We start from the raw sequence: 56,561 nt of genomic DNA, 5'->3' as shown, positions 1-56,561 counted from the left end.
AGGTTTTCTACAGTAAAATAATGTATATTATATTTTGTTGAATAGATTCTCTTTAAAGACAGAAAAGTAGGTGAATAAAGTGGGAAAATATCAATTAGATACAAAAGGTCAGATGGCTGTGTCAAAGTTTCATGAAAAACAGACGCCTGCCAAATTTGATAAAAAGCAGCAACTTGAAAAAATGCGTGCGGAGTATTTGAAAAATAAGCAAAAACAAACAGATAAATAATTTGGATGAAAGCATAGGAAGACTAAAATCTTCCTATGTTTTTCTTTTTCGAAGTACTTTTTTCAATTATGGCATAGTTAATTATTCCTATAAATTTTAGATTCGGTGACAAGAAACTCGTCATCAAATAGCCATTTCCTCTCTAAAATTTCAATGGAAGATCTATAGACTAGTTGTGTTGGGTACTCCAGTAAACTGCAACAGGAATTTTTCTTTTATTGGGCTGATTCTTTTTTATTTGTCGCTGCTTTTCCCGCTTTGTACATAAAGGTAAGAAACAGTAGGGTCATAACGCGTTCAATCCATGTTAAAGAAAAGTTCACAAACAAAAAGGCAATGATTTCGACGATAAATGAAACGAACGTAAATGAGATCGCGCCAACGAAAAATAATTTGTACCATTGGCGGTACGTTAAATGAATGTCTTTTTTTCGTGCAGCATACTTATACACAAGTGAAAACAAGACTGGCATCATCACTGGAATGATTAGTACAATAAGTGGGATGACAATCAGTAGAAACAGCTCAGCATTGTCTCCGAATCCATTTTCTAATACCGTCCATAACGATGTCGTATCCGATGCTATATCGAAATTCATCAAGAGTTCAAATAGCCCCGCACTTAACACGAAACTGGCGAGTAAATAGTAACCGATGATACTTCGTTTTTTCGAATGAAGCACTTCATTGTACTTACTCGGCTGAAAGCTTGATAGCATGATTTTAAACATAATTTTCCTCCAATTTTCCAAATCATTTTCCATTATACAGGTGAACAAGCTTTCACATGACTAGAAATTTTTAACATATCCTTAAGGAAAAAAGCTTTGAAATAATTCTTATGGTGGATGGATGTTGTGTGACTAAAAAATAATTATTTTTAAGTTGCTACTTATGAATCAAATAAGAATTTTAAGTTTTTAGATGATCTATATATTAAGAATAATTTTCAATTACGAGGGTTATGAATAGTTAGCTTACTTTAGTTTATGTTACAATAATATACAGTACATAATCGTAGGGGGAATATAGCACTAATGAGTAAAAAGAAAAAATCTAATAGTAATCAAACGTTTGCTATTTCTGTATTTGTTGGAATAGTTGTTTTAGTTGGAGCATTATTTTTAGTTTCTAAAATGCAAGATAAAAAGACTGAAGAAGTATATCCAACAATTGCTGGAGTAAATCAAGTGAAAGTTGATGGATTTGACACAAAGGATCAACCAACATTTAGCAATAAAGATGCAAAAGTCGAAGTAGTTGAATTTGGTGATTATAAATGTCCAATTTGTGCTCAATGGAATAAAGTAGTTTTTCCACAACTTAAAACCGATTATATCGATAATGGCTTAATCAATTTTTCATTTATTAACTATCCGTTTATTTCGAAGGATTCTAATTTAGCTGCACTTGCTTCAGAAGTAGTTTATAAAACTCATAAAGATTCATTTTGGAAGTTTCAAGAGCAAATCTATTTAAAACAAGAAGATGAAACTACTACTTGGGCTACACCTGATAAATTAGCAAGTATTGCAAAATCTGTTATTCCGAATTTAGACGAAAAACAATTTAAAAAAGATTTATACAAAAAAGATGCAATGAAACAAGTTGCTAACGATGTTGCAATTGCTAACCATTATGGTGTTAACGGAACACCTACAATATTTGTAAATGGTAAAGCAGTGGACAACCCTAGCTTAGAATCAATCAAAGCAGCTATTGACGCTGAAATAAATAAATAATTAAAAAAGGTATGCGAAACGTATTCGCATACCTTTTTTGTATAGCAAATTACATTTTTTTCTTTACTCGTGCATCCGCTTGAGCTGAACGTTCTTGTGCCTCTACATCATCATGATCTGCTAGTTCCGCTGAATACTCGACATCAAGTCCATCAGGCTTTACATTCTTATTAAAATTTGAATTGTAAGTACTTTTCTTGTTCTTCAAATTAAACCCCTCCATTATAACTAATTAATTTAACTTACATATCGTGGTGACTATGTTTTTTCTGTCTTGTATGATTTTGGTTCTTCACTTTATGAGAACCACTTAATGGTTTTGGTTGTCCACTTTCATGGTCAATCGGGCTATTTCTTTTTGACGATTTGTTTGTCATTCTTGTCACCTTCCTTTACAAATAGCTTTAGTTGTAATCAAAAAAATATGCCAAAATGAAATATTTACTAATTTATAATTGAAAGCGTTTTAATCATTTTTTTCTAATAATTTTCGATAACCATTTTCCATATATATAAATAAATTAATGAAAGGGAGGTATTTCTTATGATCTAATTCATCTTATATAAATTATAAAAAATGAATGTTGAGAAAATTATTTTTCATAATAAAAAACGACAAACAACAAATAAATCTAAGAAATTAATAGAGTAAAAGTTAATTTTTTTAGTTTGTCTGACTCTTTTGATGTATGAAACAAGTAATTTGACCAATACTAGTAATAGTCAAAATGAAAGAGGAGACTGATACTGATTATGCAAATACTAACAGTTTGTCTTATATATTCGGGTGTGATCGTACTCTATCTCTTGTTCAAGAAAGTTCAATATAATAAGAGACAAAAAAATGTGATTAATTTTTTCCTATACTATAATCGAAGAAAAAGTAATGTTAATAGAGATACGAAAAGAACAGGAGATATTATTTATTTAATGCCTCAATCGACGCTGAACAAAGGTGTTTTAAGAAAGCGGAAAGACGATTTTGAGTAATGATCAAAAAATATAAAAAATAGCAAGCAATTCCTATAAATTGCTTGCTATTTTTTTATTGTCTTTTTTTTGTCTTTTTATTGTTTAACTTATAATCAGCTGAAAGTGGCTCTTGCGCTGTTTCTTCATTAAACCCAGCTGCTTTCCCTTGCTCGATTGAAGCTGACATTCCGCTACCAGAATTATTTTTACGTCTAGACATGATTATACCTCCTTATATAAGGGCATTTTCGCCAACACTTTTAATGAATTGGTTTGAAAACTGCCTTTTATAATCGATATTCTTTCCTATATTTTTTTAAGTACACTAAAAAATCATTGGTAAATAATGTGATAGTCATTTTTAAATTGTTTAATGTCTGCATCTTACAATAGGTGTTTTTTATGTTTGTAGTTGATGGAATTGACTGGAATTTAACTAGGTTTCAAAAAATTAACAGGAATTAAGACTTTTCTGGGAAAAAAACGGAAACTTGTGGACTATTTATTCAAACGAAATTTCAATTTTGTGAATATATTGGCTTATGTGAACAATTAAATGGTTAGTTAGAAGTATTCAAAGTATGAAAGCAAGCGATGTTATTTACCGGGATAAGTCTTCCTAAGTAGATTGGCTTTTTAAATTTATTTAAAAGGAGAAATCATTAAATGACAAATCCAACTTATCACGAAAGAAATTTATCAAATATAAATAAGCTAGCTCCTAATACAAAGCAAGCAGCTTTAAAATGGTACAATTATTGTATAAAAAACAATATCGATGTTTTAATTTACGAAACGACACGAACAAAAGAACGTCAAGAAGAACTAGTTGATAATGGTAAGTCCCAAACTAGAAAGTCATATCATCTTGTAGGTCAAGCATTAGATTTTGTTCCAATTGTAAATGGTAAAGAAGGGTGGAACTCTTACGATACTGAACCATTTAAATCGGCAATTAAATATGCAAAATCCATTGGCTTCACATGGGGTGGGGACTGGAGTAGTTTTGTAGATGAGCCACATTTACAATTTGAATACAAAGGATATGGTACTGATAAAGTATTGGAAGCTAAACCACCTGCATATCCAGGAACGATATTAAAATCAGGTTCAAAAGGAAATAGTGTTAAATTAGTTCAAAAAGAATTAGGAATAACCGCAGACGGTATTTTCGGTCCAATTACGGATCGTGCAGTAAGAAATTTTCAAAAGAAAAATGGCCTGACCGTAGATGGAAAAGTAGGCCCAAAAACTTGGGCAAAATTATTTGACTAAGAAAAAATAAAATCTCATGACTATTTTTAGTTTAAACTAAAATTAATTTACCATTCGAAATTTCAAAATGTAAAAATAAAACTACATTCAAACCCTGTATCAGTATATACAGGGTTTGTTTTAATATTTGACAAATCAAATCCTTGGCAGTAAAGGGGTTTTTAACGGATAGAGCTTAATATAATATATGATTGTAAAATTTTACATCCTCCAATATGATGATAAATGGACAAAAAACTTATTATTGGTGCTTGAAGCATTTCAGGGGGATATGGATGAAACGATTTATCGAAATAGATATCGCAAGGGGGGTAACTATATTTTTGGTAGTAATGGGACATACGGCTATTCCAATCTGGTTAAATGACATTTTAAGAGACTTTAGAATGCCGTTGTTTTTTTTTGTATCAGGTTATCTTTTTAGTAGCCAGAGGTATTTAAATGATATGCGGCTATTATGGATCAACAAATTTTATGCTCTACTAGTACCGTACTTTACGGCAGGGATTCTATCTTATTTTTACTGGTTAATTTTAAACGCAGTAAACCCTTTAAAATATGAATTTATTTGGTATAAACCTCTTGTTGGCATTTTTTATGGCAATGGGGTTAATGGCTGGTTAGGATACAATACACCTATATGGTTTTTAGTTTGTTTATTTTGCGCTCAATTACTTTATTGTTATACTCAAAAAATCATTGGCAGTTTTAGCCTTTACATACAAATCGGTATTTACTTAATTTTAGGATATGTTGGCTATGCGATAAGTCGTTTTGTATTTTTACCGTGGGGATTAGATATCGCTTTGGTCGCACTTTTATTCATGCATTTTGGAAATAAATTTAAGTATTATCAATTATTAAATAAACTAAAACCATTTGGTATTATATCAATTTTATCTCTCCTTATATTCGGAATTGCTACGTATTTCAACAATGCAGATATGAACTACAGGATTTATGATAACCTTTTTGTATTCTATATAGCTGGCATTTCCGGAAGCATAGCAACACTATCGATTGCAAAATTATTGTCTAAAATGAAGTTTCCAACAAAGTTTTTTACCTTTTTAGGTAGAGAATCATTAATCATTTTAATTTTCCATGGTGGATTTGCAATTGCTACATTGAAATTTTTCGATTTTCTTTTCGTTAAAGGAACTATACATTGGGCATTATATTTTGCATTTGGCTTAATAATCTCTATCTCATTATCTGTTTTCATTAAAAAGATCCCAATTTTAAATAGGTTACTAAACGGAAAGGGAAAGCCAGACATTACAGAAAATACAATCAGTCAACTAAAGGCATCATAATCATTTAAATAAAAAAGCCCTGTGTCCTTTTTGGATACAGGGTTGTTATTCGTAAGTCAGTTATATATCTTATAATTGCTGAAGCACTCAATATTGGTTGAGTGCGTTTACTAATTTTGATTCTTTTATAACTTGTCTACTAATAAGGGTAAGGTTTCTTTCTCATTCCCACATTATTAATTTGAACGTCGACATCCACTAACACTTTTGACTTTTTAAATGTATCATTCCAATTTCCTTCATATTTTTTATAAATTTTAGGATTAGACATATGTAATTTTTCTCCAAATCCAAATGCATCTCCACCGAGTTTTTTTACTTCAGATATTCCTATTTCGATTGTTCGTTTTATAACATTTTCAGCTAATTTTTCATATTTATCGAGCGTTATTGCCTTATCAAAATTGTCATTACAAAGTACTTCGTCAATATGACCAATCGAGTTAACTTTTATATTTATTATTGGAATATTACCCTTCATTTTAATTTCAGTCTTTGATTTTAACCGAGTAATCTCCATCGAATCATATTCTTTTTTATTGCATGGTATTTGTATATTCGTTTCCTTGATCAGATTATCAATAATTTGTATTGATTTTGCCTGTGGCCCATCTAACCAACCAACTAATTTCCCTTCTCTAAAAATACCAGTGCCATTTATCTTATCATAACTTGATTTGACTTTTTCCATATTTTCAAGTGTCTGTGATGTTTTACTTTCATTTTCTAAACTTGCACCATTTATTACTGGTTCTCTTCCACTACTAGAAATTGCAGAAATTGCCTCACGCATTAAGGTTTCTTGGTTTTCACCTAATAGAGATGATGTATTTTTAATTTTTCCTACAATTGATTTAGCCGATAGTTTATCAAGTGATGCTATGTTATTCATCACTTTATTTACGTTTTTATCTCTTGCAATAATAACTGGAATATTTACACGAATTTTAGAATCTCTTTCAAAAACATCGAAAATAAAATTTAATGATTTTTCTTTTGCTAATGTTTCTCCTATTATGACAAGTGCTACATGAGAATAAATATTTGTTCGAGATCCTTTCTTTGACACATTTCGTGCTGCTTCTGATATGGTTCTACCTTTTTCTTCTAATGCAATAACTGGAATACCTTGAGAACCTGTTTGTGTTGCAATTGCACTAGGATTAATAATTTGAATGATCACTTGATATTTTTTTTCTTTTGGTAAGTAATCGATCCCCATTGCATTCACAATCGATATTTGATTTAATTCTTTATAGTTAGAGCAACTACTTAAAAGTATACTTACGCTAAGAAATGAAACGATAAATTTCTTTTTTAACATTTTATTCTCCAATATATTGATTTTAAGCGTTTTATTTGATTCATAATATAATTTTTCTATTTTTTTGTAATTTAATGTACCATTTTCCAAAATAGATATTATCTACATATAAATGCCTCAATAAAATCCTAAGGCTATTCTCACAAGTATTAACAAGTTGATCGCCTTTAGCATCAATTGCAATGTCTATAATTGGTTCTAAGATGTTAACAAATTAACAACTAATTAGGCACACTGAAAAAAGTATATGAGGTTGCTGTCGTTAAAACTGCTTAAGATTAATTAATAGTAAAAGAAAAATTAAAATACAAGTAAGCCTATTGATGTAGAAAATTCATTTTTGGTAATCATGAAAATTTGAGGAATTAGAAGTACATGGAGCGTTATTGAGAATAGAGTAAGAATCGCAAATATGCCTATTTTATAGAAAATAACGCTCCGTATCTTAATAAGGTACATTGCGTTTTTTTCTTTGTACATTAATGTTTCTGATCCGATACAGTTTTTGTTATATAAATCATAATTTAGATTCTAAATGGTAAAAATAAACATGATATAAAAAAGAAAATAGAGGAAGTTAGGATTAAATGATGGTGCAATAATGAATCGTAAATTAAATGTAAGTGGTTTTCAATTATTATGTATGGTTTTTATGTTTATTAACGGTACATCCCCACCAGTTGAAATATATTCTTTAGCCAAGCAAGATGCATGGATGAGTTTATTATTAGGACTTACTGCGGGGTGTCTATTATTTTCTGTATATATAAAGTTATATTCTTTTTTTCCTGATGTACCATTTACAAAATATATACAATATATTTTAGGGAAATATATTGGAAAACTGTTAGCTCTAATCTATATATTATATTTTATTTATATAGGTGCACGAGTTTTGCGTAATTTTGAGGAATTAATGGTTATTACTCTTTACAATGCTTCATCACGTATTTCAATTGGAATATTAATGATGATTATAGTCATATATGCATGTCATAAAGGAATTGAAACATTTGCACGTTCGAATGAATTTATTTTTTTATTTATAATGTTTCTTATGTTTATAATTATCGGATTAGAAATTATTTCTGATTTAATCAAAATTAATAATTTAAGACCTGTATTAGAAAGTGGATGGAAACCAGTGTTAAAGGCAACTCCGATATTAATTGCAAATCCTTTTGGTGAGATATTTACATTTACTATGATTTTGCCATTTTTAAATAAACAAAAGAAAGTAGTACAAGTAGGAATAACATCATTACTATTTTCTGGGCTTATATTGACTTTATTTTCAATGTTAAATACTTCCATATTGGGTGTTTCTGAAATAGAAAGGATCATCTATCCACTTCTTTCAGCAGTTAGTTATATTAATATTGCTGATTTTGTTCAAAGAGTTGATACCTTTATTATAGTGATTTCAGTATGTAATTATTTCGTGAAGATTACGATCTATTTCCATTGTGCGGTGTCAGGAGCAGCAGATTTATTCGGCATTAAGGAAAGCAAGCAATTAGTTTATCCTACATCCGTTATAATGTTGGTTTGTTCAATGTGGATGACTACGAATTTTGTTGCATTACGTAATGAAGCAAGGGATGTTGTCCCCTTCTTACTACAAATACCTCTACAAATTATTATCCCAATTTGTTTATTAATAATAGTGCTAATAAAAAGGAAACTAAAATACCCAGCCTTATAAAAGAAAATCCCAGTATTTTGAATTGCACGCCAAATGTTAGACACAGTTTAAGACTAAATGCTGCAATAGTTTAAAGAAAAATAGCTAAGACCACATTTTTGTGGTCTTTTTCTTTTGCTAAAAAATCAATATTTGAATTTAACAAGGTCTTATTTTTAGAAGGGAAAAACTTATGAGTAATTATAGTGAAACTAGTAGTAATCAATTTGGAAATACCTTTTGTACTTCGATTTGTACTGCATTAAAACAATTAAAAGCAATGACTGAAAACCTTTATTTCAAATTGATGAATCGATTTCTAATCTAGATCCAAAAGAAATTAAAATTTACATGTACTGTGAACTTTTAGTTGATGCAAGAAATAAACAGGAAGAAGAGAGAAACGCACAAGTTAAGTTTCTCTATAAAATAGGTGATATTGGAAAAAAATTAAAAACAAAATGTAATATTAAAATAATATCAATAGTTCTTGTTATATGCCTTATAATTTGGAAAATTATGTAAGTTGAACTGCATTATGATAAATAAGAAAATCAGTAAAATACAATGCTTGGAAAAAAATTATTAATTAAATACCTAAGAACTCAAAGTTATTATAAATTTTAAGGGAAAAATTGGAAATTTATGTTAAAATATTTAGGAATTAAAGAAGGTTCTGTCCCTTTAATTGGTTGTTATAATGAATGCATATTGAATAATAAATGGGAGGTAATATGAACAATCGGTGGAATAAGTTGATATACAAAATTTGGTCTCGTTTATATGATAATTTTTTTAACACTGGGCGATTCCTCCACGCAAGGAAAGAGGTTTTCAGTAATACAAATTTCTTGAAAAATCAAAAGATACTATTTGTTGGAGTAGGAACTGGTGCAGATTTGGAACTGATTAATCACAAACATTTAGATATAACATCTATAGACTATTCAGATGATATGCTTAACAAAGCAAAAGAAAAATTTAAAGACTCATCAATAAAATTTTTAAAAATGGACGCTCAAGACATGAGTTTGAGTGATTCCTATTTCGATGTTGTTATAGGCAGTCTTGTATTATCAGTTGTTCCAGATGCAGATAAGTGTCTTAAAGAGATGTTGAGAGTATTGAAACCAAGTGGAGAAATTATCATCTTTGATAAATTTGCACCAAAAAACAAAGGACTTTCGCCATTTAAAAAAGCAATTAGACCTTTAATAAAATTATTAGGTACTGACATCGGAGTTAACTTTGAAAAATTGTATGAGAAGAATAAAGATCATTTAATTGTTAAAGTAGATATTCCAATAATGTTTGATGGGATGTACAGAAAGATTATTATAAAAAAAGTGAATACTGATGATATATTATTATAGGACGCTATCAGGAAATATAAATAAGAAAAGCTCAGACCATAAAGTCTGAGCTTTTTGTGTAATACGTGGTGAGTTTACCTTTGCATTAATCATTTTAATCTAAAATCTTAATCTTAATTTAGAATAAATAGATTGTCTATTAAAATTATTCATCTACAAGTTGAGGTAGAAATTTTATTATTTAAATGAAAAAACTTTATTATATCTAAAATAAAAATAGCCCACCGAAGTGAGCGACATTAATTATTTAATGGTAATTTGATATGTGTTCTTTTGCAAAACCACCTTTTAATTCTTCTAGAACAAGCCTCATTTTTTTGCAATTTTAATAATTTCATTGGTATTAAAGTATATAGTTCAAAGAGGAAGAATAATTGTGTAACCTCTTATTTTATATTTTATTTAAATGTAGAGTGATATTAGTTTTAAAAGCATACTCTAATGCATCCTTAGTAAATCCTGAAGAAGTAATATAATATCCTCGTTTCACACGATCAGCACTCATGGCTCCTTCTAGTTTTTGGATAGCAGGTCTACCCACATTACCTTTCCAGTGCTTATTTTACAACTGAATAGTAAGTGCTTCTTGATCATAGCATTAAAATCTCTTAATTTTATACAAGTTTTTATACAAAAAAAGAAGGTAAATAAAATAAGTAATACTCATAGCCTTGCTATTATGTAAACTTCACATGAATACAACGTGCATAATTTTTATTCTTTTTTGGAAATGTAAAATTGTACCGTTTATAAGAAGAAATTGGAAAAATGAGAAGTTATAAGCCATCAGAAAGTATTTATCCTGAATTGTGAATAAGGAAGTGACCTGCGATGATTACTAGCCCCAAAGACCGTATTACAACAATTCAAGCAGTTATTATCATTAGCAATTATATACTTGGAACGGGAATTCTGACCTTGCCACGGGTAGCTACAGAGAAAGTGAATACACCAGATACATGGTTAACTGTAATTTTAGGCGGGCTGATTGCGATGGTGGCAGGAGTTATTATGGTCAAATTAGGACAACGGTTTCCAGGAAAAACCTTTTATCAATACAGCCAAGAAATTGTAGGGAAATGGATGGGGAAGTTACTAAGTCTAATCCTTGTATGTTATTTTGTAATGATGGGTGGATTTCATATCCGTGCATTAGTTGAGGTAACAAGTTTATTTTTGTTGGAAGGTACCCCATATTGGGCCATCGCGATGCCATTTATGTGGATAGGTCTCTATTTAATTATGGGCGGCATAAATCCGATGGCACGTCTGTTTGAAATTATTCTCCCCATTACGGTCGTCGTTTTTTTGGTGATTGCTTTTATGAGTTTTAAAATATTTGAAGTGGATAATTTGCGCCCGGTACTGGGGTTGGGGATCATGCCCGTACTAAAAGGAATAAAAACAACGGCTCTCTCATATATAGGTTTTGAAAGCCTGTTGATTATAATGGCGTTTATGAAAGAGCCAAACCAAGCAGTAAAAGCTGTTTTAGTTGGAATTTCCATCCCACTGATCTTTTACGTGATAACTATCGTAATGGTCATCGGTGCACTATCCGTCGATGGTGTGGTAACCAAAACTTGGCCAACGATTGATCTCATGCGAGGTTTTGATATGCCTGGTTTGCTATTTGAACGGTTTGAGTCTTTGTTGCTTGTAATGTGGATTATGCAAATGTTTACTTGCTTTAACGTGAGTCATTATGCTGCTTCTTTGGGGCTTGCCCAACTCTTTAAAAAAAACATTCATCCATTTATGTTTGGCTTACTTTCGGTTATTTATATCATTTCCATGACCCTGAAAAATACGAATGACCTATTTAAACTTGGGGATACAATGGGCAATGTTGCGTTTTTTTTATTTGGTATACAACCGCCGCTACTTCTGCTTGTCTTAAAATTGAAAAAGAGGAAGAGTAAAGCAATATCATAACAAAGTATGGTTTCTTTTAGTCTAACTGTGTAATGTAAATGGTGGTTCTGTTCAAAACAGTTACAGAAATACTGGTGAGTTTAGATATACTGAATCTGATTGTATTTATTACAGTGGTATCGGGTACAACATCACTGAGAGATGGGAAGAGGTGGAAGAAGAGTTTTCGGATTAAATGCAGTAATATTGATATAATAATTATATAAAAATAAAGACTCCTAGTAAGATTTAGGAGTCTTTATAAATGTTCACAGTTTTTTGTGCCTCACACACTCAATGCATACATTATGCTCACTAACTAAAAATAACTCAAACGAATTAAATTTTAATTTAAAGGGTCATAAGTAATACTTATGATATAAGTTGGGGAAACTATTAGTATTATTAAGTTTTCTTTCCTAAATGCTCACATTATGCTCACATTTCATTTATTATTTTTTTCGAAAAAGATTCTTCAAATCGAGAGGCAGATTGTTGTTGAATGGTTGGTGTGAGGTGACTGTACACATTCAACGTTGTTTGGACGTTTTTATGACCCAATCGTTCTTGTACGATTTTTGGGTTTTCTCCATTTTCTAACATGATTGTTGCGTGGGTGTGGCGTAACCCGTGCAATTTTACATGTGGTAAATGTAGTCTCTTTGAAAAACGTTGTAAAAAGTGAGCTGCACTTGCTGGGTTGTACAATTTCAGTGGTTCGGTTCCGTCGAATATATTTGATTCATCAGTTACCTTTAATCCATATTGCAAATATTCTTTTTTCTGATGTGTTTTATATTCTGTTAATTGTTCTAATACATAATCAGAAATTGCAATATTTCGAATGGATGAAGGGGTTTTGGGTGAAGTTATTACTAACCCTTTTCCGTTCTGTGAGATTGTTGTTTTTGTAACTGATATTTGCTTTTTCCAAGAATCGATATCCTTCCATTGGAGCGCAGAGATTTCACCGCGTCTCATCCCAGTGAAAATTGCAAGAAGAAAAAATAATCGTTCTTTGTAATATTCTCTTTTTTCTAGAAAATCTAGAAAGGAATTACATTGCTCAATTGACCATGTAACTGGGATTTTCTTTTCTGTCTTAGGTAATTTCACTTTCTTTAGAGGAGTATTTTTAACAATCTCCCAATCCAAAGCGAAATTGAAAATAATTTGAAAGTACACATGAATATATTGGACAGTAGACGCACTTAAACCATTTTCATAAAGCTCCTGATAATGCTTTTGAACCATTAAGGTATTAACCTTATTGATGTTCATATCACCAAATTTAGGTAAAATATGATTCTTTACAGTGTAATCAGAATTTTGAATGGAAAGAGGTTTTAATTCTTGTTTACGAATTTCTTGTGCTCTTTCCCAAACTTCTTTAACAGTAATATTCTTCGATTCAAAATAAACGCCTTTTTCTACTTCATTGATTAACTCTGCACATGCAGCTTGTGCTTCTTTTTTAGTTTTAAACCCACTACGAGTTTTTTGTCTTCGTTTTCCAGTAATTGGATCTTTACCTAAATCAACTGCAAAACTCCATTTGTCGCCACGTTTCCTAAAACTGCCTTTCATAATATCACCTCATAAAACATTATAGTTATTAAATCAAAATTATCCGATACTCAAATTATGGTAACGATTGGCTAATTGATTAAAACGCTTCTCGCATAAGTGGTATGGAACTTTAAATACCCTTTGTAAGGCACTAGGATTGTCCCAGTGACGAGTTTTGACCATGTGGTAGGGCATACTCGCATATAATGTAAAACGTTGTGCATCCCATTCCTGATAGTCTAAAAAGGATTTAGGCAAATTCATTTGATTTCCTACGTGTCTTAGTGCGTGGCATAACTCATGAAAGTATGCTTCTCTTTGTTCATATTCACTTAAACGAGAGTCTATATTAATACAAGTTAATTGGAAAATATTGGTCATAAATGATTCGAGTTCTGTAAAAGTGAGTAGTATATTTAATTTTAATGATATTTTTTTGATATCAATATCATCTGGAGTGAGAATACCAGTTTTTTTATATAAAGTTGATACATAATCTTCTAAATAAGTTGTTGTCATGTTGCACCTCATAGAATATACGTTCGTGTTTAATGTTGTTTCGTGATAATTACAGGAATATTTGTTCTGTTTGTAAATAAAATTAAATGCCCATTTTCTGGGCATTGAAAAGATTGTAGTTTATTCTTAATTTACTTTGAATATACTAATTGATAATATGTAAATAGGAGGTGTTTAATTTGTTAAATAAAAAAATTAAAAATTTATTTAGAAAAGAATTTAACGAAATTGTAAAAGACACCCAAGAATCAAGAAATGAATATAAACGAATTTCAAGTGAAATAGCTGAAGCAAAGTTACTAATGGCTGAACATTCTAAAAATAGAAGACTTATTCGAAATAAATAGCAACTGGTGACATTATGACTGCTTGATCTGGTAAAAGTCCAATAAAATTAAAACAATAAGTAAATAAATTCTGAAAAGAACTAAAACTGTCTTTAGGAGCTTGTTCATTGAAATCTAGTTGATCGAATTCAGTATTTAATTTTGCCTCATCTATAACACGAGTTATTTTTCCAATTGTTGTAATATTAGTGTGTATTTCTTCAGTTCCATATTTAAATTGTAATTCTTTTGCCGATTCTCTAAGATGGGTCTGTTTCAATGGGATAACTGCATTCTGTACAATTAAAAATGATTCTACTGGAGATATCTTTTTTAAATATTTAAGAATACTATTCACATAATTTAGTGGTTTGCAAAATTCATCTTCAATCTTTTTAAATTTTTCCTCGATTTTATCTATTAGGTGTTTCTTTGTTCCTTTATTGAAATCTCTATTAGCTTTTACTTCCTCAATTTCTGCATCTTTTAAATCGCGCGTTTCTTTTAATGATATTTCAAAATATTCATCGCCGATCAAGCTGGTTAAATAACCTAAGTCAATAATTCGAAAACTGCCTTTTAAATTAACATAGTCACCAACAGAAGCTTCGTTTATTGGTTTAATTTTATTTTCAATATTTAGATATTTTTCAAATGTATTTAAAGCATTGTCATGTAAGTGTTTTGAAATAATCTCTTTACCTGCTTCCAATTCATTTAATGAATACATTTCCGAACTATTTTTATTGGGTGCAATGCGCCATACCAACTTACCTGAAGGAGTTTTAAGTAGACCTGGTATTTTAAATTCTCCAGAGTTCGCTTCTAGTTCAACAAATCCTCTCGTGTTGTTTCCTGCTGTTTTTTGATTTGTCTCAGATCGTTGTTCTTGGTATTCATTATTAGTAGTTAAAGGTAAACCATCATTAGTTTGAGCTATAAAAGAATGTAAAAAATCCTTATCTAAATATATTAATTCTTTCATTTGAATCCTCCTAAAAATTAATTAATAACTTATTGTATTTATAAAAAGACACTTAGATCCACTATCTAGGTGTCTTTTTATTTTTTCTCTTCTTTACGTTGCTCGGCGATCTTAGCAACCATCTCAAAATGCTGTTTTACTAATTCAATTTCAGCAGCAGATAGGTTTTTCCATTTTTCTATATCAAAAAAACTGATGTTTTCAATACCATTTTCACTAACTAATTTTTGTATTTCTGTAAGAGAATTTTTCTCTGTCGGTTTAAGAGAAGTTGTTCTCCCTAACAAATAATCAGTAGTTGTGTTAAATACGTTAGCGAATTCAAGTAATTCTTCATCTCTTACAGGCCGAGTATTTAATTCAATTCGATTAATAACACTTTGAGAAATATTCATTTTCTCAGACAACTCTCTTTGTGTCCAGTTATTATGTTCTCTTAAATTTTTTATTCGTGATCCAACTTTAATTGCCACGCTTGTTCACCTCGTTAAAATAAATTTTAACACATTTCTAAAATAGAAATGAAAAAAATTCTAAAACAGAATTAAATGTATTGACGATTCTAAAACAGAATTGTATATTTAGATTATAAAATTTCTAAAACAGAATCAGAAAGGAGGTTCGAAATGACACCAATTAACTTAAAAATTATAAAAAATAAACGAATTGAAAAGGGGATAAGCCTTGAAGAAATGGCTAATTTATTGGGTTTAGCTAATGGTTCAGTTTATTACAAACGTGAAAAGGGGCATTATAAATTTCGTCCCGATGAGTTACCAATATTAGCTCATACATTAGATTGTGATATTGTAAATTTTTTTGAAAATTAGATTCTAAATCAGAATCAAATTGATGTGAAGTATCGTTAGTTTAACCAATTGAAAGGAGATTAAGTCCGTGAATTCAACAATTCAAGAATTACCAATCATTTTAACTGCAGATCACATTGCAAACATATTAAGTTGTACTAAAAGTCATGTATACGATGTGATGGAAAGAAAAGATTTTCCGTTGATCCGGTTAGGAAGATTAAAACGTGTTAATAGAGATCAGTTTTTTGATTGGTTAAATAAACAAAGATAGGGGAGCTGAAATTAATGTTATCTCTTTACGCAATGGGACTTTTAATCGGTGGAGGACTTACAGGATTGTTAATTGCTGTAGCGTGTAGTCCTCAGCGAATCAAAGAAAAATTTAATTCACTTTTATGGAATCCAGAGGAGGAAGAAATTTAATGTGTACATTACAAGTTATTAATCATAATGGAGTAAACGTTATTAGTTCAGTAGAAGTTGCTGAAATGGTTGGAAAAGAACATAGCGATTTAATGAAATCAATTCGTAAGTATGTAGAAACTCTTCACTCGGCAAATCTTCCTAGTGAAAATTTCTTTTTAGCAAGTGAGTACCTAAATTCAAGAAAACAGCTACAACCATGTTTCCTACTTACTAAAAAAGGTTGCGATATGGTAGCAAACAAAATGACTGGTGAAAAAGGAATTTTATTCACCGTAGCTTATGTAGATAAGTTTTATGAAATGGAAAAAGTAGTTACTCAACAATTACCATCAATGACACCATTACAAATGATCCATACCATGACTAATGAAATGATGAAACAAGATGAACGTTTAGCATCCTTAGAAGATAAATTAAATCACCAGTTAACTTTAGATTTTGGTCAACAAAGAATGGTTCAAAACGCTAAGAACAAGCGAGTTTATCAATTATGGAATAACGGAAAAATCAACTCAGATATTTTAGATACAGTTCAAAAAGTTCATGCTGCTATTGGTAGAGATTTAAAAAATATTTTTGCAGTAAACAGTTTTAGAGATATACGTAAACATGAGTATGAGGAAGCAATTAACTACATAAACGCTTGGAGACCTAGCTTAGTTTAAATTTATAACTTATTTGCGAAATTTGTTTACTGAAAAATGGAATATTTCTGAAGGAGGTGAATGATTTGAATAATAAAGGAGATTTAATTGTAAGTGAATGTATTGGTTGTAATGAAGAAATTTTTGAAGGTCAACCAACATTATCTCAACCAGAAGGAATGATGCATGATGACATCGATTGTATAGTTCAATACGTACGAGAAATTAGCTATATAGGTGTAGCTAAAATAAAAAATTAGCCAACCCAAAGGATCAGCCAATAATGTTGCCTAGACAACTTCATTATTGCATTGATCCATTGGATTAGCAATAGGAGGGGATAAGAATGGAAGAAGTTTACGAATTTGATAAACAAGGAAGGATGACCTATCATCCGGACTTTCATTTTAATTATGGTACACCTGTTACAGAAGATGAAAAGGAATATCTTTGTAAGTTTTATGAAACAGATGATATAAGAACATTGGCTTTTGCGGTTGGAAGAACAGAAGGTTCCATAAGAGTTCTTGTTAAGCAAATGGTTAGGAACGGAAAATACACGTTTTATAAAAATAGAGGACTTTATTATTAAACGGGGTGAGTTTATTGGCTTTATTTAGATCAGTACAAACTATTTTTTGGGATGATCCAAAGGTGTTGGAAGAATTAACGCCTGAAGACAAATACTTTTATCTGTATTTAATTACTAATCCGAACGCTTCACAAATCGGTATTTATCAAATCACTAAAAAGCAGATGGGGTTTCATACTGGCTATTCAATTGAAACGATTAATCAGTTAATGGATCGTTTTGAAAACAACCACAAAATAATTAAATACAATCCAGAAACTAGAGAATTAGCAATTAAAAATTGGGCTAAATATAATTTCCCGCGATTAGGAAAACCGATCGAAGATTGCGTTAAGAAAGAAATTTCACTTGTTAAAGATAAAACTTTGATTGAATTTGTTGCAGAAAATATTGAGAAGAATGAAAAGCTTTTCAAGTTATATACGTCACGTATCCCGTCACATAATACGTCACGAGAGGAAAAAGAAAAAGAAAAAGAACAAGAAAAAGAATATAAAAAAGAACAAGAACAACAACAAGAAAAAGACGAAGTGACTGTCACGAAAGAAAATGAGCCAGTTGTTGATGATGTTAATAAAGATGATGCAATTATATTTTATGAAAACAATTTCGGAGTACTGAACCCGTATATTACGGAAGATATTCTCTATTGGTGTAAAGATTGTGACGAAAGTTTAGTAATTGAATCAATGAAAAGAGCATTAGCTCAAAATAAACAATGGGCATATGCAGTAAAGATATTAGTATCCTGGAAAAGGAGAAATATAAAATCGATGGATGATGTTTACGCAGATGATATTGCTTTCAAAAAACGAAAGGAGCAATTAAAAGATGAGTCTAAAAGAAGCGATCAACCAGATATTGAATACATCGGCTTGTGATGAAAATCATGAAGGAATTACATGTGACCATTGCGGAACATTCATTCCAAAGCATAGAGTTAAAATTTCAATTTTAAATATTGATAGATGGGTTCAACCAGTATGTAAATGCATGAAAGAAATTGAGCATAATCGAATTAGAGAAATGGAGAACTTTCAAAAGCGTGCGGATATTGAAAGACTATTTTCAATAAGTAATCTTGGCGATAAATTTACACAATCAACATTGGAGAACTTTCAACATAGAGAAGGTACGGAGCACGCTTTTAAAGCTACAAGGAAATATATTGAAGAATACCCTAATTGGAAACAAGATGGGTTATTAATTTGGGGAGCATACGGAAATGGGAAATCTCATTTAGCTGCAGCTGTAACAAATGTATTAAATAATAAAGGATATATTGTTGTTTTTCAAAGTGTACCAGAACTATTAGAGCGTATAAAAAGCACGTTTAACAATGACAACAAAGAAACAAAACAGCAAATTATGAAGGCTCTTTTAGAATGTGATCTTTTAGTACTAGATGATATTGGAGCCGAAAAACTAACTGATTGGGTCCAAGAAGTGATGTTTAACATTATTGACGGTCGTTACCGTAAAAAACTACCAATCTTTTATACTTCTAATCTCAAACCAGTTGAACTTTCTATTCAGATCGGACCACGTTCATATGACCGTTTAGTTGAAACCAGTTTAACAATAGAAAATAAAGCGACTTCTTTCCGACGAGAAATCGCTAAAGAGAGATTGCAAAACTACTTAGAAGAAAACAAATAAAAAAATGGACATGCTTAATATAGCTTATTGCGGGTCCTTAGAAAATCAGAACTAAAAGGAGAATGTAATTATGAAAAAAACGAATGCTCAAATTAGTAAGCTGCATTCCATAAAACCTTATTAGAGTTAAAAATAAAAGAGCAACAAGAAGAAATAACAAGTTTACAAAACAAAATGGGATATGAAGTAGTTCGTTCTAAAAGAATCATGAATGAAAATACACAATTACGTGAAGAAATCGAAAGGCTTAAAAGAGAGTATGAAGATAAATTAGCTAGTTTCATTGCAAAACTCATTCAAGAGACCGTTAAGTAATTTATTAATACCTAACCGAAAAATAAATCATGAAGGAGAGAATTAAGTGAAATTAGTTACATGTACAAGAACATTGGTAAACAAACTTTCTTTTACAGAAGGACAAGCAATTCGAGCCTTAGTCGTTGAATTAAATGGTCGAACAAAATTAACAATTATAAGCGGTGAAATCGGTGGTGGTTCTCGCTATACAAAGTCAACTATTAATAATGCTTTAGCAAAACTTGAGATTACTGGAATTTTGAGAAGTAGAGGTTTGGGTGAAGGGTACATTAATTGAAGTTTTGAATCCTTCAGCTCTTGAATCAGTAGTTAGTTTAATTGGTTAGGGGGAATAAGCGTGCAGCTGGACTTTGATCTACCAAAAGTTAATGAAAAAGAAACGAAAATAAAATTAGAATCAGAGTTTGAAAAGTATAGATATCTGCTTTTAAAGTCCGGTGAAACAGACTTTCCTAGCATTACACAAACATATACCTTTCAACCTCCAAGTAAAACAAATATCATTCATTCGAGCGTTGAGCATGCAGCAATAAAAAGTGTAGATAAGGAAAATTTTAGAAAAGCCTTCCTGGGAAGAATGCAGTTATCAGTTAACCGATTAAGTTTCCTTCAAAGAGCAATACTCATAAGACGCTATATGACAGACGATAGTATTTTTGATTATGAGGTTTTTAATGAATTAGGAATGTCTGAACGAAATTATCATCGTATTAAGGCAAAGGCTCTTCTTAGATTAGCTACCATTCTCAATTTAGAAGTATTTGAGGAGGTAGGAAGTAAATGAATTTTGTTCAACCGATAAGGGACATAGAAAAAATTGAATTAATAAAAGAATTCTTAAAAGCTGAAAATGACCGTAATTATATGATTTTTCTAATGGGGATATATACAGGTTTACGTATTTCAGACATTCTTAATTTAAGAGTGTCTGATGTAACTGGTATTCACATCATTATAAGAGAACAAAAAACTCGAAAAAAGAAGTGGGTTCGTATTAATCCAGAGTTAAGAAGGGAACTTAACACATTTGTATTAGGAAAAAAAAGTAAGGAATATTTGTTTAAGAGTCGTCAAGGGAAAAATAGACCTATCACTAGATCTATGGCATATCGGATATTAAGAAAAGCTGCTATAAAATTCAAGTTAAAAGATATCGGAACACATACATTAAGAAAAACATTTGGATACCACTTCTATAAACAAACAAAAGATATTGCTCTATTACAGAAACTTTTTAACCATTCTAAGCCAGAAATTACTTTGCGCTATATAGGAGTGGACCAAGATATTCTAGATAAAGCCATGATCAATTTTAAATATTAAGGAGCATAAATTTGGTAGCTTAATAGAAAGGAGATGTTAAAATTGAGCAAATCTGATTGTGACATGTATATAGAATGGTTAACCATTTGGTCTGAATACAGTAAAGAATACTGGATTAGACAAAGTGATGAGATTGTAAGAATAAATTATCAAAGACATTTGGAGGAATTAGTACTATCATGACAAATTGCCACCTTACAAGGTGGTTTTTTTATGTGCAAATTTAAATTATACATATTTTTGTAAGTGTGGAACTACAAATGAATGTTAATGAAAATACATGATAGAAATGGCTTTACTTCACCTGTGTCAGTTCAACAGTTTATTAGATATGATGAACTCATTGGTTATAAAAAGTATTGTTAATTAAAAACCACCTTTGGCACTAAATTTGCGAAAGGTGGTTGACAGAATTATATAGTTTGAATTATTCCAAATCCATTGGGTCCAAAACTAAAGAAGTTGGTTTTTTAATAATTATTTTGCTGTTTATTTGTTCAATGCATTCATCAATTTCTTCTTTTGATTTAAGGTAGCGATACCGGAGGGCGTAATCAATAACGCTTGGATTATCTTCCCATGGCTTTAAAGAAGACTTTATTCCTTCTAATTTTTTGTAAACATATTTTGTTCTATATGTTGTAAGCTTTTCCAATACATCTCGATGTTTTTTATATACATACTCCACTAATTCAAACTTCTTTCTATCTTTATCTATTAAATATTTTTGTAAAGTACTAGAGTTCTGTTCAACAAGGAAATTTAATTTGTAAAAATCAGTTTCATAGTTGATTGTTGTTAGGAATTTATTTAATAAGTCATTTTCTTCTTTCCAGCTCTTGAATTCACTTAATAAAGAAAACAAATTTTTGATAAGTTTATCATATTTATCAAAGAATTCATGATTTCTAAGGTTTCTAATATCTTCAGCGAGTTCCTCTTTGTTTTCCCTCATGAATTCCCAAATAATATTAGTTAAATCTTCACCGTATTTCTCTTCTGCAAATTTTCTTTTTTCAATTGCTCGTATTTTTAATTCCTCTTCTAATCTTTTCTGTTCTTTTCGTTTCAGTGTATGCAAGATACTGCTCAACTTACTTTTCATACGGTCTTCCAATTCATTACAAACAAAAACTCCGTACAAAAATTCTTTATTTACTTTAATGTTGACTTTATTAATATGGCAGGAATGTTTTATTGGATTATGGTAAATATATTCAGTTTTTACCTCCAATCTATTTACTATTCTTCTTTCGTAAGATGAGGTAAATTCAAAATCAATGGTTATCTCGGAATGTTCTAAATCTAAAAAATAACATAGACCTGTTTCTTTAAAAATTTCTGTTTCTAAGTCTTTTCTTAGACGAGCATTCTCAATTCCTTTTGCGGTTGAAAACTTCATATATTTAGCTTTATCTAAAATCCAAAAATCCTGAATACCTGCTGATTGATATAGTTCGTGTCTTTGCTTCCATTCTTTACTGGAAAGTGGACTATGCTGAAATTCAATTGCCCAGCGAATACCTTTTAATTCTGCTTCAGTATGCTCCACATAAATATCTGCTATTTGTCTAGTTTCTGCTATATAAACCTCGTATTCAATCTCAGCTGTAGGAAAGTTCTTTATTAGCCAATTAAACAATATCTCTTTACCTTTTATGTGGGAATAGGTTTCTGATTCGTAATTAGTTACTACACAATCAGATTTATAATGAGCAAAATGAGCTCTGACTTTTTCTCCTTTTTTAAAAACTACATTATTTTCACAGTTTGGACAGAAAAGACCACGTTCTCTCGATAGTTTACGTATAGATTCTTCTACACAAGTTGATGCAATAAAAGTATCTTTGTTTGCATTTATACATCTTAGCAATTATATTCCCCCTTTTACATAATTTTAACATGTTTTTCCAATTTTTCGGATTATCTTATAAGTAGTAGTTTATTATTTATTAGATTGAAATTAAGAATGTTCTAGAAATGTTGTCTATAGAATTATATTTTAGTATTAATTCTTAACAATTTTAATTAATAGAGTCTTTGAAAAAGTTTGTGGTAAAATTAAATTAATAATACTAATATTTCATTTTTTTTTCTAAGAGTGAAACACTCTAACTATATAATTTGCTTTTGTATAAATAGCTTTCCTACTCTCTAAATATTAATAATTAATGTTTTTAAAGTCTGAAAAATATATTTTTTATAAATTTGTTTTATGTCAGGAGTTAAATGAATGAACAAAGAAAATATTGAGTTTTTAGGAAGTTTTATCGGAAATGATTGGATTGAGGAACAAATTGCAAATGTAGAAAGAAAATCTTTTTTGAAGGAAAGAGGAAATCATTATGATTTATATCATCCTTTTGTTCATTATAAGTACGAGTTAGATTATCTGATACGACGAGCGGAGATTGAAAAGAATGATGATATTGTTTTGGGAGAATACTATCACATTTTGAACAACGCAGGATCTTTATTGAGATTTAATTATAACAAACTAGCAAACTTAAAAGAAATTCAAATGCGCCTTAGAGATTCCAAACAATTTCACGACATTATATGGGAGCTTGAAGTAGGAACCATGCTAGAATTAAATGATGCAAAGGTTGAATTTAAGAAACCAAAGCAGGGAAATTCAAATGATCTAAAATTTAAAATAGATGATAGGCTTATTGAAGTAGAAATTAAAAATAAAACAATTGAAAATGAAATTTTTAAAAGAAACCAGATTTTTACACAATTACTAATTGATAAATTGAGTAAATTAAAGGTGCTTGAGGGTAAAGCTATTTTAATAGAGTTTGAAGTGAGTAGATATGAAGACATTAGTCTAATTTGTAAAGAAGTAGAATCGAAATTTAATGTTTTTGATTATATTTCAGTAGATGGAAAATATAAAATAAGATCAAAAGATAGATATTTGAAGATCCCAATTCAAAAAATACTTGAAAATAATACAGTTAATAGTGTTTTGGAAAGTAGAGAAGTATCAAAAAAAGATTTATTTAATGATGATATTGGCGGGAAATTAAAAACTAGGTATATAATAAAATTTCCAGAGCAAAATTATGAATTAAAAAACATAAAATCAGTTCTGAAAAAAGCAAATAAGCAATTACCAAATGGTGGAGTAGTATTTTTAAAAGTTCCACATTCAACTTTTGAAACTTCTATTAGTGACATAGAAAGGGCGTTGAAAGGGAATTTTTCGAATATTTCAGCAGTAAAGCTCTTTGGTACCAGTTTATCTACATTAAATAATCAAGGAGTACGAGAAGATAGAAAAGAAAGATTAATTATTTCGGACAAATCAATGTTTAAGTTGTCAAAAAATGAATTTGATTTTCTTTCAAAAGACATGTATTTCTCAAAATATAAGAATTCTGTAAAATAATTAAAACTATTTGAAAAATTATCGTTGACGATTAAATGATTGGGTGAAAAATAAAATAATTTGTGGCAGAAATTTGGCAGATAAATGGCAGAAACACGGCAGAACATTTGCTTTATAATGTGTTAAATTTGTATTAAAGAGAATTTATAAATCCTCTTTTGCTATTTACTGGTTCTTTGACAACTGAATAATCTGTACTTGCGAAAGAGAAGTCCTTGAGTAAGGGCTTCTTTTTTTATTCTTTGTAAACTGAATCTATTAGGGATGGTTTCCCCTTTCTCTCCTTATTTCTAATAGATCTGGTTTATAAGGAATAAATCTCCTTTTGTTGAAAATAAAGATGGTTCTCATTTTGCTTATTTGATAATATGAAGTTGTCAATAAGGAGGGAGAAAATGATCTGGTTAAATATTTGCACTTTAATTATTTCTTTTTGTTCATTATTTATACTTTTTTATAATGCATATAGAGATACAATTAACAAGAGAAAAGATCGGACAATCACTATATTGTTATCAGAAAAGAGAAGAATGCAAAGTGATTTAATGGATCACATAACAAAGGTTTTGCATTTAGTTAGAAAAACAAAAGAAGAACTTAATATTAATGAAAAAAAGAATGTTAAATTAGAACTACTAAATCATAAAGTATTTATTTGGATTAATTTGGATAATGAAAATAATTTTTCCGAAGAATTAAGGGATAATTTAAACGACGTTATTTTTAAATGTGCCTCGTTTTTAGAAAAAGAAGGAAGTAAAGATGAATTTCGATTATTTATTACATCAACTCAAAATAATGAAATGGCTATTTGGCAGTTAATAGATAAATATATCGAAGAAGAAAAGAATTTAATTGAAGAATTGATATAGCTAATAAGCATCCCTAGAAGGATGCTTATTAATTTTGTCCAAAGAGTTGTGCTTATGAAGATTGCGGATCACTTATCTATAGAACAAAAAAATAAGTTTTTTAGATTAGATCACCTAAGAAAAGGATGATACCTCATAAACTGGAAAGAAATAATGGGAATGAATAGAGATATATACCCAAGAAGAAATGGAGCTTTGAAAAGGAAACAACTTCCTTTTTGTCGAAATGTATCGACATAGGAGGTAAGGAAAGATGGGTTTTAGATATGATATGAGAGGGATGACTCCTCAACTACAAGCTATCGTTAGAGACAGAGATGTCAAGAAAAGCTTTTGAAAGAAAACCAAAAACTACAACCACCAAAACCTACAACCACCAAAACCTGATTATTCCAATAATATATATCTTGCATATAAAGGAATATTTAATGGTGATTATTAATTGGTTGTTTTTTACAAAGGAGATATCAATGTACTTGAATTAAGAGTGTCTGGTACAGCAATTGCAAATGCTCCTTGTGGCTTATCAACTACAAATATTCATAGTTGGCTTTGGGAAACAGGTAATTCATTTATTAAAGAAATAAATGACAATGGAATTACCTTAATGATTAAATCCTACGATATTAGTGATAAGAAGTTAGTGACAACTTGGGAAAAATTAAGGAAGGCGGTTTAAATAATGAAAGATCCAGGTGGTGGTGGTGGCCATTAATTAGAGAAAAGCATTCACTTAGGTGAGTGCTTTTTTATATGGAGTTGAATAACAATGGCTAACAAACCATTAAGACCATGCAATAAACATGGCTGCCATAACTTAACACGTAATTCATATTGCGATAAGCACCAGTACATTAAAGATCTACATAACAACGAACGTGCTAAACGATACGATCAACACAAACGTGACCAAAGAAGCAAATCATTCTATGTCTCTAGCTTATGGAAGAAGGTAAGAGACTCAGTAATGAGAAGAGACCTTGGACTATGCCAGCAATGTATACGTGAAGATAAGATAACCTTGGCTGATGTGGTCCATCATATTGTAGAAATAAAAGTGGATTGGTCTAAGAGATTAGATAAGAATAACCTTGAGGCTTTGTGTCATTCATGCCATAACAAGGTAGATCACAAGAATGGTTGACGGTATGTGCCATATTCTAATCGCTTTAGTATGGCTTGTACCAAAAGATAGCTTGCCCGAGATAAATGGTATTCGGACAAGGGGTAGGGGTATCAAAAAAGCTAGGACTCGCGGCTATAATACCCTGTATCCACACAGACACACAAAAAATTCCCCACGGGTTTTTTCAGAAGGAGGTGAGCATGCGTGGCAGGGCAAAGACAACCAATCGACTTACTTTTGATTAAAGGAAATAAGAATTTAACAAAAAAAGAGATTGAGGAACGGAAAGCAACAGAGGTTAAAGCCCCGTCTGATAAGGTCAAACCACCTGCTTACCTTCCGAGCAATTTAAAAAGAGAATTTAAAAAAATAGCTGACGAGTTAATGCAAATCGGGATTATGACAAATCTTGATGTTGATGCATTAGCTCGTTTTTTAATTGCTAAAAACATGTACGTTAAAATCTCAAATCAGTTAATTAATTTAGATCCATTAAGTCAAAAATTTGAAACACTTATAGCTCATCAAGATAAATTCTTCAAGCAATCTAGACAATCAGCAATGGACCTTGGATTAACCATTTCTTCTAGATGTAAGCTTGTTATTCCTAAAAATAATGAAGCTAAAGAAAAGACTGCTTCACAAAAGAGATTTGGTGATCGCCTATGACTCCAATCGAAAGAGTTTGGGATTATGCCAATAAAATTGTTTCGGGTGAATTAGTTACTTGTAAAAAGCACATTTGGGCAGCGCAACGTTTTATTAAGGACATAAATCGTATACAAGATGATGATTGTCCTTTTACTTTTGATGTAGATATTCTTGAGGATTTTAATGAGTGGGCTAAAGAATTTAAACACTCTGAAGGTATATTAGCAGGACAACCGATTATCTTAACGGATTTTCAATTGTTTATCGTTGCTAATATATTTTGCTTTATCAATAAGAAAAATGGATCTAGACGATTTCGTAAAGTTTATATCCAGTTAGCACGTAAAAATGCTAAATCACAGCTATTAGCTTTAATTGCAACCTATGAAACATTCTTAAGCGATGAGAAACACAGGGTATATATAACTGGTTGGTCTAAGGAACAATCAGATGAAGTATATAATGCCGTTTTAGACCAGATAAGGAACGCCGATATTCTTAAAAGCACCTACAAAGACTCATATGGAAAAGTAACCAGAACTAAAACTAACTCGATTATCCAGCCACTTTCAAAAGAAACTAGAAAATTGGGAGATGGAAAAAACCCATCTGTAGGAATTGTCGATGAATATCATGCTCACGAAACATCTGAAATTTATGATGTCATTCTATCAGGAATGGTTGCTCGTAAAAGTCCTCTAATGGTAGTAATCACAACAGCAGGCTTTGACTTATCTAGACCGTGTTTCAAGGAATATCAGTATGTAACTAAAGTGTTAGATCCTGATAATACTGTAGTAGAAAATGATGATTATTTCGCTCTAATTTGTGAACTTGATGAAGGTGACGACATTAAGGATGAACGAAATTGGATAAAGGCAAATCCGATCGTAGGTACTTATGAAGAAGGATTAGATTCACTGCGTTCTGATATAAAGGTAGCACTAGAGCAACCGGAAAAAATGCGCGGATTCATGACAAAGAACATGAACATTTGGTTAGATAAGAAAGAAAATGGATACATGGAATTGAGCAAGTGGAACCTATGTGAAGCTAAATTTGGTTTGGAAGACTTTAGAAATACCAAAGTATTTATTGGGGTCGATTTATCTGCAAAAGAAGACTTAACTAGTGTTACCTTTATGGGACGACTAGACGGAAAGTTTGCTGCAGTTCACCACTCTTTTATTCCGGAAGATAAATATAAACAGAGAATGGCAATTCAAGATATTCGTTTTGATTTATTCGTAGAAAATGGATATTTAACAATTATTCCTGGTGCAGTTATTGATCAAGAGGATGTTGAGAAGTTCATAGTGGATAGGGTGAAAGAATACAGTCTTGATGTTATTGAATTATGTTATGACGAGTGGAATGCTTCGCAGTTTGCGATAAATATGGAGAAAAAAGGTTTTACATGTGTCATTATCCCTCAATATTTAAAAGTTCTAGCTGAACCTACTGCAGATTGGAGAATACAGGTTTATAAAGGTAATGCAGTACATCAAGGTGATGGATTATTGACTTGGGCTGTGTCTAATGCAGTTACAATTATGGATTCGAACGGTAACTTTAAATTAGATAAAAAGCGAAGTGCAGATAAAATTGACCCAATCGCTTCTCTAATCAATGCATATGCTCGAGCGATGAGAGGTTTACCATTACCAAGCGTTTATGAAGGAAGAGGATTTGTTTCGTTATAAGGTAGGTGAGAACATGGATAGAAATGATTACATTGGAATATTTGGCTTTTTAAGTTTTTCAGTAGGTACTTATTTAGTGAGTCCTGCAGTGATGTTTTTATTGTGCGGATTGCTTTGCATGGGAGTAGCTGTAATGGGTGCTAGGAAGGGGGTGAATAAAAAATAATGGGCTTCCTTACAAGTTTATTTGAAAAAAGAGATTTACCCTTATCTCAAGCAACAAGTGGTAGTTGGCTTTATGATCTATGGACTGGAGGAAAAACTGCTTCAGGTCAATCAGTTAATGAATTTAGAGCGATGCAACAGGCCACTGTTTATGCATGTCAAAGAATTATTGCTGAAACCATTGCTTCGTTAGAGTGCAGAGTCTATAAGAAAAGTGCTAACGGTAGTAAAGAAATAGCAGTAAAACATCCACTTTGGCCTGTTGTACATCATAAGCCTAATACAGAAATACCAGCTTTTAATTTTTGGGAAACTATGGTTCACCATTTGCTATCTTACGGGAATGCTTATGCTGAAATTATAAGAGATGGCAATGGAAAAATTGTTGAGTTATGGCCTCTATTGCCAGACCAAACAACTTTAGAACGAAATCCTAAGAGTTTAAAACTCTGTTATTGGACTATTATTCCTACAACTAATGAGCAAGTGGTTTTACCATTTGAGAAAGTGCTGCATATTGCAGGGTTAGGATATGATGGTCGTCAAGGATACAGTCCGATTCAATTAATGAGAGAAACATTAGGATTAACTCTTTCTCTAGAAGAATATGGTGCAAGGTATTTTGGGAACGGTGCAAAACCTGGTGGAGTTATTGAACATCCTGGTAACTTATCTGAAACAGCACAAGATAATCTTAGAAGTTCATGGAATGAAATGCATCAAGGATTAACTAATAGTCATAGAATTGCAATTCTTGAAGAAGGGATGAAATATCATCAACTTGGACTTGCTCCAGAAGATAGTCAATTTCTTGAGAGTAGATCATTTCAAAAGCGTGAAATAGCTCAAATTTATCGCGTTCCACCTCACATGATTGGTGATTTAGAAAAAGCTTCTTTTGCAAGCATGGAGCAACAGTCTTTAGAGTTTGTTCAAAACTGTATTAGACCATGGCTCGAAAGAATTGAACAAGCAATTCGTTTTAAATGCCTATCAGACTTTGAAATGGACAAAATCATTATCGAATTTAATGTAAACTCTATTCTTCGAGGTGACTCAAAAACGAGGAATGAAGTTCTGCAAATTAAACGTCAAAACGGTGTAATTACTGCTAATGAGTGGAGAGAAGCTGAAGGGGATAACCCAAGTGATGATGAAGCTGCAGATAAATTATTGGTGAATAGTGCCATGGTTGCTGTAAATGCAGTAATAAATCCAATCGACCAAGCACCGAAAGGAGGTGGAGGAGATGGAAAACAAAGAAAAACGAAGTCTGACACTAGCGCCGGAGATTCGGGCGAACAATAGTGATGTTGAACCTAGTAAGATTTTCGGCTATGCAGTGAAATGGGGAGAACGTTCCAATACAATTGGATATTACTACAAATTTGAGGAGCGCTTCGAAAAAGGCGCTTTTTTTGATGCCATAAATGGTGATGTGATCGCAGCCTGGAATCATGATTGGAACGAAATATTAGGTCGTTCTACTTCCGGGACACTCTTATTAGAGGAGGATGACATTGGCTTAAGGTATGAAATTACAATGCCTTCATGGGCTGACAAGTACGTTGAAACCGTCCAACGTGGAGATGTTACTGGCTCATCATTCACTTTTGTTCCAGAAGTAGAAGAATGGGATGAAACAAATGAAATCGCTTTAAGGACCATTAAAAAAGCAAAACTTTATGAAGTAAGTCCTGTTATTTTCCCGGCATATCCTCAATCGGAAGCTGGAGTTAGGTCAATGGAAGATGTTTTCGAGGCATTCCAACGTTCAAGAAATCCAAGCTACGATGATTTTTCAAAAAAGATAGATTTAATGCGTAAGAAGCTTAATTTATCAGAAAAACAATAAAAATAGATAAGGGAGAGTCAATATGAAGAAAATTATTGAATTAAGACAAAAACGAGCAAAAGTTGTCGCTGAATCAAGACAATTAATTGATGATGCAGAAAAAAGAGGCGGTTTTACTGCTGAAGATGATATAGCTTATGATCGTATGAATACAGAAATTGATACTTTAACGAAAGATATCGAACGCCATGAACGTCAATATCAACTTGAGCAAGAGAATAACGAGTACCGCGATTCTTCAGGTGCAGGTTTAGTAGGTGGCGAACAACGTACTGATTCACAAGAAAATGTACCATTTACTCATCGTGAAGAATACCGTTCAGCATTTAACAAATTCTTAATATCTGGTATGGCTGAATTAAATAACGAAGAACGCTCAATTCTTGGAAAAGGTAGAGCACAACTTGAAGGTCGTGCACTTTCAGCAGTAACTGGTTCAGCTGGTGGATTCACAGTGCCACAAGGTTTTTATAATTCATTAATTGAATCTTTAAAAGCATTCGGTGGTATGCGTAAAGTAAAATCTACAATTCTTCGTACAACCACAGGTAATACATTACCGATTCCAAAAGTAGATGATACTGCAAACGTAGGGGCGATCGTTGGTGAAAATACAGCTGCAGGTAATGCGACTGATGCAGTATTCAGTCAATTAAATCTAGGAGCTTACAAATATACATCAAAAGTATTCTTAATTCCTATTGAACTATTACAAGATTCAGCATTTGATATCGAGGCGTATATTCGTAAAATTATTGCGACTCGTATCGGTCGAATCACAAATACACATTTCACAGTAGGTACTGGTTCTGGTCAACCTACAGGTGTATTAACAAATGCAACATTAGGTAAAACAGGTACTACTGGACAAACTACATCAATTATTTACGATGATTTAATCGATTTAATTCACTCTGTAGATCCAGCTTACCGCGAGTCAGGATTATGCGAATTTATGCTTAATGACAACTCATTAAAAGCAATTCGAAAATTAAAAGATTCTCAAGGCAATCCATTATGGCAGCCAGGATTAGTTCAAGGTCAGCCAGATAAAATCCTTAACTACAATTACACAATTAATCAAGATATGCCTACAATGGCAGCTAATGCTAAGTCCCTTCTTTTCGGTGACTTATCTACTTTCATCATTCGTGATGTTATGGATCTTTCTATCTTCCGTATGGGTGAGAAGTTTATCGATTCAGGACAAGTTGGATTCGTAGCATTCAGCCGACATGACTCAGTTTTAACTGATACTGCAGCAGTTAAATATTACGCTAACTCAGCAACTTAATAAATTTTTAGATAGAGCGTCCTAGTGGCGCTCTTTATTATAATTGGAGGTGTAGGCTATTGCCAAAAGTAAAAATGAAAGTCAGTATGGCTGGTAGTGAATTTTCATATGTACCTGGAGATATCATCGATGTAAGGGATGATGTAGCAGAAGCGTGGGTAACTAATGATATTGCAGATATATTTGTCCCACCAGAAGAAAAGGTTATCGTTCATAAAGAAGAACCAATAGAAGAGGACAAAACTGAATCTGTTGAGGGAGAAACACAAGAAACTCCAACAGAAGAAGAAAAAGCCGAATCTGTTGAAGAAGAAACTAGCAAAGAAGAAGTTAAGCCTAAAGCATCACCTAAAGAGAAGGTGACAAAAGATGCTAACACTAAATGAAGCAAAATCGTTCTTAAGAATTGATTTTAATGATGATGATTCAGATATTAATAGTTTAGTAATAGCTGCTGATTTATTTGTAGTTGGATCATCTAACAAAAATGTTGATAAAGAAAGTGAACTTTATAAACTAGCTTGTAAATTACTAGTGAATCACTGGTATTTAAATCGCGAAGTTGTCGGAAAGGCCGATAAACTAGCATTTTCATTAAAAGAAATTCTATTTCAACTGAAATATAATACGGTGGCACCATGAGGATAGGCCGTATGAATAATAAAATCACAATTCAATCTCCACCGTCGGGAAGAGATTCTACAGGTCAAACTGTTAATGTATGGAATGATGTCCGCACAGTTTGGGCATCTAAAGAATTTCTGATAGGTAAAGAGTTTTATGCTGCTAATCAGACTCAAAATAGTGTCGAAGTGAAATTTCGTACCTATTTCTATTCAGGAATGAATAAAACCATGAGGATAGTTCATGGAAATGACACTTATGAAGTAATAAGTGTAAGTGATCCGGAAGATTTGAAGAAAGAATTACTTTGGTACTGTAAGAAGGTGAAGAAGTAATGGTTGAAATCGAAGGATATAGGCAATTAGAACAAACGCTGGGACAACTGGAGAAAATACCTCAAAAAATAGTCACTAAATCAGCTCGTAAGGGTGCGAATGTTGTATTTAAACAAGCTAAAAAGAACACACCTGTAGAAATTGGAAATCTTAAAAAAGGAATCATTTTAAGGCCTGAAAAAACGAGGACTAAAGGTAAAAAAGTATTTCAAGTAGTAATGGATAGGAGATTTAACCGTTTCTTTGTAAAGATAAGTAAAAGTGGTAAACGAGCATATTATCCAGCATCTCAAGAATACGGATTTTTTAGTCGCGGTCCTAATGGGTCAAGAGGAAGGTATATTCCAGGTTATAACTATTTACGTGGTTCCAACGATTCAAAGCAAGGCGAAGCTAAACAAATAATTATTAGAACAATGCTTACTGAGGTGGATAAAATTTTATGACATTTGAAGAAGCATTATATTTTGAATTAAGCAATATCCCGGAACTAAACGGAAACATCTATCCAATTCACGCTATTGAAGGTGAAGAAGGACCATTTATGACTTATTACAGGGATGATGTGAATTATCCAATCAATTTAAATGGACCTTCAACTGATGTAGAAGGAATTTATGTTTTAGACATTTTGCATCCTTCATACAAAGAGGTTCAGACGTTATTTAAGCTAGTAAAAGACAAGATTATTAGTTTTTTAGGTAGAAATATTGGGGTGAATGGACCTTTAATCCAAATGCTTTCAATTAATAATGTTAAAGATCTATATGAACAAGAATTAGATTACAATCGATTGAATTTTAATATTCACGTTAAATACAAGGAGGTATAAAAAAATGGCTACTGCTGCAATGGGTACAAAATTACAAATTGGCGCAAATAATATTACAGAGCTTAATTCAATTGGTGGTTTAGAATTATCTGCAGATACTTTAGAAACTACGAACTTAGATAGTAATGGTTGGAAAACGTTTATTCAAGGTCTAAAAGATGGTGGAGAGGTGAATATTTCTGGGACTTTTAATCCAGCTGATACTACTGGTCAAATCGCTGTTTATAATGCATTTAATTCTGGAGCGCTAACACCATTTACAATCCTATTCCCTTCTTCATTAGGAGCAAGTTGGACATTCAATGGTATCGTTACAAACGTTAAAACAGATGCTCAAAAAGAAGATTTCATTCCATTTGAAGCTACTATTAAAGTAAGTGGACAGCCTTCACTTGGTCTAACGCCATCTGGAGGGCTTACAGGTTTATCTTTAACTGGTACAGGTGGAACATTAACTCCTACATTTAATAACGGTACTTACACTTACTCATTTAGTGGTGTAACTGCCACTTCAGTACAAATTACTGCTACGGCAGCAAACCACACATTATCACTTTTTATTGATGGTGTATTCTCACAAGTATTAACAAGTGGATCACCTTCTGCATCAATTCCAATGTCTGTAATTGGTTCTAAGATGCTAACCATTTTAGCAACTGAATCTGGTAAGACTCAAAAAGTATATGAAGTTGCTGTTGTTAAAACTGCTTAAGACTATTAAATTCCTTGTCTTTTATTTTCTTATTCAACTAAATAGCAGATTAGTTTAATAAGATGAACGGAAGTTATAAGAGATAACAGTGAAATAAGCAAATATTTTATTTCTACTATGCGTCCTTTTTTTTTGTTACATATGGTAAAATATGGTAATGGTTATCATGGGAAGTGGGGGGCATTTTGAGAAAATATTTAGGTATTGTTTCCATTCTTGTACTACTCATTGCGTGCTTGATTTTTAAAATATTTATCTATGGAAGAGTAGGGGCTAGGTATGTGCCATTATTCCTAAGTGCTTATATCTTATCAGCAATTTGTTGTTGGTTCAGTTACCGAGGTATCTGGAAGGTCATTGCTGCGATCATTCTCCTCTTTATCCTAGTATCTTGCATCTTTATTGCAATAGGTCTTAACAACTCAAACTTTGGAACATAAACACTATCGGAAAGAAGAAAAATCAGTAAAAAATTCACAATTTTTCCTTCTTCAACTACCATGGGAGTACGATATAAACTTCCATTCACTGTTGTGAATCTGAGGATTTATGGATGGCTAACGCATGCGTTAGTAATATAATTAATTTAGTAGTTGCATCTATTAATTTTGTTTAATAATGAATGTTTACTTATTAAATAATGAATCTACCACTAAGTAACGGAGGAAAACATGTTGAAGTTATTAAGAATAATACCTGGTGTGATCGCCTTCACTTTGGCTATCTATGGCTTAATATCTAGTAAGACGGTATTAATGCCATAATGTTCTTTTTCTTAGGTTCAATGTTTTTGGTAACAGGTATATCGGAATTTCGATTAAAAAGAAAAAGAACTGCTTATATTAATTTTTTTGTATCTTTGTTTGTGTTCGTTGCATCAATACAAGGATTCTTATACAACTAACGCATGCGTTAGTTACTTAACAGGATCGACGATTTGTCGGTCTTTTTTTTGTGAAAAAATATAAGAAGTATGAAGTCCAGAACTTGTAAGTTCTGGACAATATGTATTCACAGAAGTCATTACTTTAGATGTGTTGACTGTAGTATAATGGATTTGGCCTGTTGAAACGGAATTATCTGTACCAAATAAATAGCTAAAGGAGGGGAAACGTTGGCTATACTGGAAAAAGAAGTTTGGGTTGTTTTAGGTAATAACATTAAGCATTATGAAGATCTAGGCTATGACATACCTAGATCGAAAGATAAAAAAGGAAGGATGAAAACACCAAAAGGAACAGAAATATGGGTGAAAATAGAGCATTTACCAAAAGGTTCATCGTCGGCAAAAGTAACCAAAATTTGTGATGATTGTGGGAAACACATTCCCGATCAACCTTTTAGTGTAATAATGACATCCCGAAAAAAGAACGATGGAAAAGATAGATGTTTTAAATGTGGCACTGTTTATGCGGGAATGATTAGGAAAAAAAATATGCCTTATGAAAATTCATTAGAGTATTACGCGCAAAATAGAGGGAAGGAATATCTATTGTCTGAATTTAGCCCAAATAATACAAAAACACCAAAAGAAATTTCATACGGAACTGATGAAAAATGTCTTTGGATTTGTCCTAACTATCAACACGAATATGCAATGAGAGTTGCTGATAGAACAACTGATAAAAATACTAATTGTCCTTATTGTTCAGGACATAGGACGTTAAAAGACTTCAATGATTTATGGACAACGCACTCGCAAATAGCTAAATTGTTGAAAAACAATTCACGAGGCTATGAAGTTACTGCTCATAGTGATAAAAAAGAGATTTTTCTATGTAACAATTGTGATTTTGAAAAAACAATGCAAATCAAAGCAGTAACTCGACGTGGGTTTTCCTGTCCAAGATGTTCAGATGGGTTAAGTTACCCAGAGAAGTTCGTTTTTGAGTTTATAACCCAATTAAATGTGGATTTTGAATTTCAAAAAACATTCAACTGGTCAAAAAACGTTCTTCATACTAATTCAAAATTAAATGGAACAAAAATATATGATTTTTATTTCCCTTCTTGGATTATGATTGTTGAAACGCACGGCGAGCAACACTCTAATGTAAGGGGTTTTTCTGAAATTGGCGGCAAAACAGGTGAAGAAGAACGAGAAAATGATGCGTTAAAAAAGAATCTCGCTAAAGAAAATAACATTAAAATTTTTGTGTCGTTAGATTGTGAAAAATCAGAACTCGAATACATCAAAAACAGTATCCTATCCAGCCGTTTAGCTACTATCTTTAATTTAGACCAAATTGATTGGTTGAAATGTCATGAAGTTGCTTGCAATAGTTTCATCAAAAAGGCTTGTGATTATTGGGTTGATAATAATAATATAACTGAAATCAGTAAAATCATGAAATTAAGTAGATATACGATTATAAAATATTTAAAACAAGGTAAATTATTAAACTGGTGCAATTATGAAGCTTTGATAAAGCAAGATTGGAATCCAAAAGAAATCATACGACTCACTTTGGATGGTATATTTATTGATTGTTGGAGTAGCATGAATCAAATTTCTAACTCTTTAAATATACCCATAGGTCATATACCAGCGGTTTGCAAAGGCAAACGACAAAGTGCCAGTGGCTATAAATGGATGTATAAAGAAGATTACGAAAAGACACTTCTAGGCAGTTAATCATATTATAGATGGGATTATGGGTGTCGACACGTGGAACAACCTATAATAGAAAGTTTAAATTTACTCAACTAATGCATGTGTTAGTTGTATAAGGAAAAGGCAAGACCACATTTTTGTGGTCTTTTTATTTGTTCTAAAATCAACAATTAATTTTTATAGATTTATATTTTTAAGGAGGAAATTCTCATGAGTAAAAATAGCGAAACAGTAATTATTAAACTTGATAAACCACGCAATCTTAGATTTGGACACAAAGCATTAAAACAATTAAAAGCAATGACTGGAAAAACTTTAGTTCAAATTGATGAATCGATTACTAATCTAGATCCAGAAGAAATTGAAATTTACATGTATTGTGGCCTTTTAGTGGATGCAAAAAGTAACAATGAAGATTTAACTTTGGAAAAAGTTGAAGACATACTAGAACACGCTGAGAACTATAAAGTGATTATCGAAAAAATTGCAGAAGCTGTTTCTAGAGCTTTTGGTGCTGATGGTGATGAATTAAAAAACATAATGGCGATGGACAAATAGTGGAAGATAAGGATTATGACTTTGACGAAACATTGTCTATCGCTGTTGAAATAGGAATTAGAATACAAGATTACGAGGAAATGACTCCGTATGAACTTGGACTTCATGTAAAGGCATTTAATAAACGTTTAGAAACTGAACATAAAGATAAGCTTACTTTAGCTTGGCTGGGTGCGGTTTGGCAAAGAGCTGAAAAGATGCCAAGTCTTGAAGAAGTAATAGGCAAACAACTTATCAAAGAGAAAAAAATGTCTGCTGAACATATGTTGAACATGGTCAAAGTCATGAACGCAGCATTTGAAGGTACTACATACTAAAGGAAGGAGGTAAACATATGGCTAGTGGTTTAAGAAACTTATTGGTCCGTATTGGTGCGGATATGTCACAAATGAAGTCAGAAATGAACAAAGCTAAAAGCACATTAAGTGGATTTCAAAGTGGAATCAAAGGAGTTGTAGGGAAAATAGCAGGAACATTAGCTACTATTGGAATTGGCGCTTTAGTTAAAGATGCAACATCTGATGCAATGAAATTTGAAGCATTGATGGGAACACTTAGTGAAACATTAGGTTCAAGTATAAATGATTTTGCTAAGTGGCAAGATTCGGTTGGTAGATCACTTGGGTATTCTAAATTACAAAGTGCCGAACTTGCAAATACTCTTTCATTAAACTTTAAAGGGATTGCAACAAGTCAAGCGGACTTATTAGCAAAAACAACAGAAATGATGAAAGTTGCAGCAGTTATAAATTCTAAACGTGGGATGGCTATGACTGAAGTTTCTGATCGTATCCGTTCTGCTATGAATCAAGAAGCAGATGGTGCTGATGAACTAGGAGTAAATGTTCGTGCTAGTGCTATTATGCAAAGTGATGCTTATAAACAAATGGCAAATGGAACACCTTGGGCGCAACTTAGTACGAATATGCAAAAAACCATCCTTTACCACCATATTTTACAACAAGTAAGTCAAAATCTAGGTATCGAAGTCGCAGATAATACAGCTATGAGGATGAATATATTTAAAGCTGCATTATTAGATGTGAGACTCGCTTTAGGTCAAGCTTTCTTGCCAATGTTAAATGCAGCGTTGCCTTATTTAACTGCTTTTGCAAATAGCGTAACAAGAGCTTTAGGTGCAGTAGCTTCATTTATGAATGCTTTATTTGGTAACAAAAAGAAGGTTAAAGATGCAACGAAAACATTCCAAATGCAGACTGCTACAACGAATAAACAAACAACCTCTGTTGGTAAATTAGGTGATCAGTTCACTAAAACTGGTAAAAAGGTTAAAAAAGCAGTCGATACAATGAAAAGCACTTTAGCAGGATTCGATGCGCTAAATATCCTTTCTTTTGGAATTTTAAACACTCCAGATCCTGGCACTGGGGGAAGTTCTGGTGGTGGCGGTGGTGTAATTGATCCTGGAAGTGGAAACGAAGGAGATCCACCAGATAATGAAAGTAAATGGGAAGAATGGGCGAACAATGTAAAGAAATGGCTTGCTTCATTAAAACCAGAATGGGATAACTTGAAAGCTGGTGCAGATAAGTTCTGGCAAGGTTTAGTTGATATATGGAATACACCGTTTATTCAAGGTCTTGTAAATGACGCGTTAGATTTAGCTATGACCACATTTAGAGTAGCGATCGATCTAGTAGCTGATTCACTGGATATTCTAGGGGATATCTTTAGTATTATAGCTGATGTTTTAAACGGTGATTGGAGCAAAGCGTGGAAAAATACAAAGGAACTTGTTTCGGATGTTTACGATCTGTTCGCTGACTTCTTAGTCAATATTGCCGGTGATAAATGGGGTAAAAAACTTCAAGAGGAATTCGATATATTCAAACAAACATGGTCGGGTATTACTAAAAGTTGTGAAGAATTTATCTTAGGTTTATTCAAAATGGAAACATGGGAAAAGGCATGGAAACAAATTTCTACATGGGACGGTGGGAAATGGTTTAAAGATAATATTTTCCCTAAAATTTCAACCGCGTTCGAAAATATAGGTGGATCTACTACTGCGCTAGGTGAAAAGATCTGGAATAACATTCAGTTTGCTTTTACAACTGGTAAAGTTGGCGATATTACAAAATGGTTCAGCGATAACGTTTTAGGTAAAGTAACAAGCGCTTTTAGTGGTACTGGTATCGGTTCTAAAATATGGGACAATATCAAAGGTTATTTCTTAGCGATTGACGAAACTAAATGGTTTCAAGGTGTTAGAGATAATGTATCAAAAGCGTTCGGGGGCGACGGGATTGGCTGGAAGATTTGGGACAATATTAGAAGTTACTTCAGTAAATTAGACGAATCAAAATGGTTCAGAGATAATGTATTAAAATATGTTACTGGCGGGTTTTCTGGATCTGGTATCGGTTCGAATATTTGGTCTAATATTAAATCTGGTATTACTAAAGTAGGATCAAAAAATATTACTAGTTGGTTTAGTTCGAATGTCGCTAGTCCGATTAGAAAGGCATTTAGCAGCATAACAAGCGGTTTAGGTGGTTCAATTACAAGTGGTTTTAAAACTGTTTACAATAAAGCTGTTGGATTTATCAACAGTATGATTGATGCAGTAAATAAGATGGTTAAGAAATTAAATAAAATCCCTGGAGTTTCTGGTATTCCTACAATCGGTAAAATTCCTAAGTTAGCAAAAGGCGGTATTACTACAGGTTCAACTATTGCTAATATTGGTGAAGCTGGTCGTGAAGCGGTTTTACCATTAGAGAATAACACAGGTTGGATGGATACCTTGGCAAACAAATTGGCTAGTTCTATGGCTGGAGGTCGCGGTGGTGACATAGTAGTTCAAGTCGGTGGCAGAGATTTAGGAAGAATTGCTCTTGGTCATATAAATGACCTCAGACGACAATCTGGCAGACCAATTCTGAAAATATAGGAGGTTGATATTATGGCATTCCTAGAAATCGGAGCAAGCGCAGGATCAACTGTAGCTGTTAAAACACCTAGCGAATTTCAAGTTACAATATTAGATTTAGATTCAGAAAAATCTACTCGTAATGCCAATGGTAACTTAGTAAGAACACGAATTGCAATTAAACGAAAAATCTCTGTCACATTCCCCCCTACTACAATAGCAGAAATGCAGACGATACTGACAGCACTCCATAATGGAGGGGCAACAAGTTTCTTTTGCAAATATCTTGATCCAATGTTAGGGATAACAACAAAAGAGTTTTATGTTGGGGATCGTGTCGCTCCTTTATATAACAATGTGTTAGGTAGATGGGATAAAATATCTATGGAATTTATAGAACTGTAGGAGGTTAAGAATGATAACTGCATCTAACCTCTTTAACGGTAATATGATGGCTAATTCGAGAATAGTAGATTCTTATATCGTAATGAATGGTACTACGACATATGACTCTAGTAAAATCGTAACTTGGGAATTCCATGACACTGTATCTTTATCGGATGTATTTGAAATAGGTACAGCTATATCGAATGTTTTTAACGTAGTATTACAAAATATAACTCCTACTTTTGCTGTAGATAAAACAACAATTGAACCTTTTGTCGGGGTTAATGTTGGTGGGGCAACTTACGAATATGTTTCTCTAGGGAAATTTATTGTTGACGATATACAATACGAAAGTGTTGTGAAAAGGTACACGCTATCTTGCTCTGATTATATGACAAACTTAGATATAGACTATACTTGGACAGCAGGAGCAACAGACACTATTGCCAATGTTATGTCTAGGATTTCAACTCTTTCAGGGGTTCCGTTATCTGGAACATACCCAACTACTACGATAAATAAACAAACAGGATTTACTTGTAGAGAAATGTTAGGGTTCATGGCTGGTTTAATGGCTGGATGGGGTGTAATTAATAGGTCTGGTCAAATAGCTGTAAAAGTACCGAAAAATACAGATCCAAATATCAATCCTATTTGGGTTACTGCTTCAGCGATTACTTTCGATACTAATATATCAAACTACGTTCTGGGTCAATACTACACATGGACTGTAAACTCGGCAAGTAGAACTCTTTGGGATTCTTCTGGAGTAAAAGTCGGGGATTATTTGTATCAGACAGGTACAATAACCCAAATAAACGGTTATACTATAACTTTTCGATGTGACAATAATTTTTCAGACAATTCTTCGCCATCTACTATGCAACTCAATGTCCAAAGATTTGTTACATCCGATCTAACTGTTATGGATGACAACTATTTTGACTATGTGTCTGGAAGTACTGACCTTTATATCCTTGAGCAAATTACAGGTATTGACTACAACGGTAATACTTATACAAGCGGTACAAAAGTCAAGAACATGGAGCTAAGAATCAAAAACCCATTTATTACTCAATCCTATGTAAATAGTATTGCTGCTACCATTAATGGTAGAGTATTCTATGCTTTTGTAATGGATTGGCAAGGAAATCCAGCGCTTGAAGCAGGGGATAATATTCGTTTTGAGGTTATTTCAAAAATGCCTTGGGCTGCTGTAGTGACAGATACTGTTTGGCAGTATCCAGATTTCTCTGCTGTATCACAAACTTTAACAGAAAGTCGATTAGTCAACTCAACTCCAGATGACGATACAGGGGATGTAGTAAATGGTGCTGATATTGTAAACTCAAATATCTATGGTGGATTACTGATAAAATCAAATAGTGGTGGAACGACTGCGGGCAGTTTCAATAGCGGTTTGTACGGTATTCATATGAATAATCAAGATATTAGAGGGTGTAATACAATCGTCTTTAATGATGAGCTAGATGCTTCACTGGAAGGCATATTATTCCCAAAAACAGGAGCACTTGCTGATAGTGTTACAAGTTCTGATTATTTTATTTTAAAAGTAGACGGTAGTGGGAGTTTAAAACTTAATGCCGATAATATATTCCAACTTAACCCAACATTTACAAATTTGACACTACAAAACGGGGCAACCGTTAATAACTCAAGAACACCAAAATACACGAAATTAAACGGAATTGTATACTTGGAAGGTGAGATTTCAGCAGGACTAGCTAATGGAACAGTCGTTGCAACATTGCCAGTAGGATACCGACCAGCTTCTTATTCTTTAAATATTGCTGGCGCTCATGCTACAAGTGCAGCGACTAATCCTTGTGTATGGTCGGTAGGTACTTCGGGGCAAATAATTTTAATTTCGTCTAACGGAACAAATGCAGTATCTTTAAACAATATCCAATTTGTTGCTGAACAATAGGGGGAAAAAGGATGAAACAATTATATAAATATGATGGTAATGGAAAATACATCGAGCCAGTAATAATTGGATCAGATGAACCAATTCCAACCGATTGTACAGAAGTAGAACTTCCTCAACCGAACTACAAGCCAGTTTTTAAAAATGGTGCTTGGGTCGAAACAATCCCAGAGGAAGAGTTAGAAGAGATTAAAAATAAACCTCTCCCAAAAACAGACATCGAACAATTAAAAGAAGAGAATGCTTCATTAAAACAGCAACTAATCCAAAGCAATGAAGACACTCAAGTATTTATGGATTTCATTCTAGAAAAGTTAGGACAATAGGGGGATAACAACATGACAGTATATTCATTTCGTATAGGACCTTACGCAAGAGATATTTATTTATATGGAAAACAAAAATTAGTAAACATTCCAGCCGAATATTATACTCCTGTTGAAAATTATGCAGCTAAGAATTTTACAAGAGGACAAATTTTAAACGCTTTAGAGCGTGGATATATTACTCAAGAGCAATATGATGAAACTGTAGCTTTAATAACTGATGAAGTAGTTTTACCTATGTCTGCACCTACAAACGATGTAATGTAAGGTGTATTTTTTATGGCCTGTTTTCTGACAGGCCTATATTATTTGAGAGAAGGTAGATCATGGAGATTGATTTTATTTCGGTATTACCAAAGTTAATTCAAACAGGTTTAGTGTTTTATTTTCTTGTTAAATTCTTAGATTTCGTTACAGGTTTACTTAAGACCTGGAAAGGTGTTTCCCAATATAAATCAAGAGTTATGCGTGATGGAATCATTAGATGGATTGGTGAACTTGTAGGAATTGTATTTGTACTAGCTCTTGATATTGTATTAGGCCTTAACTTCTATTTAACAGGCTTCACACTTGCACTTTTTATCTATAAAGAAGGTGGAAGCATTGTAGAGAATTTAAGAGCAATTGGTGTGGTGCTTCCTGCACAAGTAGAAGACAAATTGAAATCTTTCGATAAAGGAGAGGTTCAAAATGACTTGGAGAAATGATTTTATTCCAAAAAACAAATATACAAGACCAGGTACCCTTTTAAAGGAAGTAAGAAAAATTGTAATTCATTGGACTGCAAACTTTGGTGCAAGTGCTAAAAGACACGTAACTTATTTTGGAGTTACATTACCAGCCCAAAGCAAGTTGGCGGAGCAACAAGGTAAAAAAGGTACTTATGCTTCTGCTCATATTTTTGGAGATAAAAATGAATCAGTCTGTATTATTCCTTTAAATGAAGTGGCTTACCATGCAAATGATGTACAAAAACGCAATGATGATGGATCAGCTTATCGAGGAGTTAAAGAAATCGCTCCTAATGCTAACTTATACACTTTAAGTTATGAAATGTGTGTAGAGGAAGATGGAACAATTCATCAAGACACTATTAATCGTGCAATTGCTGATATTGCAGAGCTATGTAAAACTTATAAACTAACAGAAAACGATATTGTAAGACACTATGATGTAACGAAAAAAGATTGCCCTTCACCATTTGTTAAAGATCCTGTTAAGTTTGAGGACTTCAAAAAACAAGTAGGTTTAATCCTTAGCCCGCCTAAGCCTGTTGTCAAACCTGTAGTTAAGCCAAAGTCTCCAGTTTACCCAGGTAAAGTAATTAAAAAAGGAGATAAGAATAAATATGTTGGTCTCATTCAGAAAGAATTAGGTATCGAAGTTGATAATGATTTTGGCTCTATAACTGAAAAAGCATTAAAAGCATTCCAAAAGAAAAACAAACTTGATGATGATGGAAAAGCAGGAGTATTAACTTGGGCAAAAATGTTTAAATAATAAAAATAACCCTGTTACCACTTGGTAGCAGGGTTATTTTTATTATGACTTTTTTAGAAACCTTTCTTTGTCCCTTTCCGCAATTCTCGAATATTTTTCTTTATAATATTCCGATAGACGGATATCAAAAACATGCGCTGTTATAATAAAACGCATGTCTATATCAAATCCCAGGTCTGCTAGTAATTCAAACGTACCTCTTGCGCCAGTACCAGTATATCCACTCTTGCAACCAGTTAAGTGTAGTTGGTTACCCGAATCATCAATAAGAACTAAATAGTCGTTATGTTGTTCGTTAATTTTCTGCATCGTACGTTGAATTGTAGTGAGATCACTAATGTAAGAATTTTTATCACAGATGACTGCGCGTTCAAATTTCCCAAATAACTCTTTTACCTCTGCGAATAATTCAAGGCTTAAAAACGTGTTACCTCCGTTACTTTTTTGTTCAGTAATTGCAAAAAAGCTTTTGTTGGATTCTTTATCAAAGATATCGTGCTTTTCGAAATTAGAATCTTGTTTATTATTAAAGAACATTGGATACCCACTCCTTTAATATAAGATTAATATTGTTTCCTCTAGACAAGAATATGTATAGTCTCATCATTTTTAGAACAAACAAAAAAGGCCCATGCGGAGGGCCTTTTTCAAGTTAATACTATTTTTTATCCTCCGGAACACTAATAGCCGATTCTTTCACAACTCCATTTTCAATCCTCAAAGCAATTGTACCTAACCACCTATCCATATTCGGTTTCATTTCCATAGTACAGCTGAAGAATCTAACGTGAACAGATTCCTTAGTATCCTTAGTTATCACAGGGCATGCTAGCATATTTCCAAGCTTTTTTAATGCTGTCTCTTTTTTCATTCCGACTATTTCTTTCTTGATGAACGATTCGTAGTAGTTTTTTAGTGGGAACAACTAATACACCTCAAGTTAAATATTTAATAACTGTTTCTTCTTAGCTTCGAACTCTTCTGGTGAAATAATACCACTGTCACGTAACTCTGAAAATTTTTTAATTTGGTCTGCTACATCTGGAGCACTTTGAGTTGCAGCTGGGGCAGGATTGTGGAACTCTTCTAACTTTTCCTCGATTAAAGCTTTAATTGCTTCAAATTCTTTTTGTTGCTTCTTATTGAACATTATCGAGTTTTCGTCTTTAGTTGCATCAAAAAGACCGCCTTTATTTTCTTTTCCACCAGAGAACGCAAATTGGATATATCCATTTGTAAGTGATCCTGCAGGCTTAAATTGAATAGATGAAATTTGTTTAATTAAAATCTCTTTATCACCTTTTAAACCTTGAGTCATTTTAGCAAGCATGCCTTTTCTTTTAATGACAATCTTATTTCCATTTATCTCTAATTGTCCGTTTACTCCATTTGCATTCATTTTAATTTCCTCCCTATCTAATTTATAAGTTATTTATATTCTCTTAAAAGTACAATCTTTCCTCTAATAAAAAAGAACCCACCGAAGTGAGTTGCTAATTAATCTTCATAACAAGCTTGTGAAGCCTTCACTATTTCCAATACAATCGGATTACCGTTATCGTATTCCTCTTGGTACCACTTCTGATGTTCTTCTGGGATAAGTTAACGAAGTCTCCATGAATGATAATCGTTGTGTGATCAATTTTTATTGTTTTCATTTAATGTACTCCAATAAAATATTATTTCAATTATTTTTATAAATTCTATTCGTGGTACAGGCAATTTTTCTATATCCATGGCATACACTGATAGTGCTTCAGCCGGTATCAGGTGCTTGTCCAAGAATGGAGGGGAAGTCCAGGTATGAACAACTTCGAGTCTATCGCCAAAAGACTTCTGGAAGTAAATAGAGAATTAAAAAGAGTAGAAGAGGAATATTATTACTTTTCGAATGAGTTATTAGAATGGAAAGCGAAGTTGACTGATATAGAATCAGAGCTAATAGTAAATGGATCAATTGATGGGAAAAATGAACAGATTCGAAATGCACAGCTTGCATTTCATTCTAAGGATATTAGAGTAGAAGTGTTGAAACATGAAAAATTTTTAAACTCTTTACGTCCAAGAATGTATTCATTACGAAATGAACAAGAGAACTTAAGATATGTTATAAGGTTACACGAATTGTATAAGAAGAATTAAGCCCTTGTCGATGACAGGGGCTATTTTTATTCCTCTAAACTCCAGATATCTTCTACTTTCATATCGAGTGCTTTTGCAATTTTTAAAGCAACTTCTAAGGTTGGTACACTCTTCTCATTAACAATAAAACTTAAAGTATTCCTATTGATTCCAACTTGATCAGCAAATAACCCTTTTTTAATTCTTCTTTCTGCAAGAATTACTCTTAAATTATTTTTCATTATTATCACCTAATGATGTATTCTATAAGGTTTTTATAATCCCTTTAAGTTTTTTCTTGGTGGTACAGGCAAGATTTTGTGTGGACGTTAGTATGCTTTATTAAGTGGGAGGCACATCACACCTAAACTAATTTACCTCACACCTACATCACAATAGAGGTGAGACTATGAAAGACTACATGATTTTAGGAATTGATGGGGGAGGGAATGAAGTTAAAATTATTGGCCCAATAGGTTACTTAAAATTCCTTTCGGCTATAGGTGAATATAGGGAACGAAGATTAAAAGATATATTAGGTAGCTGTGATATTGAATTTTGCTATAAAGGAAAGAAAGGATTTGCAGGGAGTTTAGCTTTAGAAAGTTCTTCTGGAGGAAACATAAGAGGGGATAGTAAAGCGAACACAGATACTTTGTTAAGAGTTTTAATCGGTATTCATTTATACACTGATGAAAAGTATTTAAAAATTATTGTTGGCCAACCGATCACTAAACACATTGAGTCAGAAAAGAAAATCATAAGAGAGATGTTAGAAGGAGAGCACACAATAACAGTTAATAGAATTGAAAAGACATTTACCATTTTAAAATGTGAAGTTGCAGCGGAAGGAGCAAGCGCATTTTTTAATATTATGAAACCTGGCCAAATTCGCATGATTGATATTGGAAGTGGAACAGTTAATTTAGCAACTATGAAAGATAAAAAGTTTTCTGATTTAAATTCGTGGACTATTTACGGTGGATTTTCAGAAGGTAATGAAGATATTGAAGCAACAGATCCAAGAGACTTGGCCCGTAAAATTGCAGTGAACGCTCTAACTAAATGGAGAAAAGAGGATGACGTTTATATTGTAGGAGGTGCAGCAGAGAAAGTAATACCTTATTTAGTTGAATATTTTCCAAATGCTCAATTAATAGGGCCGATTGTAAACGTAAGAGGAAGTTTAGTGGAACTTCCGCCAGTTTTCGCTAATGCTGCAGGATTCTATGAAGTTGGGAAGAGAGTTTATGGGAAATGAATTTAAACGTAAAAATGTCTGTTTTAATATTAGTGATCCAGATGAAAGGAAATTATTTGAACATGCAGCGAGTAGGAAGAACTTTTCAAGATACATTAAATCATTAATTCAAAAAGATGCGACTCCAGGCCAGCCGTATCAATTAATCAATCAACAATTAATTGAGAGTGAAGATCAAAAAGATGATGATTTCGCTAATCAGTTAATTTAATATCCTAAAAAATTCCCAATAGCCTTTAAAACTGCCATAGCAGATCCGCCAATTACCATTCCCCATCCTAACTTAGTTAACAAAGCCACAACTATCACTCCTTTATCTTATTATTTACTGAAGGGAGCTAAAAACTCATGGAAATTATTAGTAAGCTTCAAAAAGGAATACATGACGGTATATTTTGGGTAGCAGATAAAACTGGGAACTTCTTAGGCGAACATATTTTACACCAGGCTTCAAATGGCGCTACTGGTTATGCAATGGTTAAAGCTGCTCCATATGTATTATTAGGTATGAAATTTAGTTTTATTATCATGGGTTTAGGTTTTATCTTAATTTGCTTTGGTATGCCTAAAACAGCTATTAAATGCATTGGTGTTGGGTCATTATCTTATATCTTACTTTCACTTATTTAAGGAGGGCTTAAGATGAAAACAGAGGTAATTAAATTCAAAGATTTTATGGATGGATCATATAAATTACCAAAGGAGAATAAAAGCTTTTTACCAACTTTATTAGGTGGAAGTGCTTTAGGCGGTGGATTATCGTTTGTTATTAATAAAGTTGCTTCAGCTGCTTCAGATAACATTATTATTAAAGATGTCATTCCTGCTAGTACCGCGATAGGAGATAGAGTAGCTCATGCATTTGATCCATTATTTCAAGCAATTTCTGGTTTTGCATATCCTGCCTGTTTCTTTACAATTAGTGCTGGCTGCGTATTAATAATGATCGGTCAAAAACATAAAGGATTGAACATGATTAAATGGGCTATTGTTGGTTTTATCGGATTGCAATTTGCACCTGGTTTAATGTCTATCGTGATGGAAGTAGGAAAAGCGATTAAGGGGGCTTAAGTATGAAACACTTCCAACTCATACCGGATAGTAGATTAACAAATGATAAAGTGGGCCATCTTACTCAAGCTTTAAACCAATACAAAACACCTTACCAGCGCTACAAAGATAAAGAACAAAACTTCTTCTCATACGAAATCTACATGGAGAAAAATAAAACATCATTTAATCTCACAACTAATAATGGGATGGCGGAGCTTACTGAAAAAACTCTGTTATCCTCCTTTCCAAATATCACAGTTAAAGCTGTAGACGATCCACTAAATAAAATTAATCCAATTGCTATGAAAACCATGGATTATAAAAGTCATTATTTTTTATCTTTAAAAGTAGATAGGAGGACAGATTGGTTAGTTTACCTATTAGAAACAATTGGTCTTATGAAAAAGAATGAAAAGTGCCTGGTTCAAATATTATGTATACCTCTTCATTTTGATTGGGGAATAGGAGTGAAAGAAGGATATGAGGGATTTAAAAAAGGAGAACTTCCTCATAAGTTCCGATTCAATAAGAAAGAAGTAGCAAACTTAACAGTAAAAGGAGTAGCAGGAGTTATTTTGGGCGCTCATAGTACAATGGTGGAACTAATGGGATTTACTCCAGATAAGCATGATATTTTCGCATCTGAAAGAGCTAGTATGTTAAAGGATGGAGTACTTCGTGCTGAAACACAACAGAAGGCCAAATATGGAGGATATAAGGTTAGGATAAATATTTGTATCGAGTGCGAGGAAAAGCGGAAAGACATTCTAATTAGAGCTATAGAAACAGCCTTTAATGTGTTTGATGGTGATAACAAATTACTTCCTAATAAAAGAAACATTAAATACTTTGAATCAATGAAAAAAAGAAAAATAGGTTTGCTACAGTCAAATTATATGAGTAGTCTAGAGGTTTCTAGATTGATGTATCTTCCAGGATCTACATTACAAGAGAAGTATAGCCTTGAAAGAATCACAATGTCAGAGACAGTTATTCCAGCAGCAGTAACTAATGGAGGTATGTTATTAGGTTCAAATACTTATAAAGGAGCAGAAACTAATATTTATATGCCTGTAGATAATTGGGATGAAGTTTGTTTGCCTTATTGTACAATCGGAGGAATGGGTCAAGGGAAAACAGATGGCTATGGAGCTAATAAGTTAGTTGAAGCTGTTAAAAATGGTTTTGGTGGTGTATTTATAGATCCTGCAAAGAAACAAGTGTCAGAGCAAATTAAAAAAGTTTTAAAGCCAGAGGAATATGAAATTATTAATATCAAAGAGTTAAAGCCTTCATTTGATTGGTGTGAAGCGAAGTACAGCGAGGATAGTAAGACGATTATTCAAGATACAGTATTATCATTTTTTGAGGATTCTTTAGAGGATACAGTCCAAACCGAAAGGTATTTAAGAGCCTTTGTTATTGCTATGAAAACAACTAAGATGAATGAACTATTTAAGATCATGGAAGATAAAAAGTATTTAAAAGATGCAATTAAAAGAATGCCAGAAGGACTTCATAAAATTACATTAGAACAATATGAAAATGAAAAAGACGGAATGAGAATGAAGATAGTGAGACCAATTTACAATCGCTTGGATATGATTATGGGCGATCCGTTTCTAAATGAATGCTTCCAAGGTGAAAATGAATTGGATTTCGTGAAAATATTAAGTCAGAAAAAAGCTTTTGTTATTGATGTGAGCAAAATGGATGGATTAACACCTAAACAAATTAATATAATTGGTAACTTATTAATGACTAAAATTAATTTAGCTATGCAGATGAGAAAAGAGGAAGATCAATTCCCATTTTTCGTAGTGATTGATGAGCCGCATCAATTTAATAGAAGTGCTGCACTATGGAAAAGTATGGCTGTAGAAAGTAGAAAATGGAGAGTTAGTTTTACCTGGTTATTTCATTATTGGGAGCAGATCCATAAAGAAGCAAGATTAGCCATCAAAAACGCATTACCTCATTATCATCTTTATCCAACTTCTAAAGATACCTGGAAAGCGTTTTTAGAAGAAGTTACTCCATTTGATTTAGAGCAATGTATGAAGTTAAAAAGATACCATGCAATTAATATATTAAGAACAGGGGGAGAAAGTACAGTACCATTTGTTTTACACATGACCTTACCACCAATAGAAAGATTAAAAGGCTCTCAATGAGAGTCTTTTTGTAATTCATAGGTTCTGTTAAATTAAAAGTTGATTTTTGAACTAAATAAAGGCTGTCCATATAGGCAGCCTAAATTTTATAGAACTAACGCATTCGTTAATATCCATTTTGCAGATACTATTTTTTATCCAGTTAAACATGATTAAAAATGAATTTTTCTTTTGGTTTTTGGTAGAATAGAAACATTTAGTCTTAAAACTCAAAAGTTAACTGACCTTTTTCAACTTTAAATAGTTGATTTGTTTTAAATTCTTCGAAGAATTTTTTGAAGCGTTCCAGGGTAAGGTTTTGTTTATGTTCTCGGTAATCTATTTCAACATATTGATAACCTAATTTTTCTGCATAAGCTTTCTTCTTACGGTCGGTTTCTTGTTGTTTTACAAAATCTTCTTTCGTTTCATGAAATCTTTTATGAAATTTATAATGTTGTATCCCATGAACTTCAATAATTAAATTTAAAGAAGGAATGTAAATATCGTATTTCCATGTCCTTTTAGGTAATCTGTATTCGATTTCGTACTTTATTTTTTGCTTGTCTAACCAATTGCAAATAGCTCTTTCTCCTTTAGAACGCTTACAATATTTACATCTAGCTCCACCATTAAAATCATTTGGAGTCATTTCAAATTTATGTTTTTTATCGCATATCAACGGTACTTTTGTTTTGTTATTAACGTACTCTCCATTAACTTTATAATTGGCTTCTTTTACTTCATTTAAAAATCGTTCTTTTGCAACTGTCGGGTCTGTACCTCCACATTTACGACAGCCATGTTCATTTTTATAATCATTTGGGATGACCCATTGAGGTTCGTGTTCGCAATGAAAATCAATTAAAACCTTTTCATGACTATTAATATAATCACTTAATAAAGTATGTCCCTTTGATTTAACCAACAAAGAAAATTCTTCTCTTGCTTGTTGCGATTGTTTCAATGCCATTGCTTCGAACCCACAATTGCGACAACCATATCTGTCATAATCGTTCGGTGTAATTGGGTGTGGTGGATGTACACATTTAAAATCAATCCGTATTTTGACTTTTGCCCCTTGATACGGGTCTAATGCTTCATGACCTCTTTCTTCAAGAGTACGATAAAATTTGTCCTTAGCTTGATTAAAATTTCTTTCATTTGCTTCCAATTTAGAACATTTACCGCATTTACCTTTATATCTTTTATAATACTTTGGTGGAACTTCGTAAGATCCATGCTCACATTTGAAGTCAATCTCAATTGGTGTTGTATTATTAATAAATATTCCTTTAATTTCATGCCCTTTTTCCTCTACCAAATCAATAAAAAGAACCAAGCCATCTTTCATCGTCTTAGTTAATTCAACATCTTTATGAACAGTAATTCCTCTATATTCTTTAGTTTTTTTATTTAGTTCCTTACATTCTGGACACCTTCGATTACGATAAAGTAAGAACGTAGAGCTTAATTCAAACTCATGATTATTCGAACAAATAAATTTGTTTTTTTCGATTGTATTTTTATAAACGCTTATGATTTTGTATTTTTCCTTTTCCATCAAATCAATTAAGCTATCTAACGCTTTCAATATGCTCCATGAGTTACTTCCGTTCAAATTCACACTTTCATGTAATTTGATTCCCCTATATTCCATGTTGAAATTCCTCATTTCAGCTATTTGTTAATGATTTTTTAAATGGATATCATTATTCCATTTAATTTACTACAATCTATTTTCTAACTAAGGCAAAAACATCCTTATTCCTAAATTTATCATCCTTTTGAAGGAGCATCTATATTTATTTTGAATTGGCCTAATTTAACAATCTCTTATGCAACTATATCCCCTTTAGTTGTTAAGAAAATCAAAAGTCAACTTATACAAGTCATTTAGCAATTATGCAAATTATGTTCGTGTTTCTACAGATAAAGTTGAACAGGTTTCATCTGTAGAAAACCAGATTGATATATGTAGAAACTGGATTAAAAAATAATAAATATATAAATATAAAGACTCCTAGAAAAATTTAGGAGTCTTTTTTTTGCTCACATTTCTTACAGTCTCACACCTAGAAAAATCACAAAATGCTCACAAAATGCTCACGAACTCCAAAAAACTTAATCGAATTATATTGATTTAAATGTTGTTATAATTGGGTAAAGTATTATTAAATGACCTATTTGATTTAAAAGGTCATAAGTAATACTTATTACAAATGATAAGTTACTTGTTATTTACTTATGATATACATTGTAATAATATATTATTGTAAGGTATTGAAAAGTTTGGATATAAAATATATTCAGACATTTTTTGCTTAATAGGGGGAAGAACACATGGGGAAAAATGACGTTTTCCAATCTCGTTCGACATTTACTGCGAACGATAAAACTTATCATTATTATCGCTTAAAAGCAATTGAGGAAGCTGGAGTAGCTAAAATCGGTAAATTACCTTATTCGATTAAAGTGTTACTAGAATCAGTTCTTCGTCAAGTAGATGGAAGAGTAATTACAAAAGATCATGTTGAAAATTTAGCAAAATGGGGAACAAACGAGCTACAAGATGTAGATGTTCCGTTTAAACCTTCTCGTGTTATTTTACAAGACTTCACAGGTGTTCCAGCTGTAGTTGACTTAGCTTCATTACGTAAAGCTATGGCTGATATGGGTGGAGACCCTGAAGTAATTAATCCAGAAATTCCAGTAGATCTAGTAATTGACCACTCTGTAATGGTTGATAAAGCTGGTTCAGTGGATGCATTAGATTTCAATATGGATTTAGAATTTTCTCGTAACGAAGAGCGTTACCAATTCTTAAGCTGGGCTCAAAAAGCATTTAATAACTATCGTGCAGTTCCACCAGCAACTGGTATCGTACACCAAGTTAACTTAGAATACTTAGCAAATGTAGTACATGCAATTGCAAATGAAGATGGTGAAGTTGTTGCATTCCCTGATACATTAGTGGGTACTGACTCACATACTACTATGATTAATGGTATTGGTGTATTAGGTTGGGGTGTAGGTGGTATTGAAGCTGAAGCAGGTATGCTTGGTCAACCATCATATTTCCCAGTTCCAGAAGTTATCGGTGTTAAATTAATCGGTGCTTTACCAAGTGGAACTACTGCAACTGATGTTGCGTTAAAAGTTACTGAAGTTTTACGTAAAAAAGGTGTAGTAAATAAATTTGTTGAGTTCTTTGGACCAGGTTTACAAAGTATGCCTTTAGCAGACCGTGCTACAATTGCAAACATGGCTCCTGAATACGGTGCAACATGTGGATTCTTCCCAGTTGATGCTGAGGCACTTAACTACTTACGTTTAACAGGTCGTTCTGAAGAGCAAATTCAATTAGTTGAAGCTTACTGCAAAGCAAATGATTTATTCTATACAGCTGACTTAGAAGATCCTACATTTACTGATTTAGTAGAAATCAATCTTTCAGAAATTGAATCAAATCTTTCTGGTCCAAAACGTCCACAAGATTTAATCCCATTATCTGAAATGAAAAAAGCATTCCAAGCAGCAGTTTCTGCTCCAATGGGTAATGCAGGATTCGGTTTAACTGACGAAGCATTAAATAAAGAAGTAAACGTTAAATTTGAAAATGGTACTGAAACAACATTTAAAACAGGTGCAGTAGCAATCGCAGCAATCACAAGTTGTACAAATACTTCAAACCCATACGTTATGTTAGGTGCTGGTTTAGTAGCTAAAAAAGCTGTTGAAAAAGGATTAACAGTACCTGCTTATGTAAAAACTTCATTAGCTCCTGGATCTAAAGTTGTTAGTGGATATTTACAAGAAGCTGGATTAATTCCTTTCTTAAATCAATTAGGCTTTAACATTGTTGGTTATGGATGTACTACATGTATCGGTAACTCAGGTCCATTAGCTCCTGAAATGGAAGCAGCTATTGCTGACAATGATATGTTAGTAACATCTGTACTTTCTGGTAACCGTAACTTCGAAGGACGTATTCATCCTCAAGTTAAAGGTAACTACTTAGCATCACCACCATTAGTAGTTGCTTACGCGTTAGCAGGTAATGTAAATATCGACTTCTCAGTTGAGCCAATCGGTCAAGATAAAGATGGAAACGATGTGTTCTTAAAAGATATCTGGCCAACATCTGCAGAAGTTCAAGAAGTAGTTGCATCTACAGTTACTCCTGAATTATTCAAAAAAGAATATGAAAGAGTATTTGAAGATAACAAACGTTGGAACGAAATTCAAACAACTGATGATTCTTTATACAAATGGGATAGCGAATCAACTTATATCGCAAATCCTCCATTCTTTGAAGGATTATCAAAAGAGCCAGGTGTAGTTAAACCATTAGCTGGTTTAAAAATCGTTGGTAAATTCGGTGATTCAGTAACAACTGACCACATTTCACCAGCTGGTTCTATTGGTAAAACAACTCCTGCAGGACTTTACCTACAAAGTAAAGGTGTTAAACCTGTAGACTTTAACTCATACGGTTCTCGTCGTGGTAACCACGATGTAATGATGCGTGGTACATTCGCTAATATCCGTATCCGTAACCAAATCGCTCCAGGTACAGAAGGTGGATACACTACTTACTGGCCAACTGGCGAAGTTATGTCAATTTATGATGCAGCAATGCGTTATAAAGAAGATGGTACTGGATTAATGATCTTAGCTGGAAATGACTACGGTATGGGAAGTTCTCGTGACTGGGCTGCTAAAGGAACAAACCTTTTAGGAATCAAAACAGTTCTTGCTGAAAGCTTCGAGCGTATCCACAGAAGTAACTTAGTATTAATGGGTGTTTTACCACTTCAATTTAAAGATGGCGAAAATGCTGAAACATTTGGATTAAACGGTAAAGAAGTATTTGCTGTTAATGTAGATGAGAATGTTAAACCACGTGATCTTGTAAAAGTAACTGCAACAAAAGAAGACGGCACAACTGTTGAATTTGAAGTAGTTGCTCGTTTCGACAGCGAAGTTGAAATCGACTACTACCGTCATGGTGGTATCTTACAAATGGTATTACGTGATAAATTAAATAATTCTAAAGTAACTCATTAATATAGAAAACACGGTCTTTTTTGGACCGTGTTTTTTTGTTTTGGGTAAGTAGCATCGCAATTTAAACGATGTCATTGCAAATAAAAATCAGAAATCGCAATTAAAATATGTC

The 56,561-nt window shown here is 32.4% G+C and carries 72 protein-coding genes and 2 pseudogenes; 57 read left to right on the top strand and 17 right to left on the bottom strand.

Annotated elements, in window-relative coordinates; genetic code table 11:
• Positions 1 to 79 precede the first annotated feature (79 nt).
• On the top strand, positions 80 to 229 hold the full coding sequence (locus tag BM319_RS24605; RefSeq protein ID WP_091021567.1) for a hypothetical protein: 150 nt from the start codon (positions 80 to 82) through the stop codon (positions 227 to 229).
• Between the two features lie 215 nt (positions 230 to 444).
• Here BM319_RS24605 and BM319_RS05490 read toward each other — a convergent pair whose 3' ends face one another.
• On the bottom strand, positions 445 to 981 hold the full coding sequence (locus BM319_RS05490; RefSeq protein WP_139226490.1) for a hypothetical protein: 537 nt from the start codon (positions 979 to 981) through the stop codon (positions 445 to 447).
• Between the two features lie 285 nt (positions 982 to 1,266).
• On the opposite strand from BM319_RS05490, the gene BM319_RS05485 reads away from it, so the two are divergent.
• A complete protein-coding gene (locus BM319_RS05485; protein WP_091021563.1) occupies positions 1,267 to 1,971 on the top strand; it encodes a DsbA family protein in 705 nt (234 codons plus the stop codon).
• 49 nt (positions 1,972 to 2,020) lie between these two features.
• Here BM319_RS05485 and BM319_RS05480 read toward each other — a convergent pair whose 3' ends face one another.
• The 3 genes from BM319_RS05480 to sspO form a co-directional block, all read right to left on the bottom strand.
• Complete coding sequence (locus BM319_RS05480) at positions 2,021 to 2,179, bottom strand: YfhD family protein (protein ID WP_254664537.1); 159 nt, start codon at positions 2,177 to 2,179, stop codon at positions 2,021 to 2,023.
• A gap of 34 nt (positions 2,180 to 2,213) precedes the next feature.
• Entirely contained in the window at positions 2,214 to 2,348 is a 135-nt protein-coding gene (locus BM319_RS05475; RefSeq protein WP_084006741.1) for a small acid-soluble spore protein P, read from the bottom strand.
• Between the two features lie 668 nt (positions 2,349 to 3,016).
• The gene (sspO, locus tag BM319_RS05465) at positions 3,017 to 3,163 is read right to left on the bottom strand and encodes a small acid-soluble spore protein SspO (RefSeq protein WP_069032362.1); all 147 of its coding nucleotides are present in this window, start codon (positions 3,161 to 3,163) and stop codon (positions 3,017 to 3,019) included.
• Positions 3,164 to 3,609: 446 nt separating this feature from the next.
• Between sspO and BM319_RS05460 the strand changes: the two are divergent.
• From BM319_RS05460 to BM319_RS05455, 3 genes and pseudogenes are all read left to right on the top strand, one after another.
• Positions 3,610 to 3,999 (top strand): annotated as a pseudogene (locus BM319_RS05460) (M15 family metallopeptidase); the annotation flags it as partial.
• Between the two features lie 6 nt (positions 4,000 to 4,005).
• Positions 4,006 to 4,218: a peptidoglycan-binding domain-containing protein gene (locus BM319_RS25295; protein ID WP_483295416.1), complete on the top strand. Its 213-nt coding sequence runs from the start codon at positions 4,006 to 4,008 to the stop codon at positions 4,216 to 4,218.
• A 275-nt stretch (positions 4,219 to 4,493) separates the two neighbouring features.
• Positions 4,494 to 5,534 (top strand): acyltransferase family protein, encoded by a 1,041-nt coding sequence (locus tag BM319_RS05455; RefSeq protein WP_175495564.1) that lies wholly within the window; start codon positions 4,494 to 4,496, stop codon positions 5,532 to 5,534.
• Positions 5,535 to 5,673: 139 nt separating this feature from the next.
• Here the strand turns inward: BM319_RS05455 and BM319_RS05450 are convergent, their stop codons facing one another.
• Entirely contained in the window at positions 5,674 to 6,858 is a 1,185-nt protein-coding gene (locus BM319_RS05450) for a Ger(x)C family spore germination protein (protein WP_091021558.1), read from the bottom strand.
• A gap of 601 nt (positions 6,859 to 7,459) precedes the next feature.
• Here BM319_RS05450 and BM319_RS05445 point away from each other — a divergent pair.
• The 3 genes from BM319_RS05445 to BM319_RS05440 all read left to right on the top strand — a co-directional run bounded on the left by BM319_RS05445 (position 7,460) and on the right by BM319_RS05440 (position 9,915).
• Positions 7,460 to 8,563, top strand: a complete 1,104-nt coding sequence (locus tag BM319_RS05445) for a GerAB/ArcD/ProY family transporter (RefSeq protein ID WP_091021556.1) — start codon at positions 7,460 to 7,462, stop codon at positions 8,561 to 8,563.
• Positions 8,564 to 8,735: 172 nt separating this feature from the next.
• Positions 8,736 to 8,870, top strand: coding sequence for a hypothetical protein (locus tag BM319_RS25000; RefSeq protein WP_286143684.1), 135 nt, complete (start codon positions 8,736 to 8,738; stop codon positions 8,868 to 8,870).
• Between the two features lie 406 nt (positions 8,871 to 9,276).
• Complete coding sequence (locus BM319_RS05440) at positions 9,277 to 9,915, top strand: class I SAM-dependent methyltransferase (RefSeq protein ID WP_069032367.1); 639 nt, start codon at positions 9,277 to 9,279, stop codon at positions 9,913 to 9,915.
• A 391-nt stretch (positions 9,916 to 10,306) separates the two neighbouring features.
• Here the strand turns inward: BM319_RS05440 and BM319_RS05435 are convergent.
• Positions 10,307 to 10,462, bottom strand: a pseudogene (locus tag BM319_RS05435) (restriction endonuclease); the annotation flags it as partial.
• A gap of 284 nt (positions 10,463 to 10,746) precedes the next feature.
• On the opposite strand from BM319_RS05435, the gene BM319_RS05430 reads away from it, so the two are divergent.
• Positions 10,747 to 11,850, top strand: a complete 1,104-nt coding sequence (locus BM319_RS05430) for a spore germination protein (RefSeq protein ID WP_069032368.1) — start codon at positions 10,747 to 10,749, stop codon at positions 11,848 to 11,850.
• 417 nt (positions 11,851 to 12,267) lie between these two features.
• Here BM319_RS05430 and BM319_RS05425 read toward each other — a convergent pair whose 3' ends face one another.
• Together BM319_RS05425 and BM319_RS05420 are read right to left on the bottom strand one after the other, a co-directional pair.
• On the bottom strand, positions 12,268 to 13,416 hold the full coding sequence (locus BM319_RS05425) for a site-specific integrase (RefSeq protein ID WP_091021554.1): 1,149 nt from the start codon (positions 13,414 to 13,416) through the stop codon (positions 12,268 to 12,270).
• A 39-nt stretch (positions 13,417 to 13,455) separates the two neighbouring features.
• The gene (locus BM319_RS05420) at positions 13,456 to 13,917 is read right to left on the bottom strand and encodes an ImmA/IrrE family metallo-endopeptidase (RefSeq protein ID WP_175495563.1); all 462 of its coding nucleotides are present in this window, start codon (positions 13,915 to 13,917) and stop codon (positions 13,456 to 13,458) included.
• Positions 13,918 to 14,096: 179 nt separating this feature from the next.
• Between BM319_RS05420 and BM319_RS24600 the strand changes: the two genes are divergently transcribed.
• Positions 14,097 to 14,264, top strand: coding sequence for a hypothetical protein (locus BM319_RS24600; RefSeq protein WP_175495562.1), 168 nt, complete (start codon positions 14,097 to 14,099; stop codon positions 14,262 to 14,264).
• Here BM319_RS24600 and BM319_RS05415 read toward each other — a convergent pair.
• Together BM319_RS05415 and BM319_RS05410 are read right to left on the bottom strand one after the other, a co-directional pair.
• Entirely contained in the window at positions 14,248 to 15,228 is a 981-nt protein-coding gene (locus BM319_RS05415; protein WP_091021550.1) for a DUF6414 family protein, read from the bottom strand. The two genes, BM319_RS24600 and BM319_RS05415, sit on opposite strands and share 17 nt — an antisense overlap.
• Before the next feature lie 77 nt (positions 15,229 to 15,305).
• A complete protein-coding gene (locus BM319_RS05410) occupies positions 15,306 to 15,701 on the bottom strand; it encodes a helix-turn-helix domain-containing protein (RefSeq protein ID WP_091021548.1) in 396 nt (131 codons plus the stop codon).
• Between the two features lie 153 nt (positions 15,702 to 15,854).
• Here BM319_RS05410 and BM319_RS05405 point away from each other — a divergent pair, with 153 nt between their 5' ends.
• The 13 genes from BM319_RS05405 (at position 15,855) to BM319_RS24580 (ending at position 21,185) form a co-directional block, all read left to right on the top strand.
• Positions 15,855 to 16,058 (top strand): helix-turn-helix domain-containing protein, encoded by a 204-nt coding sequence (locus BM319_RS05405; protein WP_091021545.1) that lies wholly within the window; start codon positions 15,855 to 15,857, stop codon positions 16,056 to 16,058.
• 67 nt (positions 16,059 to 16,125) lie between these two features.
• Positions 16,126 to 16,311, top strand: a complete 186-nt coding sequence (locus BM319_RS05400) for a helix-turn-helix domain-containing protein (protein WP_091021543.1) — start codon at positions 16,126 to 16,128, stop codon at positions 16,309 to 16,311.
• Between the two features lie 14 nt (positions 16,312 to 16,325).
• Positions 16,326 to 16,463, top strand: coding sequence for a hypothetical protein (locus BM319_RS24595; protein ID WP_175495561.1), 138 nt, complete (start codon positions 16,326 to 16,328; stop codon positions 16,461 to 16,463).
• On the top strand, positions 16,463 to 17,131 hold the full coding sequence (locus BM319_RS05395) for a Rha family transcriptional regulator (protein ID WP_175495560.1): 669 nt from the start codon (positions 16,463 to 16,465) through the stop codon (positions 17,129 to 17,131). Before BM319_RS24595 ends, BM319_RS05395 begins: the two co-directional genes overlap by 1 nt.
• Before the next feature lie 65 nt (positions 17,132 to 17,196).
• On the top strand, positions 17,197 to 17,370 hold the full coding sequence (locus BM319_RS24590) for a hypothetical protein (protein WP_175495559.1): 174 nt from the start codon (positions 17,197 to 17,199) through the stop codon (positions 17,368 to 17,370).
• A gap of 86 nt (positions 17,371 to 17,456) precedes the next feature.
• Complete coding sequence (locus BM319_RS05390; protein ID WP_091021540.1) at positions 17,457 to 17,702, top strand: hypothetical protein; 246 nt, start codon at positions 17,457 to 17,459, stop codon at positions 17,700 to 17,702.
• Positions 17,703 to 17,716: 14 nt separating this feature from the next.
• Positions 17,717 to 18,583, top strand: coding sequence for a DnaD domain-containing protein (locus BM319_RS05385; protein WP_091021538.1), 867 nt, complete (start codon positions 17,717 to 17,719; stop codon positions 18,581 to 18,583).
• Positions 18,534 to 19,361 (top strand): ATP-binding protein, encoded by an 828-nt coding sequence (locus BM319_RS05380; protein ID WP_139226488.1) that lies wholly within the window; start codon positions 18,534 to 18,536, stop codon positions 19,359 to 19,361. Before BM319_RS05385 ends, BM319_RS05380 begins: the two co-directional genes overlap by 50 nt.
• Positions 19,362 to 19,535: 174 nt before the next feature.
• Positions 19,536 to 19,676 (top strand): hypothetical protein, encoded by a 141-nt coding sequence (locus BM319_RS24585; protein WP_175495558.1) that lies wholly within the window; start codon positions 19,536 to 19,538, stop codon positions 19,674 to 19,676.
• Between the two features lie 46 nt (positions 19,677 to 19,722).
• Positions 19,723 to 19,956 (top strand): hypothetical protein, encoded by a 234-nt coding sequence (locus BM319_RS05375; RefSeq protein ID WP_091021535.1) that lies wholly within the window; start codon positions 19,723 to 19,725, stop codon positions 19,954 to 19,956.
• A 60-nt stretch (positions 19,957 to 20,016) separates the two neighbouring features.
• Positions 20,017 to 20,463, top strand: a complete 447-nt coding sequence (locus BM319_RS05370) for an ArpU family phage packaging/lysis transcriptional regulator (protein ID WP_175495557.1) — start codon at positions 20,017 to 20,019, stop codon at positions 20,461 to 20,463.
• Entirely contained in the window at positions 20,460 to 21,002 is a 543-nt protein-coding gene (locus tag BM319_RS05365; protein ID WP_091021531.1) for a site-specific integrase, read from the top strand. Before BM319_RS05370 ends, BM319_RS05365 begins: the two co-directional genes overlap by 4 nt.
• A gap of 42 nt (positions 21,003 to 21,044) precedes the next feature.
• The gene (locus BM319_RS24580) at positions 21,045 to 21,185 is read left to right on the top strand and encodes a hypothetical protein (protein ID WP_175495556.1); all 141 of its coding nucleotides are present in this window, start codon (positions 21,045 to 21,047) and stop codon (positions 21,183 to 21,185) included.
• A gap of 244 nt (positions 21,186 to 21,429) precedes the next feature.
• Here the strand turns inward: BM319_RS24580 and BM319_RS05360 are convergent, their stop codons facing one another.
• Complete coding sequence (locus BM319_RS05360; protein ID WP_091021529.1) at positions 21,430 to 22,875, bottom strand: competence protein CoiA; 1,446 nt, start codon at positions 22,873 to 22,875, stop codon at positions 21,430 to 21,432.
• Between the two features lie 360 nt (positions 22,876 to 23,235).
• On the opposite strand from BM319_RS05360, the gene BM319_RS05355 reads away from it, so the two are divergent.
• The 27 genes from BM319_RS05355 (at position 23,236) to BM319_RS05225 (ending at position 44,791) form a co-directional block, all read left to right on the top strand.
• Complete coding sequence (locus tag BM319_RS05355; RefSeq protein ID WP_091021527.1) at positions 23,236 to 24,396, top strand: hypothetical protein; 1,161 nt, start codon at positions 23,236 to 23,238, stop codon at positions 24,394 to 24,396.
• Positions 24,397 to 24,791: 395 nt separating this feature from the next.
• Complete coding sequence (locus tag BM319_RS05350) at positions 24,792 to 25,268, top strand: hypothetical protein (RefSeq protein ID WP_091021525.1); 477 nt, start codon at positions 24,792 to 24,794, stop codon at positions 25,266 to 25,268.
• A gap of 442 nt (positions 25,269 to 25,710) precedes the next feature.
• Positions 25,711 to 25,947 carry a hypothetical protein gene (locus BM319_RS05345; protein WP_091021523.1) on the top strand — a complete coding sequence of 79 codons (237 nt, stop codon included), beginning with the start codon at positions 25,711 to 25,713 and terminating at the stop codon, positions 25,945 to 25,947.
• 90 nt (positions 25,948 to 26,037) lie between these two features.
• Positions 26,038 to 26,412 (top strand): HNH endonuclease, encoded by a 375-nt coding sequence (locus BM319_RS05340; protein WP_091021521.1) that lies wholly within the window; start codon positions 26,038 to 26,040, stop codon positions 26,410 to 26,412.
• Positions 26,413 to 26,598: 186 nt separating this feature from the next.
• Positions 26,599 to 27,063: a phage terminase small subunit P27 family gene (locus tag BM319_RS05335; RefSeq protein ID WP_091021518.1), complete on the top strand. Its 465-nt coding sequence runs from the start codon at positions 26,599 to 26,601 to the stop codon at positions 27,061 to 27,063.
• Positions 27,060 to 28,748 carry a terminase large subunit gene (locus BM319_RS05330; RefSeq protein WP_091021515.1) on the top strand — a complete coding sequence of 563 codons (1,689 nt, stop codon included), beginning with the start codon at positions 27,060 to 27,062 and terminating at the stop codon, positions 28,746 to 28,748. The genes BM319_RS05335 and BM319_RS05330 overlap by 4 nt, the downstream gene beginning before the upstream one ends.
• A gap of 13 nt (positions 28,749 to 28,761) precedes the next feature.
• Positions 28,762 to 28,914 carry a hypothetical protein gene (locus BM319_RS24575; RefSeq protein ID WP_175495555.1) on the top strand — a complete coding sequence of 51 codons (153 nt, stop codon included), beginning with the start codon at positions 28,762 to 28,764 and terminating at the stop codon, positions 28,912 to 28,914.
• A complete protein-coding gene (locus BM319_RS05320) occupies positions 28,914 to 30,221 on the top strand; it encodes a phage portal protein (RefSeq protein ID WP_091021511.1) in 1,308 nt (435 codons plus the stop codon). Before BM319_RS24575 ends, BM319_RS05320 begins: the two co-directional genes overlap by 1 nt.
• Positions 30,163 to 30,768 carry an HK97 family phage prohead protease gene (locus BM319_RS05315; RefSeq protein ID WP_091021509.1) on the top strand — a complete coding sequence of 202 codons (606 nt, stop codon included), beginning with the start codon at positions 30,163 to 30,165 and terminating at the stop codon, positions 30,766 to 30,768. The genes BM319_RS05320 and BM319_RS05315 overlap by 59 nt, the downstream gene beginning before the upstream one ends.
• 22 nt (positions 30,769 to 30,790) lie before the next feature.
• A complete protein-coding gene (locus BM319_RS05310; RefSeq protein ID WP_091021507.1) occupies positions 30,791 to 32,062 on the top strand; it encodes a phage major capsid protein in 1,272 nt (423 codons plus the stop codon).
• Positions 32,063 to 32,121: 59 nt separating this feature from the next.
• On the top strand, positions 32,122 to 32,448 hold the full coding sequence (locus tag BM319_RS05305; RefSeq protein WP_091021505.1) for a hypothetical protein: 327 nt from the start codon (positions 32,122 to 32,124) through the stop codon (positions 32,446 to 32,448).
• Positions 32,432 to 32,704, top strand: coding sequence for a head-tail connector protein (locus BM319_RS05300; protein ID WP_091021503.1), 273 nt, complete (start codon positions 32,432 to 32,434; stop codon positions 32,702 to 32,704). Before BM319_RS05305 ends, BM319_RS05300 begins: the two co-directional genes overlap by 17 nt.
• Complete coding sequence (locus tag BM319_RS05295; protein ID WP_091021501.1) at positions 32,701 to 33,021, top strand: phage head closure protein; 321 nt, start codon at positions 32,701 to 32,703, stop codon at positions 33,019 to 33,021. The genes BM319_RS05300 and BM319_RS05295 overlap by 4 nt, the downstream gene beginning before the upstream one ends.
• A complete protein-coding gene (locus tag BM319_RS05290) occupies positions 33,021 to 33,467 on the top strand; it encodes an HK97 gp10 family phage protein (RefSeq protein ID WP_091021499.1) in 447 nt (148 codons plus the stop codon). The genes BM319_RS05295 and BM319_RS05290 overlap by 1 nt, the downstream gene beginning before the upstream one ends.
• Complete coding sequence (locus BM319_RS05285; protein ID WP_091021497.1) at positions 33,464 to 33,853, top strand: hypothetical protein; 390 nt, start codon at positions 33,464 to 33,466, stop codon at positions 33,851 to 33,853. Before BM319_RS05290 ends, BM319_RS05285 begins: the two co-directional genes overlap by 4 nt.
• 4 nt (positions 33,854 to 33,857) lie before the next feature.
• Complete coding sequence (locus BM319_RS05280; protein WP_091021495.1) at positions 33,858 to 34,565, top strand: phage tail tube protein; 708 nt, start codon at positions 33,858 to 33,860, stop codon at positions 34,563 to 34,565.
• 763 nt (positions 34,566 to 35,328) lie between these two features.
• The gene (locus BM319_RS25215) at positions 35,329 to 35,469 is read left to right on the top strand and encodes a DUF3953 domain-containing protein (RefSeq protein ID WP_091021493.1); all 141 of its coding nucleotides are present in this window, start codon (positions 35,329 to 35,331) and stop codon (positions 35,467 to 35,469) included.
• Positions 35,470 to 35,679: 210 nt separating this feature from the next.
• A complete protein-coding gene (locus BM319_RS05270; RefSeq protein WP_091021491.1) occupies positions 35,680 to 37,200 on the top strand; it encodes a zinc-ribbon domain-containing protein in 1,521 nt (506 codons plus the stop codon).
• 189 nt (positions 37,201 to 37,389) lie between these two features.
• Positions 37,390 to 37,737, top strand: a complete 348-nt coding sequence (locus BM319_RS05265) for a hypothetical protein (RefSeq protein ID WP_091021489.1) — start codon at positions 37,390 to 37,392, stop codon at positions 37,735 to 37,737.
• Positions 37,737 to 38,054, top strand: coding sequence for a hypothetical protein (locus tag BM319_RS05260; protein WP_091021487.1), 318 nt, complete (start codon positions 37,737 to 37,739; stop codon positions 38,052 to 38,054). Before BM319_RS05265 ends, BM319_RS05260 begins: the two co-directional genes overlap by 1 nt.
• Before the next feature lie 17 nt (positions 38,055 to 38,071).
• Complete coding sequence (locus BM319_RS05255) at positions 38,072 to 40,651, top strand: phage tail family protein (protein WP_091021485.1); 2,580 nt, start codon at positions 38,072 to 38,074, stop codon at positions 40,649 to 40,651.
• Positions 40,652 to 40,663: 12 nt separating this feature from the next.
• Positions 40,664 to 41,035, top strand: coding sequence for a DUF6711 family protein (locus BM319_RS05250; RefSeq protein ID WP_091021483.1), 372 nt, complete (start codon positions 40,664 to 40,666; stop codon positions 41,033 to 41,035).
• A 10-nt stretch (positions 41,036 to 41,045) separates the two neighbouring features.
• On the top strand, positions 41,046 to 42,965 hold the full coding sequence (locus tag BM319_RS05245) for a hypothetical protein (protein WP_091021481.1): 1,920 nt from the start codon (positions 41,046 to 41,048) through the stop codon (positions 42,963 to 42,965).
• Between the two features lie 11 nt (positions 42,966 to 42,976).
• Positions 42,977 to 43,291, top strand: a complete 315-nt coding sequence (locus BM319_RS05240; protein WP_091021479.1) for a YomQ N-terminal domain-containing protein — start codon at positions 42,977 to 42,979, stop codon at positions 43,289 to 43,291.
• 12 nt (positions 43,292 to 43,303) lie between these two features.
• The gene (locus tag BM319_RS05235; protein WP_091021478.1) at positions 43,304 to 43,558 is read left to right on the top strand and encodes a hypothetical protein; all 255 of its coding nucleotides are present in this window, start codon (positions 43,304 to 43,306) and stop codon (positions 43,556 to 43,558) included.
• 59 nt (positions 43,559 to 43,617) lie between these two features.
• Positions 43,618 to 43,998 carry a phage holin family protein gene (locus BM319_RS05230; RefSeq protein ID WP_091021476.1) on the top strand — a complete coding sequence of 127 codons (381 nt, stop codon included), beginning with the start codon at positions 43,618 to 43,620 and terminating at the stop codon, positions 43,996 to 43,998.
• Positions 43,982 to 44,791: a peptidoglycan recognition protein family protein gene (locus BM319_RS05225; RefSeq protein ID WP_091021474.1), complete on the top strand. Its 810-nt coding sequence runs from the start codon at positions 43,982 to 43,984 to the stop codon at positions 44,789 to 44,791. The genes BM319_RS05230 and BM319_RS05225 overlap by 17 nt, the downstream gene beginning before the upstream one ends.
• Before the next feature lie 42 nt (positions 44,792 to 44,833).
• On the opposite strand, the gene BM319_RS05220 is transcribed toward BM319_RS05225, so the two are convergent.
• From BM319_RS05220 to BM319_RS24995, 4 genes are all read right to left on the bottom strand, one after another.
• Positions 44,834 to 45,328, bottom strand: coding sequence for a hypothetical protein (locus tag BM319_RS05220; protein ID WP_091021472.1), 495 nt, complete (start codon positions 45,326 to 45,328; stop codon positions 44,834 to 44,836).
• A gap of 121 nt (positions 45,329 to 45,449) precedes the next feature.
• Entirely contained in the window at positions 45,450 to 45,716 is a 267-nt protein-coding gene (locus tag BM319_RS05215) for a hypothetical protein (protein ID WP_091021469.1), read from the bottom strand.
• 15 nt (positions 45,717 to 45,731) lie between these two features.
• Positions 45,732 to 46,190 carry a DUF4429 domain-containing protein gene (locus BM319_RS05210; RefSeq protein ID WP_091021467.1) on the bottom strand — a complete coding sequence of 153 codons (459 nt, stop codon included), beginning with the start codon at positions 46,188 to 46,190 and terminating at the stop codon, positions 45,732 to 45,734.
• A 130-nt stretch (positions 46,191 to 46,320) separates the two neighbouring features.
• Positions 46,321 to 46,449, bottom strand: coding sequence for a hypothetical protein (locus BM319_RS24995; RefSeq protein WP_286143682.1), 129 nt, complete (start codon positions 46,447 to 46,449; stop codon positions 46,321 to 46,323).
• A gap of 145 nt (positions 46,450 to 46,594) precedes the next feature.
• Between BM319_RS24995 and BM319_RS05205 the strand changes: the two genes are divergently transcribed.
• Positions 46,595 to 46,933, top strand: coding sequence for a hypothetical protein (locus tag BM319_RS05205; protein WP_091021465.1), 339 nt, complete (start codon positions 46,595 to 46,597; stop codon positions 46,931 to 46,933).
• Between the two features lie 26 nt (positions 46,934 to 46,959).
• Here BM319_RS05205 and BM319_RS05200 read toward each other — a convergent pair whose 3' ends face one another.
• On the bottom strand, positions 46,960 to 47,154 hold the full coding sequence (locus BM319_RS05200) for a helix-turn-helix transcriptional regulator (RefSeq protein WP_091021463.1): 195 nt from the start codon (positions 47,152 to 47,154) through the stop codon (positions 46,960 to 46,962).
• Positions 47,155 to 47,321: 167 nt separating this feature from the next.
• Between BM319_RS05200 and BM319_RS05195 the strand changes: the two genes are divergently transcribed.
• The 5 genes from BM319_RS05195 to BM319_RS05175 all read left to right on the top strand — a co-directional run bounded on the left by BM319_RS05195 (position 47,322) and on the right by BM319_RS05175 (position 51,400).
• The gene (locus BM319_RS05195) at positions 47,322 to 48,173 is read left to right on the top strand and encodes a ParM/StbA family protein (RefSeq protein WP_091021461.1); all 852 of its coding nucleotides are present in this window, start codon (positions 47,322 to 47,324) and stop codon (positions 48,171 to 48,173) included.
• Positions 48,163 to 48,384 carry a hypothetical protein gene (locus tag BM319_RS05190; protein ID WP_091021459.1) on the top strand — a complete coding sequence of 74 codons (222 nt, stop codon included), beginning with the start codon at positions 48,163 to 48,165 and terminating at the stop codon, positions 48,382 to 48,384. Before BM319_RS05195 ends, BM319_RS05190 begins: the two co-directional genes overlap by 11 nt.
• A 137-nt stretch (positions 48,385 to 48,521) precedes the next feature.
• Positions 48,522 to 48,803, top strand: coding sequence for a hypothetical protein (locus BM319_RS05185; protein ID WP_091021457.1), 282 nt, complete (start codon positions 48,522 to 48,524; stop codon positions 48,801 to 48,803).
• 12 nt (positions 48,804 to 48,815) lie between these two features.
• On the top strand, positions 48,816 to 49,244 hold the full coding sequence (locus tag BM319_RS05180) for a hypothetical protein (protein WP_091021455.1): 429 nt from the start codon (positions 48,816 to 48,818) through the stop codon (positions 49,242 to 49,244).
• 2 nt (positions 49,245 to 49,246) lie between these two features.
• Positions 49,247 to 51,400, top strand: coding sequence for an ATP-binding protein (locus tag BM319_RS05175; protein ID WP_091021453.1), 2,154 nt, complete (start codon positions 49,247 to 49,249; stop codon positions 51,398 to 51,400).
• Positions 51,401 to 51,602: 202 nt separating this feature from the next.
• Here BM319_RS05175 and BM319_RS05170 read toward each other — a convergent pair whose 3' ends face one another.
• Positions 51,603 to 53,039 (bottom strand): PDDEXK family nuclease, encoded by a 1,437-nt coding sequence (locus BM319_RS05170; protein WP_091021451.1) that lies wholly within the window; start codon positions 53,037 to 53,039, stop codon positions 51,603 to 51,605.
• A gap of 683 nt (positions 53,040 to 53,722) precedes the next feature.
• On the opposite strand from BM319_RS05170, the gene acnA reads away from it, so the two are divergent.
• A complete protein-coding gene (gene acnA, locus BM319_RS05165; RefSeq protein ID WP_069032369.1) occupies positions 53,723 to 56,449 on the top strand; it encodes an aconitate hydratase AcnA in 2,727 nt (908 codons plus the stop codon).
• The last annotated feature ends 112 nt before the right edge of the window (positions 56,450 to 56,561 follow it).

It is taken from the genome of Bacillus sp. UNCCL81, from assembly GCF_900112535.1.
GTDB lineage: Bacteria > Bacillota > Bacilli > Bacillales > Bacillaceae_G > Gottfriedia > Gottfriedia luciferensis_B.
This window is presented reverse-complemented; position numbering and strand designations above follow the sequence as displayed.

Excerpts from the sequence above, each read along its gene's own strand:
- BM319_RS05425 (WP_091021554.1), bottom strand. The coding sequence starts at position 13,416 with ATGAAAGGCAGTTTTAGGAAACGTGGCGACAAATGGAGTTTTGCAGTT.
- BM319_RS05350 (WP_091021525.1), top strand. The coding sequence starts at position 24,792 with ATGATCTGGTTAAATATTTGCACTTTAATTATTTCTTTTTGTTCATTA.
- BM319_RS05230 (WP_091021476.1), top strand. The coding sequence starts at position 43,618 with ATGGAGATTGATTTTATTTCGGTATTACCAAAGTTAATTCAAACAGGT.
- BM319_RS24595 (WP_175495561.1), top strand. The coding sequence starts at position 16,326 with ATGTTATCTCTTTACGCAATGGGACTTTTAATCGGTGGAGGACTTACA.
- BM319_RS05310 (WP_091021507.1), top strand. The coding sequence starts at position 30,791 with ATGAAGAAAATTATTGAATTAAGACAAAAACGAGCAAAAGTTGTCGCT.
- BM319_RS05365 (WP_091021531.1), top strand. The coding sequence starts at position 20,460 with ATGAATTTTGTTCAACCGATAAGGGACATAGAAAAAATTGAATTAATA.
- BM319_RS05255 (WP_091021485.1), top strand. The coding sequence starts at position 38,072 with ATGGCTAGTGGTTTAAGAAACTTATTGGTCCGTATTGGTGCGGATATG.
- BM319_RS05440 (WP_069032367.1), top strand. The coding sequence starts at position 9,277 with ATGAACAATCGGTGGAATAAGTTGATATACAAAATTTGGTCTCGTTTA.
- BM319_RS05485 (WP_091021563.1), top strand. The coding sequence starts at position 1,267 with ATGAGTAAAAAGAAAAAATCTAATAGTAATCAAACGTTTGCTATTTCT.
- sspO (WP_069032362.1), bottom strand. The coding sequence starts at position 3,163 with ATGTCTAGACGTAAAAATAATTCTGGTAGCGGAATGTCAGCTTCAATC.
- BM319_RS05445 (WP_091021556.1), top strand. The coding sequence starts at position 7,460 with ATGAATCGTAAATTAAATGTAAGTGGTTTTCAATTATTATGTATGGTT.
- BM319_RS25215 (WP_091021493.1), top strand. The coding sequence starts at position 35,329 with ATGTTCTTTTTCTTAGGTTCAATGTTTTTGGTAACAGGTATATCGGAA.
- BM319_RS05395 (WP_175495560.1), top strand. The coding sequence starts at position 16,463 with ATGTGTACATTACAAGTTATTAATCATAATGGAGTAAACGTTATTAGT.
- BM319_RS05420 (WP_175495563.1), bottom strand. The coding sequence starts at position 13,917 with ATGACAACAACTTATTTAGAAGATTATGTATCAACTTTATATAAAAAA.
- BM319_RS05240 (WP_091021479.1), top strand. The coding sequence starts at position 42,977 with ATGAAACAATTATATAAATATGATGGTAATGGAAAATACATCGAGCCA.
- BM319_RS05285 (WP_091021497.1), top strand. The coding sequence starts at position 33,464 with ATGACATTTGAAGAAGCATTATATTTTGAATTAAGCAATATCCCGGAA.
- BM319_RS05235 (WP_091021478.1), top strand. The coding sequence starts at position 43,304 with ATGACAGTATATTCATTTCGTATAGGACCTTACGCAAGAGATATTTAT.
- BM319_RS05245 (WP_091021481.1), top strand. The coding sequence starts at position 41,046 with ATGATAACTGCATCTAACCTCTTTAACGGTAATATGATGGCTAATTCG.
- BM319_RS05210 (WP_091021467.1), bottom strand. The coding sequence starts at position 46,190 with ATGAATGCAAATGGAGTAAACGGACAATTAGAGATAAATGGAAATAAG.
- BM319_RS05390 (WP_091021540.1), top strand. The coding sequence starts at position 17,457 with ATGGAAGAAGTTTACGAATTTGATAAACAAGGAAGGATGACCTATCAT.
- BM319_RS05475 (WP_084006741.1), bottom strand. The coding sequence starts at position 2,348 with ATGACAAACAAATCGTCAAAAAGAAATAGCCCGATTGACCATGAAAGT.
- BM319_RS05355 (WP_091021527.1), top strand. The coding sequence starts at position 23,236 with ATGAACAAAGAAAATATTGAGTTTTTAGGAAGTTTTATCGGAAATGAT.
- BM319_RS05280 (WP_091021495.1), top strand. The coding sequence starts at position 33,858 with ATGGCTACTGCTGCAATGGGTACAAAATTACAAATTGGCGCAAATAAT.
- BM319_RS05295 (WP_091021501.1), top strand. The coding sequence starts at position 32,701 with ATGAGGATAGGCCGTATGAATAATAAAATCACAATTCAATCTCCACCG.
- BM319_RS05300 (WP_091021503.1), top strand. The coding sequence starts at position 32,432 with ATGCTAACACTAAATGAAGCAAAATCGTTCTTAAGAATTGATTTTAAT.
- BM319_RS05380 (WP_139226488.1), top strand. The coding sequence starts at position 18,534 with ATGAGTCTAAAAGAAGCGATCAACCAGATATTGAATACATCGGCTTGT.
- BM319_RS05315 (WP_091021509.1), top strand. The coding sequence starts at position 30,163 with ATGGAAAACAAAGAAAAACGAAGTCTGACACTAGCGCCGGAGATTCGG.
- BM319_RS05195 (WP_091021461.1), top strand. The coding sequence starts at position 47,322 with ATGAAAGACTACATGATTTTAGGAATTGATGGGGGAGGGAATGAAGTT.
- BM319_RS05185 (WP_091021457.1), top strand. The coding sequence starts at position 48,522 with ATGGAAATTATTAGTAAGCTTCAAAAAGGAATACATGACGGTATATTT.
- BM319_RS05455 (WP_175495564.1), top strand. The coding sequence starts at position 4,494 with ATGAAACGATTTATCGAAATAGATATCGCAAGGGGGGTAACTATATTT.
- BM319_RS05220 (WP_091021472.1), bottom strand. The coding sequence starts at position 45,328 with ATGTTCTTTAATAATAAACAAGATTCTAATTTCGAAAAGCACGATATC.
- BM319_RS24575 (WP_175495555.1), top strand. The coding sequence starts at position 28,762 with ATGGATAGAAATGATTACATTGGAATATTTGGCTTTTTAAGTTTTTCA.
- BM319_RS05340 (WP_091021521.1), top strand. The coding sequence starts at position 26,038 with ATGGCTAACAAACCATTAAGACCATGCAATAAACATGGCTGCCATAAC.
- BM319_RS05330 (WP_091021515.1), top strand. The coding sequence starts at position 27,060 with ATGACTCCAATCGAAAGAGTTTGGGATTATGCCAATAAAATTGTTTCG.
- BM319_RS24995 (WP_286143682.1), bottom strand. The coding sequence starts at position 46,449 with ATGAAAACAATAAAAATTGATCACACAACGATTATCATTCATGGAGAC.
- BM319_RS05450 (WP_091021558.1), bottom strand. The coding sequence starts at position 6,858 with ATGTTAAAAAAGAAATTTATCGTTTCATTTCTTAGCGTAAGTATACTT.
- BM319_RS05180 (WP_091021455.1), top strand. The coding sequence starts at position 48,816 with ATGAAAACAGAGGTAATTAAATTCAAAGATTTTATGGATGGATCATAT.
- BM319_RS05225 (WP_091021474.1), top strand. The coding sequence starts at position 43,982 with ATGACTTGGAGAAATGATTTTATTCCAAAAAACAAATATACAAGACCA.
- acnA (WP_069032369.1), top strand. The coding sequence starts at position 53,723 with ATGGGGAAAAATGACGTTTTCCAATCTCGTTCGACATTTACTGCGAAC.
- BM319_RS05320 (WP_091021511.1), top strand. The coding sequence starts at position 28,914 with ATGGGCTTCCTTACAAGTTTATTTGAAAAAAGAGATTTACCCTTATCT.
- BM319_RS05430 (WP_069032368.1), top strand. The coding sequence starts at position 10,747 with ATGATTACTAGCCCCAAAGACCGTATTACAACAATTCAAGCAGTTATT.
- BM319_RS05265 (WP_091021489.1), top strand. The coding sequence starts at position 37,390 with ATGAGTAAAAATAGCGAAACAGTAATTATTAAACTTGATAAACCACGC.
- BM319_RS05175 (WP_091021453.1), top strand. The coding sequence starts at position 49,247 with ATGAAACACTTCCAACTCATACCGGATAGTAGATTAACAAATGATAAA.
- BM319_RS05415 (WP_091021550.1), bottom strand. The coding sequence starts at position 15,228 with ATGAAAGAATTAATATATTTAGATAAGGATTTTTTACATTCTTTTATA.
- BM319_RS05405 (WP_091021545.1), top strand. The coding sequence starts at position 15,855 with ATGACACCAATTAACTTAAAAATTATAAAAAATAAACGAATTGAAAAG.
- BM319_RS05250 (WP_091021483.1), top strand. The coding sequence starts at position 40,664 with ATGGCATTCCTAGAAATCGGAGCAAGCGCAGGATCAACTGTAGCTGTT.
- BM319_RS05290 (WP_091021499.1), top strand. The coding sequence starts at position 33,021 with ATGGTTGAAATCGAAGGATATAGGCAATTAGAACAAACGCTGGGACAA.
- BM319_RS25000 (WP_286143684.1), top strand. The coding sequence starts at position 8,736 with ATGAGTAATTATAGTGAAACTAGTAGTAATCAATTTGGAAATACCTTT.
- BM319_RS05200 (WP_091021463.1), bottom strand. The coding sequence starts at position 47,154 with ATGAAAAATAATTTAAGAGTAATTCTTGCAGAAAGAAGAATTAAAAAA.
- BM319_RS24585 (WP_175495558.1), top strand. The coding sequence starts at position 19,536 with ATGGGATATGAAGTAGTTCGTTCTAAAAGAATCATGAATGAAAATACA.
- BM319_RS05205 (WP_091021465.1), top strand. The coding sequence starts at position 46,595 with ATGAACAACTTCGAGTCTATCGCCAAAAGACTTCTGGAAGTAAATAGA.
- BM319_RS05190 (WP_091021459.1), top strand. The coding sequence starts at position 48,163 with ATGGGAAATGAATTTAAACGTAAAAATGTCTGTTTTAATATTAGTGAT.
- BM319_RS05170 (WP_091021451.1), bottom strand. The coding sequence starts at position 53,039 with ATGGAATATAGGGGAATCAAATTACATGAAAGTGTGAATTTGAACGGA.